The sequence below is a fragment of the Enterobacter cloacae complex sp. IR5458 genome, assembly GCF_049238025.1.
GTDB classification, from domain to species: Bacteria; Pseudomonadota; Gammaproteobacteria; order Enterobacterales; family Enterobacteriaceae; genus Enterobacter; species Enterobacter kobei.
This window is the reverse complement of record NZ_JBMKIF010000012.1, coordinates 1736-59406: the sequence shown is the minus strand read 5'-3', so window position 1 is coordinate 59406 and position 57671 is coordinate 1736. Positions and strand designations below refer to the sequence as shown.

General features: G+C 54.5%; 47 protein-coding genes and 2 pseudogenes (1 of these 49 cut by a window edge). 39 read left to right on the top strand and 10 right to left on the bottom strand.

What is annotated here, in order from left to right; all coding sequences use genetic code 11:
• A protein-coding gene (locus tag ACOTYN_RS11985) for a SpoVR family protein (protein WP_014884258.1) crosses the window boundary here: on the bottom strand, positions 1-1525 show its 5' portion. The gene continues 8 nt to the left of window position 1, outside the view; only the first 1525 of its 1533 coding nucleotides appear in the window; its start codon is at positions 1523-1525; its stop codon lies off the left edge, out of view.
• A gap of 321 nt (positions 1526-1846) precedes the next feature.
• On the opposite strand from ACOTYN_RS11985, the gene ACOTYN_RS11980 reads away from it, so the two are divergent.
• The 3 genes and pseudogenes from ACOTYN_RS11980 to ACOTYN_RS11970 form a co-directional block, all read left to right on the top strand.
• Positions 1847-3145, top strand: a complete 1299-nt coding sequence (locus tag ACOTYN_RS11980; RefSeq protein ID WP_032636225.1) for a D-amino acid dehydrogenase — start codon at positions 1847-1849, stop codon at positions 3143-3145.
• 9 nt (positions 3146-3154) lie between these two features.
• Positions 3155-4225, top strand: a complete 1071-nt coding sequence (gene dadX / locus ACOTYN_RS11975; protein ID WP_014884256.1) for a catabolic alanine racemase DadX — start codon at positions 3155-3157, stop codon at positions 4223-4225.
• A gap of 9 nt (positions 4226-4234) precedes the next feature.
• Positions 4235-4336 (top strand): annotated as a pseudogene (locus tag ACOTYN_RS11970) (hypothetical protein); the annotation flags it as partial.
• On the opposite strand, the pseudogene ACOTYN_RS11965 reads toward ACOTYN_RS11970, so the two are convergent.
• Positions 4292-6007, bottom strand: a pseudogene (locus ACOTYN_RS11965) (potassium/proton antiporter); the annotation flags it as partial. The pseudogenes ACOTYN_RS11970 and ACOTYN_RS11965 sit on opposite strands and share 45 nt — an antisense overlap.
• Positions 6008-6104: 97 nt before the next feature.
• Positions 6105-7019, bottom strand: a complete 915-nt coding sequence (ldcA, locus tag ACOTYN_RS11960; protein WP_332956949.1) for a muramoyltetrapeptide carboxypeptidase — start codon at positions 7017-7019, stop codon at positions 6105-6107.
• A 106-nt stretch (positions 7020-7125) separates the two neighbouring features.
• Here ldcA and emtA point away from each other — a divergent pair, with 106 nt between their 5' ends.
• A complete protein-coding gene (gene emtA / locus ACOTYN_RS11955) occupies positions 7126-7737 on the top strand; it encodes a membrane-bound lytic murein transglycosylase EmtA (RefSeq protein WP_014884253.1) in 612 nt (203 codons plus the stop codon).
• 37 nt (positions 7738-7774) lie between these two features.
• On the opposite strand, the gene ycgR is transcribed toward emtA, so the two are convergent.
• Positions 7775-8506 carry a flagellar brake protein YcgR gene (gene ycgR / locus ACOTYN_RS11950; protein ID WP_014884252.1) on the bottom strand — a complete coding sequence of 244 codons (732 nt, stop codon included), beginning with the start codon at positions 8504-8506 and terminating at the stop codon, positions 7775-7777.
• Between the two features lie 207 nt (positions 8507-8713).
• Between ycgR and ACOTYN_RS11945 the strand changes: the two genes are divergently transcribed.
• Together ACOTYN_RS11945 and ACOTYN_RS11940 are read left to right on the top strand one after the other, a co-directional pair.
• Complete coding sequence (locus ACOTYN_RS11945) at positions 8714-8968, top strand: GlsB/YeaQ/YmgE family stress response membrane protein (RefSeq protein WP_014884251.1); 255 nt, start codon at positions 8714-8716, stop codon at positions 8966-8968.
• A 113-nt stretch (positions 8969-9081) separates the two neighbouring features.
• Positions 9082-11184 carry a TonB-dependent siderophore receptor gene (locus ACOTYN_RS11940; RefSeq protein WP_332956951.1) on the top strand — a complete coding sequence of 701 codons (2103 nt, stop codon included), beginning with the start codon at positions 9082-9084 and terminating at the stop codon, positions 11182-11184.
• 82 nt (positions 11185-11266) lie between these two features.
• On the opposite strand, the gene ACOTYN_RS11935 is transcribed toward ACOTYN_RS11940, so the two are convergent.
• Positions 11267-12952 carry an alpha,alpha-trehalase gene (locus tag ACOTYN_RS11935; protein ID WP_179120947.1) on the bottom strand — a complete coding sequence of 562 codons (1686 nt, stop codon included), beginning with the start codon at positions 12950-12952 and terminating at the stop codon, positions 11267-11269.
• A 420-nt stretch (positions 12953-13372) separates the two neighbouring features.
• Here ACOTYN_RS11935 and ACOTYN_RS11930 point away from each other — a divergent pair, with 420 nt between their 5' ends.
• A complete protein-coding gene (locus ACOTYN_RS11930) occupies positions 13373-14713 on the top strand; it encodes a carbohydrate porin (protein WP_023330623.1) in 1341 nt (446 codons plus the stop codon).
• A 15-nt stretch (positions 14714-14728) separates the two neighbouring features.
• Here the strand turns inward: ACOTYN_RS11930 and ACOTYN_RS11925 are convergent, their stop codons facing one another.
• Positions 14729-15685, bottom strand: coding sequence for an AraC family transcriptional regulator (locus tag ACOTYN_RS11925; protein WP_332956954.1), 957 nt, complete (start codon positions 15683-15685; stop codon positions 14729-14731).
• A 115-nt stretch (positions 15686-15800) separates the two neighbouring features.
• On the opposite strand from ACOTYN_RS11925, the gene ACOTYN_RS11920 reads away from it, so the two are divergent.
• Complete coding sequence (locus ACOTYN_RS11920; protein ID WP_332956957.1) at positions 15801-16988, top strand: MFS transporter; 1188 nt, start codon at positions 15801-15803, stop codon at positions 16986-16988.
• A gap of 40 nt (positions 16989-17028) precedes the next feature.
• On the opposite strand, the gene gap is transcribed toward ACOTYN_RS11920, so the two are convergent.
• Positions 17029-18039 carry a type I glyceraldehyde-3-phosphate dehydrogenase gene (gap, locus tag ACOTYN_RS11915; RefSeq protein WP_047344664.1) on the bottom strand — a complete coding sequence of 337 codons (1011 nt, stop codon included), beginning with the start codon at positions 18037-18039 and terminating at the stop codon, positions 17029-17031.
• 78 nt (positions 18040-18117) lie between these two features.
• Complete coding sequence (locus ACOTYN_RS11910; protein WP_023330620.1) at positions 18118-19098, bottom strand: GlxA family transcriptional regulator; 981 nt, start codon at positions 19096-19098, stop codon at positions 18118-18120.
• Between the two features lie 148 nt (positions 19099-19246).
• Here ACOTYN_RS11910 and ACOTYN_RS11905 point away from each other — a divergent pair, with 148 nt between their 5' ends.
• The 5 genes from ACOTYN_RS11905 (at position 19247) to ACOTYN_RS11885 (ending at position 24662) form a co-directional block, all read left to right on the top strand.
• The gene (locus ACOTYN_RS11905) at positions 19247-20215 is read left to right on the top strand and encodes a fatty acid desaturase (RefSeq protein WP_332956961.1); all 969 of its coding nucleotides are present in this window, start codon (positions 19247-19249) and stop codon (positions 20213-20215) included.
• Positions 20208-20966 carry a phosphate/phosphite/phosphonate ABC transporter substrate-binding protein gene (locus ACOTYN_RS11900; protein ID WP_332956963.1) on the top strand — a complete coding sequence of 253 codons (759 nt, stop codon included), beginning with the start codon at positions 20208-20210 and terminating at the stop codon, positions 20964-20966. The genes ACOTYN_RS11905 and ACOTYN_RS11900 overlap by 8 nt, the downstream gene beginning before the upstream one ends.
• Before the next feature lie 386 nt (positions 20967-21352).
• On the top strand, positions 21353-22276 hold the full coding sequence (locus ACOTYN_RS11895) for a retron St85 family RNA-directed DNA polymerase (RefSeq protein ID WP_071922124.1): 924 nt from the start codon (positions 21353-21355) through the stop codon (positions 22274-22276).
• Positions 22273-23931: a retron Ec78 anti-phage system effector ATPase PtuA gene (gene ptuA, locus ACOTYN_RS11890; protein ID WP_071922125.1), complete on the top strand. Its 1659-nt coding sequence runs from the start codon at positions 22273-22275 to the stop codon at positions 23929-23931. Before ACOTYN_RS11895 ends, ptuA begins: the two co-directional genes overlap by 4 nt.
• On the top strand, positions 23928-24662 hold the full coding sequence (locus ACOTYN_RS11885) for a retron system putative HNH endonuclease (RefSeq protein ID WP_071922126.1): 735 nt from the start codon (positions 23928-23930) through the stop codon (positions 24660-24662). Before ptuA ends, ACOTYN_RS11885 begins: the two co-directional genes overlap by 4 nt.
• A gap of 475 nt (positions 24663-25137) precedes the next feature.
• On the opposite strand, the gene ACOTYN_RS11880 is transcribed toward ACOTYN_RS11885, so the two are convergent.
• A complete protein-coding gene (locus tag ACOTYN_RS11880) occupies positions 25138-26055 on the bottom strand; it encodes a LysR family transcriptional regulator (protein ID WP_332956967.1) in 918 nt (305 codons plus the stop codon).
• A 22-nt stretch (positions 26056-26077) separates the two neighbouring features.
• Positions 26078-28366, bottom strand: coding sequence for an FdhF/YdeP family oxidoreductase (locus ACOTYN_RS11875; RefSeq protein ID WP_071922128.1), 2289 nt, complete (start codon positions 28364-28366; stop codon positions 26078-26080).
• Positions 28367-29367: 1001 nt separating this feature from the next.
• Between ACOTYN_RS11875 and ACOTYN_RS11870 the strand changes: the two genes are divergently transcribed.
• From ACOTYN_RS11870 to ACOTYN_RS11745, 26 genes are all read left to right on the top strand, one after another.
• A complete protein-coding gene (locus tag ACOTYN_RS11870) occupies positions 29368-29862 on the top strand; it encodes a hypothetical protein (RefSeq protein ID WP_014884240.1) in 495 nt (164 codons plus the stop codon).
• 23 nt (positions 29863-29885) lie between these two features.
• Entirely contained in the window at positions 29886-30389 is a 504-nt protein-coding gene (gene tssJ, locus ACOTYN_RS11865) for a type VI secretion system lipoprotein TssJ (RefSeq protein WP_014884239.1), read from the top strand.
• A 28-nt stretch (positions 30390-30417) separates the two neighbouring features.
• Entirely contained in the window at positions 30418-31761 is a 1344-nt protein-coding gene (gene tssK / locus ACOTYN_RS11860; protein ID WP_014884238.1) for a type VI secretion system baseplate subunit TssK, read from the top strand.
• 17 nt (positions 31762-31778) lie between these two features.
• The gene (locus ACOTYN_RS11855) at positions 31779-33017 is read left to right on the top strand and encodes a DotU family type VI secretion system protein (RefSeq protein WP_058690962.1); all 1239 of its coding nucleotides are present in this window, start codon (positions 31779-31781) and stop codon (positions 33015-33017) included.
• Positions 33018-33019: 2 nt separating this feature from the next.
• A complete protein-coding gene (gene tssM, locus ACOTYN_RS11850; protein WP_071922129.1) occupies positions 33020-36640 on the top strand; it encodes a type VI secretion system membrane subunit TssM in 3621 nt (1206 codons plus the stop codon).
• A gap of 16 nt (positions 36641-36656) precedes the next feature.
• Positions 36657-37373 carry a type VI secretion system-associated protein TagF gene (gene tagF / locus ACOTYN_RS11845; RefSeq protein WP_014884235.1) on the top strand — a complete coding sequence of 239 codons (717 nt, stop codon included), beginning with the start codon at positions 36657-36659 and terminating at the stop codon, positions 37371-37373.
• An 11-nt stretch (positions 37374-37384) separates the two neighbouring features.
• Positions 37385-38401, top strand: a complete 1017-nt coding sequence (tssA, locus tag ACOTYN_RS11840; protein WP_023330612.1) for a type VI secretion system protein TssA — start codon at positions 37385-37387, stop codon at positions 38399-38401.
• 75 nt (positions 38402-38476) lie between these two features.
• Positions 38477-39001: a type VI secretion system contractile sheath small subunit gene (tssB, locus tag ACOTYN_RS11835; protein WP_014884233.1), complete on the top strand. Its 525-nt coding sequence runs from the start codon at positions 38477-38479 to the stop codon at positions 38999-39001.
• A 3-nt stretch (positions 39002-39004) separates the two neighbouring features.
• Positions 39005-40504 (top strand): type VI secretion system contractile sheath large subunit, encoded by a 1500-nt coding sequence (gene tssC, locus ACOTYN_RS11830; protein ID WP_014884232.1) that lies wholly within the window; start codon positions 39005-39007, stop codon positions 40502-40504.
• Between the two features lie 65 nt (positions 40505-40569).
• The gene (locus tag ACOTYN_RS11825; protein WP_014884231.1) at positions 40570-41076 is read left to right on the top strand and encodes a type VI secretion system amidase effector protein Tae4; all 507 of its coding nucleotides are present in this window, start codon (positions 40570-40572) and stop codon (positions 41074-41076) included.
• On the top strand, positions 41073-41498 hold the full coding sequence (locus tag ACOTYN_RS11820) for a T6SS amidase immunity protein Tai4 family protein (protein WP_071922130.1): 426 nt from the start codon (positions 41073-41075) through the stop codon (positions 41496-41498). The genes ACOTYN_RS11825 and ACOTYN_RS11820 overlap by 4 nt, the downstream gene beginning before the upstream one ends.
• A 179-nt stretch (positions 41499-41677) precedes the next feature.
• The gene (locus ACOTYN_RS11815) at positions 41678-42160 is read left to right on the top strand and encodes an Hcp family type VI secretion system effector (protein WP_014884229.1); all 483 of its coding nucleotides are present in this window, start codon (positions 41678-41680) and stop codon (positions 42158-42160) included.
• Positions 42111-42629 carry a hypothetical protein gene (locus ACOTYN_RS11810; protein ID WP_127348528.1) on the top strand — a complete coding sequence of 173 codons (519 nt, stop codon included), beginning with the start codon at positions 42111-42113 and terminating at the stop codon, positions 42627-42629. Before ACOTYN_RS11815 ends, ACOTYN_RS11810 begins: the two co-directional genes overlap by 50 nt.
• A 113-nt stretch (positions 42630-42742) precedes the next feature.
• The gene (locus ACOTYN_RS11805; RefSeq protein WP_071922132.1) at positions 42743-43732 is read left to right on the top strand and encodes a hypothetical protein; all 990 of its coding nucleotides are present in this window, start codon (positions 42743-42745) and stop codon (positions 43730-43732) included.
• Entirely contained in the window at positions 43726-44142 is a 417-nt protein-coding gene (locus ACOTYN_RS11800) for a hypothetical protein (RefSeq protein ID WP_032636243.1), read from the top strand. The genes ACOTYN_RS11805 and ACOTYN_RS11800 overlap by 7 nt, the downstream gene beginning before the upstream one ends.
• An 87-nt stretch (positions 44143-44229) precedes the next feature.
• Positions 44230-45984: a type VI secretion system-associated FHA domain protein TagH gene (gene tagH, locus ACOTYN_RS11795; protein ID WP_023337405.1), complete on the top strand. Its 1755-nt coding sequence runs from the start codon at positions 44230-44232 to the stop codon at positions 45982-45984.
• A complete protein-coding gene (locus ACOTYN_RS11790; RefSeq protein WP_014884226.1) occupies positions 45981-46778 on the top strand; it encodes a PP2C family protein-serine/threonine phosphatase in 798 nt (265 codons plus the stop codon). The genes tagH and ACOTYN_RS11790 overlap by 4 nt, the downstream gene beginning before the upstream one ends.
• Before the next feature lie 16 nt (positions 46779-46794).
• Positions 46795-47787: a hypothetical protein gene (locus ACOTYN_RS11785; protein WP_063861456.1), complete on the top strand. Its 993-nt coding sequence runs from the start codon at positions 46795-46797 to the stop codon at positions 47785-47787.
• A 9-nt stretch (positions 47788-47796) separates the two neighbouring features.
• A complete protein-coding gene (locus tag ACOTYN_RS11780) occupies positions 47797-48609 on the top strand; it encodes a type VI secretion system accessory protein TagJ (RefSeq protein WP_071922133.1) in 813 nt (270 codons plus the stop codon).
• Positions 48602-49165 carry a type VI secretion system baseplate subunit TssE gene (gene tssE / locus ACOTYN_RS11775; RefSeq protein ID WP_332956978.1) on the top strand — a complete coding sequence of 188 codons (564 nt, stop codon included), beginning with the start codon at positions 48602-48604 and terminating at the stop codon, positions 49163-49165. The genes ACOTYN_RS11780 and tssE overlap by 8 nt, the downstream gene beginning before the upstream one ends.
• Before the next feature lie 2 nt (positions 49166-49167).
• A complete protein-coding gene (gene tssF / locus ACOTYN_RS11770; RefSeq protein WP_332956980.1) occupies positions 49168-51039 on the top strand; it encodes a type VI secretion system baseplate subunit TssF in 1872 nt (623 codons plus the stop codon).
• On the top strand, positions 51036-52079 hold the full coding sequence (tssG, locus tag ACOTYN_RS11765) for a type VI secretion system baseplate subunit TssG (RefSeq protein WP_023330605.1): 1044 nt from the start codon (positions 51036-51038) through the stop codon (positions 52077-52079). Before tssF ends, tssG begins: the two co-directional genes overlap by 4 nt.
• Positions 52080-52117: 38 nt before the next feature.
• Positions 52118-54733 (top strand): type VI secretion system ATPase TssH, encoded by a 2616-nt coding sequence (gene tssH / locus ACOTYN_RS11760; RefSeq protein WP_048996365.1) that lies wholly within the window; start codon positions 52118-52120, stop codon positions 54731-54733.
• 24 nt (positions 54734-54757) lie between these two features.
• Complete coding sequence (locus ACOTYN_RS11755) at positions 54758-56176, top strand: serine/threonine-protein kinase (RefSeq protein WP_332956983.1); 1419 nt, start codon at positions 54758-54760, stop codon at positions 56174-56176.
• A 20-nt stretch (positions 56177-56196) separates the two neighbouring features.
• On the top strand, positions 56197-57000 hold the full coding sequence (locus ACOTYN_RS11750; RefSeq protein WP_014884218.1) for a hypothetical protein: 804 nt from the start codon (positions 56197-56199) through the stop codon (positions 56998-57000).
• Positions 56984-57436: a hypothetical protein gene (locus ACOTYN_RS11745; RefSeq protein WP_014884217.1), complete on the top strand. Its 453-nt coding sequence runs from the start codon at positions 56984-56986 to the stop codon at positions 57434-57436. The genes ACOTYN_RS11750 and ACOTYN_RS11745 overlap by 17 nt, the downstream gene beginning before the upstream one ends.
• The last annotated feature ends 235 nt before the right edge of the window (positions 57437-57671 follow it).

Below are 57671 nucleotides of genomic sequence, written 5' to 3'. Positions count from 1 at the left end.
TATTCAACCGCGCCGGGCAACGTTCCAGCAGTTCTACGCTGCCGTCCTCATTCTGCTGTTCCAGCTGCACGTCAAAGCCCCACAGGCGGTGAACATGCTTCAGCACCTCTTTACGTCCTTTATCCAGCGGCGCGCGGTTGTGCGGGATATAACGCAGCGTCAGAGAACGGTCACCGCGTAAATCGACGTTCCAGACCTGAATATTGGGCTCAAGATTGCTCAGGTTGTACTGAGAAGAGAGCCGTGAGCGGATCTCGCGATACCCCTCTTCGTTATGAATCGCAGAAATCTCCAGGTAGTTGTTACGATCATCGTCCAGCACGGTGAAGAAGCGGAAATCACGCATGATCTTCGGCGACATAAACTGGCTGATAAAGCTCTCGTCCTTAAAATCGCGCATCGCAAAATGCAGCGTTTCAAGCCAGTCTGAACCGGCGATATCCGGGAACCAGTACTTGTCTTCTTCCGTTGGCGACTGACAGATACGCTTAATATCCTGGAACATCGCAAAGCCAAGCGCATACGGGTTAATCCCGCTGTACCACGGGCTGTTATAAGGCGGCTGAAACACGACGTTGGTATGGCTGTGGAGAAACTCCATCATGAACCGCTCGGTCACTTTCCCCTCATCATACAGATGGTTGAGGATGGTGTAGTGCCAGAATGTCGCCCAGCCTTCGTTCATCACCTGCGTCTGTTTCTGCGGATAGAAATACTGGCTGACCTTGCGCACGATGCGCAGGATCTCACGCTGCCACGGCTCCAGCAGCGGGGCGTTTTTCTCCATAAAGTAGAGCAGGTTTTCCTGCGGCTCGGAGGGATAACGACGCGTCTCGGCGACGGCTTTCTCTTCCTCACGCTTCGGCAGGGTGCGCCACAGCATGTTCACCTGGCTTTGCAGATACTCTTCGCGGCTTTTCTGTCGGGCTTTCTCCTCCTGCAGGGAGATTTTCTGCGGGCGTTTGTAGCGGTCCACGCCGTAGTTCATCAGGGCGTGGCAGGAGTCGAGCAGTTTCTCCACCTCATCCACGCCATAACGCTCTTCGCAGTCGGTGATGTATTTACGCGCGAAGATCAGGTAATCAACGATGGAGCTGGCATCCGTCCAGCTGCGGAAGAGATAGTTATTTTTGAAAAACGAGTTATGGCCGTAACAGGCGTGGGCCATCACCAGCGCCTGCATGGTAATGGTGTTCTCTTCCATTAAATACGCAATACACGGATTGGAGTTAATCACAATCTCATACGCCAGCCCCTGCTGACCGTGTTTATACAGGCGCTCCGTTTCAATGAATTTTTTACCAAACGACCAGTGCGGATAGTTGATCGGCATCCCGACGCTGGAGTAAGCGTCCATCATCTGTTCAGAGGTAATCACCTCAATTTGATGGGGATAGGTATCCAGGCGATACAGTTTTGCCACCCGGTCGATTTCGGCGAGGTAGACATCCAGCAGCTCGAAGGTCCAGTCGGGTCCATCGCTCAGACGTGTGTTGTCCTTGTTCAGGGAATCAATAGTAGCCATTAGCGCGCCCTCGTTGTGGGTGCTCTCACTGTCTGGAGAGCCTCCTTTCAAGCATAGATCAACGTGTTAAAAAGCGTGCCCGACAAGAAATTTTTTCTTTGCGATTTCCCGTTTTTGATACGGCAAAAAAAGCGACTCCTTCAGCATTTTATGCTGGTTAAAAATAAAGCTCAGCATGAGATCCCAAATTAGCACCATCCCCTGATACTGGGGGATGTGTGAGGCAAGTCACCATAAAAAAGTCGTATGTTGAATAATATTTTCAACTAGGTTATCAATCTGTAATTAGAAGATTGTTCTTTTGCACATTATGGAGTGGCTATGCGTGTTGTCATACTGGGAAGTGGTGTCGTTGGCGTAACCAGCGCCTGGTATTTAAGTCAGGCAGGACATGAGGTTACCGTTATCGATCGTGAATCCGGCCCTGCGCTTGAAACCAGTGCGGCGAATGCCGGTCAAATCTCTCCGGGGTATGCGGCGCCGTGGGCAGCCCCTGGCGTACCGCTGAAGGCGATCAAATGGATGTTCCAGCGCCATGCGCCGCTGGCCATCAGCCTTGACGGCACGCCGTTCCAGCTGAAGTGGATGTGGCAGATGCTGCGCAACTGCGATACCCGCCACTACATGGAAAACAAAGGGCGCATGGTGCGCCTGGCGGAATACAGCCGTGACTGTCTTAAGACCCTGCGCGCGTCGACCGGCATTGAGTACGAAGGCCGTCAGGGCGGCACGCTGCAGCTGTTCCGCACCGCGCAACAGTATGAAAACGCCACCCGCGATATCGCCGTGCTGGAAGATGCCGGCGTACCTTACCAGCTGCTGGAGGCCAGCCAGCTGGGGCAGGTGGAGCCTGCCCTGGCGGAAGTGGCGCATAAACTGACGGGCGGCCTGCGTCTTCCTAATGACGAAACCGGCGACTGTCAGCTCTTTACCCAGCGTCTGGCGCACATGTGCGAGCAGGCGGGGGTGAATTTCCGCTTTAACACCGCTGTCGACAAGCTGCTGTCGGAAGGGGAAAAAATTTACGGCGTGAAGTGTGGCGACGAGGTGATCAAAGCGGATGCCTACGTGATGGCGTTTGGCTCGTACTCTACCGCCATGCTGAAAGGCATTCTCGATATTCCTGTTTATCCGCTGAAGGGCTACTCGCTGACCATTCCGGTGAAAGAAGAGAGCGGCGCCCCGGTATCAACCATCCTGGATGAAACCTACAAAATCGCCATTACCCGCTTCGATAACCGCATCCGCGTGGGCGGCATGGCGGAAATTGTTGGCTTCAACACCGACCTCCTGCAGCCGCGTCGTGAAACGCTGGAGATGGTGGTGGGGGACCTGTTCCCGCGCGGGGGCTTTGTTGAGCAGGCGACATTCTGGACCGGTCTGCGTCCGATGACCCCGGACGGTACGCCGATTGTTGGCCGTACGCCGTTTAAAAATTTGTGGACCAATACCGGACACGGCACGCTGGGCTGGACGATGGCCTGCGGATCCGGTCAGCTGCTGAGCGACCTGATTTCCGGGCGCACGCCAGCCATTCCATTTGACGATTTAAGTGCGGCGCGCTATCAATCAGGGTTCACGCCATCGCGTCCACAGCATCTGCACGGCGCGCATAACTAAGGAGTTGTCATGTCCCGTCCTGTTCTGGCTCAGCTGGATCTGCAGGCCCTGAAGGAAAACCTGCAAATTGTTCGCCGGGCAGCACCTGGTTCGCGCGTCTGGTCGGTAGTCAAAGCGAATGCCTACGGCCACGGTATTGACCGTATCTGGAGCGCGCTCAGCGCCACCGACGGTTTTGCGTTGCTCAATCTGGAAGAGGCTATCCTGCTGCGCGAACGCGGCTGGAAAGGGCCGATTTTGCTGCTGGAAGGGTTCTTCCACCCCGAGGATCTGCCATTGCTGGATAAGTATCGTCTGACCACCAGCGTTCACAGCAACTGGCAGATTAAAGCGATTCAGGATGCAAAACTCCACGCGCCGCTGGATATCTATCTCAAGGTAAACAGCGGCATGAACCGTCTGGGCTTTCAGCCTGAGCGGGTGCATACGGTCTGGCAACAGCTGCGCGCCCTGAAAAATGTGGGCGAAATGACGCTGATGGCGCACTTTGCCGATGCGGAAAAACCGGACGGCATTGCCGATGCCATGGTCCGCATTGAGCAGGCGGCAGAAGGGCTGGACTGTCCGCGCTCGCTGTCGAACTCTGCGGCGACGCTTTGGCATCCCGAAGCGCATTATAACTGGGTGCGTCCGGGGATCGTTCTGTATGGTGCATCCCCGTCCGGTCAATGGCAGGATATCGCCAACAGCGGCCTGAAGCCGGTGATGTCCCTGCGCAGTGAGATTATCGGCGTGCAGACGCTGAAGGCGGGCGACACGGTGGGCTATGGCAGCCGCTACCGGGCGCAGGGCGAACAGCGAATTGGTATTGTGGCAGGCGGGTATGCCGACGGCTATCCGCGCATCGCGCCAACCGGTACGCCTGTCTGGGTGGACGGCGTCCGTACGGGCACGGTGGGGACCGTGTCAATGGATATGCTCGCGGTTGACCTCACGCCGTGTCCGCAGGCGGGCATCGGTTCACCGGTTGAGCTGTGGGGCAATGAAGTCAAAATTGATGACGTGGCCGCGGCGGCGGGAACGGTGGGGTATGAATTGATGTGCGCCCTGGCGCCGAGAGTGCCAGTTGTGACGGTGTAACGTGTTCTTATGCCGGGTAAGGCGCAGCCGCCACCCGGCATAAACCCGCTACTCTGCGTCCTCTTCCATCGGCCGCAAACCGACTTTCCGCACCGCGTTATCTTCTTTTTCGGCAACGGTCCAGATCATCCCGGCAAATTCCACCTGATCGCCGACGACCGGCGCAGCGCCAAGTCGTTGCTGGATGATTTCGCCCAGCGTTTGCTGGTTATCACCGTCTTCAGCACCTTCATCCAGACCGTAAATCAGCGCCACATCCGCAAATTTGGCGCTGGCTTCCAGAATAAAATCGCCGAAGAAACGCTGGTCCAGCGCCACCGGAGGCGACTGGCTGAACAACTTGCCCAGCGCGGGCAGATCGCGCTCGCGGCCAATCACGCACAAAATATCCCCTTCGCGAAGCCGGGTGCTGCCGGTAGGGTGTTGCAGGACATTATCGCGAAACAGCGCGGCAATCCGCGTTTCGGCCGGCATGTGCAAATCGCGCAGCGATGCCCCTACGCACCACTTGTCGGCGCTCAGTTGATAGACGAACTGTTCCCACGGGTTCTCCGGATGAATATCGAGCCCCACGCGGGACACCGGCCAGCCCACAGGCGGGACCACTACTTTGGCTTTTTTCGCCGCCCATCCGAGCGACGTCCCCTGGAACAGCAGTGAAATCAGCACCACGAAGAACGCCACGTTAAAGAACAGTCTTGCGTTATCCAGCCCGGCCATCATCGGGAAGACGGCAAGGATGATCGGCACCGCGCCACGCAGGCCCACCCAGCTGATAAAGACACGCTCGCGCAGGTTGAAGCCGCGAAACGGCAGCAGACCGGCAAACACCGACAGCGGACGGGCGAAGAAGATCATCCACGCGGACAGCAGCAGCGCCGGAATGGCAATCGGCAGCAGATCCGAGGGCGTAACCAGCAGGCCCAGCACCAGGAACATGCCGATTTGTGCCAGCCAGGCAAGACCGTCGAAGTTTTGCAAAATAGCGTGACGGTTGCGGATAGGGCGGTTACCCATCAGGAATCCGCAGAGGTAGACCGCGAGAATACCGCTGCCGTCCAGAGCGGTGGTCACGGCAAAAATCAGGATCCCGCCGCTCAGCGCCAGCAGTGGGTACAGCCCCGAGGGGAGCGAGATGCGGTTAATCATCTGCTGTAACAGGTATCCCCCCGCCAGACCTATCAGTATCCCCAGGCCGAACTGCTGCAGGATATGCCACGCAAACATCCAGCTCAGCCCGGTCTCGTGCTGCTGAATCATCTCGATCAGCGTGATGGTCAGGAACACCGCCATCGGGTCGTTACTGCCGGATTCAATCTCAAGCGTTGAGCCGACACGTTCGTTAAGCCCTTTTCCACCGAGCAGGGAAAACACGGCTGCCGCGTCGGTTGAGCCGACAATCGCGCCAATCAGCAAACCTTCCATGATATTCAGATGGAAAAGCCACGCAGCCATCATCCCGGTGAGGCCAGAGGTAATTAACACGCCGACCGTGGCAAGTGAAAGCGCAGGCCCCAGGGCCACGCGGAAGGAGCTCGCCTGCGTACGCATGCCGCCGTCAAGCAGGATCACCGCCAGGGCGAGGTTACTCACCATGTAGGCAAAAGGGTAGTTATCGAATGGGATACCGCCGATGCCATCAATGCCAGCCAGCATGCCGATAGCAAGGAAAATAACAAGAATAGGTATGCCGAGACGCGATGAAAATGAACTTAATAAAATACTGCTGGTTACAAGGACAGAACCCAAAATGAAAAGGCTGATTATCGCTGCGGCATCCAATGTTCTCTTACTCCCACCTCAATGTTAACGCTGTTACTAAAACCCTAACATATTAACGTCGGTAACAGCGTTTTATTAAGGCGGTTTAACGGATTTTTTACCCCTTTATGACCGGATGGCCGCTGATGGCGAGCTGGCTTCCGCCATCATCATGCTTCAGCCTGGCGTGCGCCCCCAGCGCAAGAGTGACGGTTTGCTGCTCATGGCCGAAATCCAGCCCGGTGATGACGGGAATGTCCAGCCGGGAGCGGATGAAATCGACCATGGTTTCCAGCGAGTAGCCCGCGTCATAGTCATTGGGGGCAGCGCCGCTAAAGCTGCCCAGCACAATCGCGGACTGACGCGCAAGAATACCGGCATGATAAAGCTGCAATAGCATGCGCTCGACGCGGAACGGATGTTCGTTGATATCTTCCAGCACCAGAATGCCGTCTTCGATGTCCGGCATCCACGGCGTGCCGATGAGCGAGACCAGCATCGCCAGGTTTCCGCCCCAGAGCTGACCTTCACACTCCCAGTGCGGTCCGTTGCCTTGCCACTCCACGCTGTAGGCAGGATTACGCAGCGCGCGCCAGAAATGTTCCACGGTAAACGCATCCAGCTCCGGCGCGCCGAAGTTACCGGCCAGCATGGGGCCGCTAAACGTGATGATATTGTGCAGGGCCAGAAGACCTAGCTGGATGACGGTGAAATCGCTGTGGCCGCAAATCAGCAGCGGATCCTGCTGCTGACGCTGCGCCAGACCCTGCCAGTCAATGCTCTCCAGCAGCCTGCTCGCCCCGTAGCCGCCGCGCACGGCAAGGACGATGCGATCCTTACCCTTCAGACTCACCAGGCTATTGATATCATTCAGCCTCTGCGCTTCCGTTCCGGCAAAACGCTGCTGGCGGCGGGGGATAATTGTCTGATTTTCTACCTGATGGCCAGATTCCAGTAAGCGCTGAACGCCCCGCTGTGCCGCGTCCTGGTTAATGCAGTAGCCCGACGGCGCGATGAGATGAAACTGAGACATGGCAATTCCTTGCTGAATGAGAAACTAATTGTCTATATCATGCCGCGTATACGCTGCCTGCTTCAAGGGCGGCGCACCGCGATGACCGGCTATAAGGATAGATGACGTGAAATTGAGATGGTTTGCTTTTTTGATTGTGCTGCTGGCTGGCTGTAGTTCAAAACATGATTATCAAAACCCGCCCTGGAACCCGGAAGTGCCGGTGAAACGGGCTATGCAGTGGATGCCAATCAGTGAACAAGCCGGGAAGGCCTGGGGCGTGAGCCCGCGTCTGATCACCGCGATTATTGCGGTTGAGTCTGGCGGGAATCCTACGCTCGTCAGCAAATCCAACGCGGTGGGGCTGATGCAGCTTAAGGCTTCAACGGCGGGAAGAGAGGTCTACCGCTATATGGGCTGGAGCGGACAGCCGTCGACCAGCGAGCTGAAGAACCCGGAACGCAACATTTCCATGGGTACCGCGTATCTGAGCATTCTGGAACATGGCGTGCTGAAGGGCATCGAGGATCCGGAAGTGATGCAATACGCGCTGGTGGTCTCATACGTGAACGGTGCGGGGGCGCTGCTCAGAACTTTCTCCTCTGACCGCAAAGAGGCGATAGACGAGATCAACGGCATGGACAAAGATGAGTTCGTCGAGCATGTCGCGAAGAATCATCCGGCACCACAGGCGCCTCGTTATATCTGGAAAGTACAGAAAGCGATGGATGCCATGTAATGCCGCAAACGGGCGGCGGTTGCGCTGCCCGATTTTTTCACAGGACTTTATTTGCACGTTCCCGTGCTTCACGCTCCAGCGAGTAGATAATACGCTGCAGCTCGCGTTCAGCGCCTGGCCCGACGTTCAGGAAACGGAAGCTCAGACGCGGCGTGGTAATCGTTTCGTTTTTGCTGTCCACCACCGTGCGCTCGCTGATGGCAATCAGCTGTGCATCGAAATAAAAGCGACCCCAGCCGCCCATATCGAGCTCAATTTGGGTAAAACGCATGCCTTCTACCAGTCCGTCCGGTTTCGCTGAATCCAGCAACGCACCCATTCCGCCCAGCGACAGGTCAAAGAGACGGAAACGAAGCTCTTTTTTGTCCGGCATTTTGGCCTTACAAAAATAGGCAGGGTGAAGCGGGGCGCTGATGCGGAAGTATTCACGACGCTGGACAAACCAGAGGTTGCCCGGAAGAGGGGTCACAAAAGCGGGAAGTCCCTGATATTCGCTCAGTTCCAGTCGCGGCAGGACAAACTCCACTTTGGCTCCATGGGTTTCGGCCATCACCGCAATATGTTCCGCTCTGAGCGCAGCGCGGTTTTCATACTCCTGGCTGCCCAGGTCTACAATCAGTCGCTCCTGCGAAACGTCAAGGATCTTGCTGATAAACTGATTATTTGACCAGCTGATGCGCAACGGCACTTCGCCTTTTTGCAGGTCGCGTAATACCCCTAATACAGCCAGCGGATTTTGCTTGAGGAACTGCTCACTGTAATGACTCACGCCGGATGGCTCCTTGATTAATGACAGACTGTCTGAGCGTTATCGGCAATCCACACTCAAACTTAATACAAACCGGTGAGTTTTTTTTATTGCTGCACGCAAGATAAGTCGGTGAGAGGAAAATGATTTTATGCTGATGACCTATACTTACCTTAGCTGCGCAGAAGGTTTTCTGCACATGCGTTAAACCTGAAAGAGGGCATCGCTATGGGTATCATCGCCTGGATTATCTTTGGTCTTATCGCTGGCGCTATCGCTAAACTCATCATGCCGGGAAACGATGGCGGCGGCTTCATTTTGACCTGTGTTCTCGGGGTTGTTGGTGCGGTTGTGGGCGGCTGGCTGGCGACGATGTTTGGCTTTGGAGGCAACATCAGTGGTTTTGACATGCACAGTTTCCTCGTTGCTGTCGTCGGCGCCATTGTTGTGCTGGGCATATTCAGGTTACTGCGACGAGCCTAAAATGACATAGCGGCTCTCTGCGGAGGGCCGTTTTTTTTTGCCTGAATCTTGATTTGTTAATCGAAATGATAATAATTGTCGTTCCGTATTGCATCTAACAACAAGACGACATTATGAACTCCTCACGTTTTACGTTATGCGCTCTGGCCGGTGCCGTCACGCTGGCATTGCAGGTCCAGGCTTTCGCCGAAGAATCTACCATCGTCGTCACGGGCTCAGAGCAGGGCAGCGCGCTGCCGGCCTGGACGAACAGCGCTACGAAATCGGCCGTTGCCGAAAGTAAAACGCCCCAGGTCATCAATACGCTTTCTGCCCAGGAAATTGAAAAGCGTCATGCGAACTCCGTGAATGAAATCCTGCGCTATGCCCCGGGCGTCTCAACCGAAGTGCGCGGTAATACCTCCTACATGAGCGAATACAAAATTCGTGGCTTTACCGTCGATCAGGAGTTCTATAACGGATTGCAGTTGCCCTATAACGTCACCGGCAATACCAAGGCTCGTATCGATCCGCTGTTGATTGACAGCGTCGATATCCTGAAAGGGCCTTCATCGGTGCTTTACGGCGGTGGTTCGCCGGGCGGGCTGGTGAATATTCAAAGTAAAAAACCGCAGCGGGAAGCGCGCACGGAGGTCGGTTTTAATACCGGTAACCGCAACCTGAAAGAGGGCTATCTCGACTCAACCGGGCAGATAGCCGACAGCGACTGGAATTACCGTCTGCTGAGCAAGGCGACGGAGAATGACGATCAGCCGCACACCACCCGGTATGAAAATTACCTGGTCGCCCCGTCCGTCACCTGGCAGCCCGACAGCAAAACCCGTCTCACGCTGGATGCGCTGGCGCAAAACTCCCCGAGCCTGACGCCGTCAAATCCGCTCCCGCTGTCTTATCTGCGCTCGAAATATGCCGATCGCCGTGATTACGCCGGAGATGAATGGAGTGGGTTTAAGCAGCGCCAGTGGATGCTGGGCTATAGCTTTGAACACGAGTTTGACAGCGGCTGGGGCTTTAACCAGAAAGCGCGCTATTTTGACGTCGATACCCACCAGCGCAGCGTCTATGCGACAGGCACGGGGAGTGAGGTTTATCAGCTCAACCGCTTTGCTTACACCACCGATGAAGATCTTAAGAGCTTCAACATCGACAACCAGGTGACGAAAACCGTTGCGCTGGGTGAATGGCAGCACCATCTGCTGGCCGGGTTTGACTATCAGAAGATGAACTCGCATTTCCACTACCGTTACGCGTCGGCCACGCCAGGCATGGACATGCGCGATCCTGACTATAAGCAAATCAGCGAAGGCGCACTGGGGCTCTACACCGCCCAGAAGAATCGCCTCAGCTATCAGCAGAACGGTTACTACCTGCAGGATCAGGTGGAATTCGGTGGCTTAAATCTGTTGGGTAGCCTGCGCTACGACGATTACCGCTCCGTCACCACCGATTACCTGAAAAACGGGGATAAAGCCTGGGTATCGCAGGACCGCGTCACCAAACGTCTGGGCGCGCTTTACGCCTTCGATAACGGTATTTCACCGTTTATCAGTTATTCCGAAGGTTTTGCGCCGGTGTCACCGCAGGGAACGCTCACGGCAAAAGACGTCAAACCGACCACCAGCAAGCAGGTGGAAGGCGGGGTAAAATATCTGCTGGCTGAATACGCCACCACCTTTACCGCCTCGGTGTTTAACATCCGGCAGAAAAACGTTGTCACCTCCGATCCGGGCTTCCTGAATTATCGTCAGACCGGGGAAGTGGAATCCAAAGGGGCAGAGCTCTCCGCCATTAGCCGTCCGACGGACAACCTGACGCTGATTGCCAACTATGCCTACACCCATGCGATCAATACCGAAGATGATAAATACCAGGGTAAACGTCCAACTCAGGTGCCGGAGAACGCTTTCAATCTGTGGGGGGACTACACTTTCGAGAGTACGCCGCTGAAAGGGCTGATGCTGGGGGCTGGGGCACGCTACACCGGTCCGATGGAAATTTCACCGGCTAACGATGCGGGTAAACTGGGCGGCACCACGCAGTACGATCTGGCGGCCTCGTACCGGATGGGCGAAATCATGCCTTCGCTGGCGGGACTGACGCTTAAGGCGAGTATGCAGAACATCACCAATAAAGAGACGCTGACCTGCTACGACGCAACCAACTGCTGGATTGGGCGTGACAGGACGTATCAGCTAGGGGCGAGCTACAGCTTCTGACTGCCCGGTGGCGCTGCGCTTACCGGGCCTGCAAACCCAACGCAGGCCCGGTAAGACGTAGCCGCCACCCGGCAATACCCACTTACTGCGCCGTCGCTTTCACCGGCGCCGCCTCGTCATTCGCCGCAGGCTGATTTTCCGGTACGCTGTCACACGGTTTCTCTTTCGGACAGACCAGATCCAGCATTTTCAGCGTCACGCCATTACTCCAGCCGAACCCATCCTGCAGCGGGTACTCGCCACCGCCGCCGCCCGTACCGGTTGTTGATACGTCATATTTCTCCACCAGTTTCTTCTCGCGGTCGTAAGTGTGCTGCACGTTCTTCAGGAAGCGCCAGGTGACATCCATCGCCACCTTATTCTGCCCGTAATTCTGCAACCCTTCCGTCGCCACCCACTGCAGCGGAGCCCAGCCGTTTGGCGCATCCCACTGCTGTCCGCTGTTGATCGTGGTGGTGGTTATGCCGCCCGGTTTCAACAGACGCGCGGAGGTCGCCGCGGCAACTTTATCGGCACGCTCCTGCGACGCCGCCTTCACGTAGAGCGGAAAGAGAGCGGCCGCGGTAAGCTGATTACGCACCTTCTTACTCTTGAGGTCGTAATCGGCATACCAGCCCTCTTTATCATTCCACAGGTGGTTCTCAATGGCTTTCTGACGCGCGGTCGCCAGCGCCTCGTATTTACTCGCCGCGGCGCTGTCGCCTGCCTCCTGGCTTGCCCGCGCGAGCAGTTTTTCCATTTTAAACATCAGCGCGTTCAGATCGACGGGCACGATGCTGGTGGTGCGGATCGTGCCGAGTTTTTGCGGATCGTCCATCCAGCGGGAGCTAAAGTCCCAGCCCGAAGCCGCTGCGGAGCGCAAATCACGGTAGATCTCAGTCGCGGGTCGGTTAGGATTGTTTTTGGCGGTATTGACGTCGTCAAGCCAGGACTCGGGGCGCGGAGTATCGCGGTCATCCCAGTAGCGGTTGAGCACCGAACCGTCATCCAGCTTCACCACGCGCTGGTTAGCTTGCCCTGGCTGAAGAGAATCGACGCCCTCCATCCAGTAGGCGTACTCTTTTTCCATTTGCGGGCGATATTTCTTTAGCGCATCGCTGTCGTGCGTCGCCAGCAGTTCCACCATCATGGAGAAGAACGGCGGCTGGGAGCGGCTCAGGTAGTAGCTGCGGTTGCCGTTGGGGATATGTCCAAAGGTATCAATCTCCCAGGCGAAGTTATCCACCATATCGCTGATTTTGTCCCAGTGGCCGCTTTCCGCGAGACCCAGCATGGTGAAATAGCTGTCCCAGTAGTAGACCTCGCGGAAGCGTCCGCCGGGCACAACGTAAGGCTTTGGTAACGGCAGCAGGGAATCCCATTTATTACTGGCTTTATCGGTGGTACGCGTCAGTACGGGCCAGAGGTCGTCAATATGCTCGCGTAAACTTTGTCCTGCGGGTGGAACATACTTTTCGCCTTCCGCAGGCAGCGTGAAGTTCATCTCTACAAAGTGGCGCAGATCAAAGCTGGACTGGGTGTGCTGCATCCGGTAATCCGCCAGGATCATCAGCGGATCGCTTTTGGGGACGGCATCAGCGAAGGTTTTCTGATCGGGAAACAGTTTGGCACTTTGCACATCATTAAAGAGAGGGCCAAGTAAAATATCGGGGGAATTTTTCTGAAACGCAGGCTGTTCATCAGCATAACTCAATGTCGTCGCACCGAGCAGCGCGCCTCCCAGCGCGAGGTGCAAAAGAGCAGGGCGTAAAGTGCGAGGTCTTATCATCTGTTCGTCTCCTGTATTCGCTCAGCAGCGTGACCGCTGTTATCAATCACCTGAAAACCTTAGACGAATATCGACCGCTTCGCGTGTTCAATATCCCATTTTGCGCAGAACCAGACAATTTACCGCTTCGCCCGTCCGGTCCGGCCGGGAGGAATTAGTTGTGCAAATGAAATTAAAAGAATTATGTCTTTAAATAATCATATATATTGCACGTTAAAATATACATAAACCTAATGAAATAAGAATGTGAAGCGGGTGGTCTTTCTTCTCTTCATTACCGCAAGTTTTCTCTGTGCCGATCACACAAGTTAAAAATCATAATTACGTTGTGAAAAAACATAATAGCACCGTTGAGGGTATTTGGTGGAAATGGCTGTGCTCGATATTTGGGTATTCACTTTTATAATCAGGATGGATTCTATGCAATTAAAGAAAACGGTAATTCTGATAAGCGCATTCTATTCCGGCGCACTTTTGGCGGCACAACCCTCAATGAACGTGGAAGAAAAGCTGGCGCAACTGGAAGCGCAAATTCAGGAGCTTAAACAGCAGCAGGCCGCCGCGACGCAGGCTGCGCCAGCCGTTGTGGTGCAGTCGGAAGAGCCGGTGAGCAAAACCGCTCCGCCAAAACTGACGCTCTCAGGGTTTGGTGATATTAAATTTTACGGTGATGTGGAATTTAATATGGATGCCGCCAGTAAAACGGGTAGCCTCACGTCTGTTAAGCAAAGTGCTAATAGTGACTGGGCGCCGGGCGATAAAGAACGCTGGGATATTAACGGACGTATTTTATTAGGCTTTGATGGTTATCGTAAAATGGATAACGGCAATTTTGCCGGGTTCTCCGTCCAGCCGCTCGGCGACCTCGCCGGGCAAATGTACCTGGATGATGCGGTATTCTTCTTTGGCACTGAGAATGACTGGGAAATAAAAGTCGGACGCTTTGAGGCCTATGACATGTTCCCGCTCAACCAGGATACGTTTGTGGAATACTCCGGGAATACCGCAGACGATCTCTACAGCGACGGCTACGGCTATATCTATATGCTGAAGGAGGGGCGTGGGCGAACCGACAGCGGGGGCAACTTCCTGATGAACAAGACGCTGGATAACTGGTATTTTGAGCTGAATACCCTGTTTAAAGACGGCAGCGATTTGTATGTCGACCAGCGTTATCACGGTGCAGAACTTGAGAACGACAAAAATGTGGCCTACGTGCGCCCGGTCATCTCGTGGCAGAATGGGCCGTTTTCCAGCGCGGTTGCCATGGAGACCAACCTGGTCAACAACGCTTATGGCTATCGCGACGATGCCGGGCGCTGGGTAGACCAGTCAGAGAGAACGGGCTACGGGTTCACGATGACCTGGGACGGGCTCAAAACCGATCCGGAAAACGGAGTGGTCATGAATCTCAACACGGCTTATCTGGACGCGACGGGCGAAACCGACTTTACCTCAGCTATTAATGCCCTCTGGCGAAATTTTGAGTTGGGTTACATCTATGCCCATAACGAAATCGACGAGTTTAATACCTCAACGTTTGACGCAGAGTGTGAAAACGACTGCTGGATAACCGACCCGGGCGAGTATGACATCCATACTATTCATACCTCGTACCTGATCCCGAACGTCATGAAGATGAAAAACTTCAACATCTATCTGGGCGCGTATGCGTCATGGGTCAATGCCTCCCCGAAAGAGGGTGACAATAAAAATGACGATCGCTACGGTGGTCGCGTGCGCTTTAAATACTATTTCTGATGTCCTGTCAGTCGGTCAGACCTCTTCCGGGGTCTGGCTGACTTCCCGAAGCGTGCCCGGCGCATGGCCGATGATGCGCTTAAATGCCCGGCTAAACGCCGCCAGAGACCCGTAACCGAGCCGCAGCGCGACGGTTTCAATCGGTTGATTTTCATGGCGAATATACTGAATAGCCAGTCGCATTCTGAGCTCGCTGAGATATTTTGCCGGCGTCGTCCCCGTCGCCGCCAGAAACCGTTCAGCGAACACGGAGCGGGAGGTGCCCGCTTCTTTCGCCAGATCCGCCACGCTCAAGTTCAGGCCCGGCTGCTGGTGCATGGCGTAGATGGCCCGGCTCAGACGCGGATCGCGTAAGACCTGCACCCAGCCCGTCGCTTTACCACAGCCTGCTTCAACCCAGCCCCGAACAATCAATGCCGCCACCACGTCAGCCAGACGGGCGAGGATCCCGGCAAACCCGACCTGACGCGTCATTGACTCGCGCTCCATCGCGGCCAGTAGCGGATGAATTTCCGGCCAGGTGGACATCAACCGGCTGACCATCATCACTTCCGGCATCGCTTTGATCAGCGGCTGCATGCCGCCCAGCTCAAAATCCATACACCCGCTAAAGATGATGGTGTTTTCGCTCTCCGGGCAGGGCTCACAGGTAATGGCACAGACCGAACTACAGATGGGCTCGCTGGGGAAAGCGTTGACTGGAGTGATGGTTGCCTTGTCGTCAGAGAGCAGGGCATGGGCATTACCGCCAGGAATAAACAGCGCATCGCCGCTGCTCAGTTCGAAGGTTGCACCGCTGTCCATTCGCAGCAGGGCGTTGCCGTGGCTCACAAAATGGAACTGCGCCTTGCCCGGTGCCTGATGGAACGCGACGCCAAACGGTGCACTGGCTTCAATCCGGCGGTATTTCACCCCCGACAGACGCATGCCGCGTAAAAGTTCGCTGATCAAATCGGGTGACTGTGCGGTCATGGCGTAACTCCGGACGAATAATCAATAAGTGGAGATTATATGTCATAGATCGTCCAGGGTGAACCCTCTATGCTTTTGCGACAGTTGTCACACTTTTATAACGGGAGATCAACAGATGAATGCATGTGTCGAGGCGAGAGAGGCCGTCGCGCCTGCCAAACCCGCCTGGCGAGCCGTCTATTCACTGGGGCTGGGGGTTTTTGGTTTGATAACGGCGGAGTTCCTGCCTGCCAGTTTGCTGACGCCGATGGCCGCGAGCCTGGGCGTCAGTGAGGGGATGGCCGGGCAGGCCGTGACCGCCACTGCGCTGGTGGCGTTAGTCACCGGACTGCTGATCACCCCGGCGACCCGGAAAATCGATCGTCGCTGGGTATTGATGTTTTTCTCCGTGCTGCAAATTATCTCCAGCCTGCTGGTAGCCTTTGCGCCCACTCTGCACGTTCTGCTGATGGGGCGTCTGCTGTTAGGGGTTGCCATCGGTGGGTTCTGGGCGATGTCGACGGCCACAACAATGCGTCTGGTTCCGGCGGACAAAGTGCCGAAAGCGCTGGCGGTGATCTTCTCCAGCGTGTCGATCGCCACCGTGGTCGCGGCCCCGCTGGGGAGCTATCTGGGAAGCCTGATCGGCTGGCGCAACGTCTTTATTCTCTGCATTCTGCCGAGCATGCTGGCGCTGCTGTGGCAGATCTGGGTGCTGCCGTCCATGAAACCAGAGAGTAGCGGTAGCCTTGGCACATTGTTCAGCGTGCTGCGCCGTCCTGGCATGATTGGCGGCATGCTGGCGACCATTCTGATCTTTAGCGGCCATTTCGCCTTCTTTACCTACCTGCGCCCGTTCCTTGAAACCGTCGGACAGGCAAATGTTGAAACCATTTCGCTGATCCTGCTGGGCTTCGGGCTTGCCAACTTTGTCGGCACCTCCATTGCCGGGCATCTGCTGGCCCGTAATCTGCGCCTGACGCTGGCCCTCGTGCCGTTCGGCATGGGCATACTTGCGCTGATGATGGTGGCGTTTGGTCATCTGGCGATGCTGGACGGATTACTGGTGGCGCTGTGGGGCTTTGCGTTCGGTCTGGTGCCGGTGGGCTGGTCAACCTGGCTTGCCACCACCGTTCCGGATGAAGCGGAAAGTGCCGGAGGGCTGCTGGTGGCGTCCATTCAGCTGGCGATTAGCGCTGGCGCGGCCGGGGGCGGGGTGGTGTTTGACCTCAACGGGGCCAGCGGCGTGTTTGCCGGAAGTGGTTTCCTGCTGGTGACGGCGATGGTCATTGTATTTATGGGCGTGAAGGTCAAAGCGGCGTGATATTATGCCGGGTGGGTGCTTATCCCACCCGGCTTGAGGCTTACAGCCCTTTTTTATCCATCAGCACCGCCAGGTCCACCAGGCGGTTGGAGAATCCCCACTCGTTGTCATACCACGCCAGGATCTTCACCATGTTCCCGCCAATCACCAGCGTGGAAAGCCCGTCGATAATGGAGGAGCGCGGATCGCCCTGATAATCGCTGGAAACCAGCGGTTCATCGCTATACCCCAGAATGCCTTTCAGTGGCCCACTGGCTGCCGCACTGCGGAATGCGTCATTCACCTCTTCGGCAGTCACGTTACGGCTCAGGGTGACCGTCAAATCGACGATCGATACCACCGGAACCGGCACGCGCAGGGAATACCCGGTCAGCTTACCGTCCAGAGAGGGGATGACTTTGCCGAGCGCTTTTGCCGCGCCGCTGGAGTAGGGCACAATCGACAGCGCAGCCGCGCGTGCACCGCGCAGATCTTTTTCCGGCTGATCGTGCAGCGCCTGGCTGTTGGTATAGGCATGCGTGGTATTCATCAGGCCATGCTCAATCCCGAACTGCTGATGCAGTACCTGCGCGGCCGGAGCCAGACCGTTCGTGGTACAACTCCCGTTACTCACGACAACGTGCTGAGCCGGGTCATAGCGATCGTGGTTCACGCCCATGACGACGGTCAGATCGTCGTTCTTGCCGGGCGCGGAGATGATGACGCGCTTTGCACCACCGTGCGTGACGTGCACCGCCGCTTTTTCCCGCTCGGTAAAGAAGCCGGTGGCTTCAATTACCACATCCACGCCAGCTTCACGCCACGGAATATTTGCCGGATCGCGTTCGCTAAACACCACGATCCGCTGGCCATCAACCTGCAATGCGCCGTCAGCCGCTTCAACCGGTGCGGGCAATTTACCCAGAAGGGAATCATGTTTCAGCAGGTGGGCGAGGGTTTTGCTGTCCGTCAGATCGTTAATGGCCACAATCTGAAGATCCGGGTTACCCAGCGCTGCGCGCAGGAAATTACGTCCGATACGGCCGAAACCGTTAATACCGACCTTAACCATGGTGCACTCCTTATCTCTGTTGTCTGGAGTCACTGTAGGCGTCAGGCCGATTGGCGTAAACGACAAAAAAGGATCAGATTACGCCATCCTGCGACAGTGGAAGCGCTGGCGGTACTCGCCCGGGGTAAGGTGGAGCTGTTTCTCAAACACGCGGCGCAGGTTAATGCTGGTGCCAAACCCGCTTTGCTCAGCAATGCGCTCAAGGGAATCACGGGTTTGCTCAAGCAGCTGTCTGGCGGCGGCCAGGCGCGCTTCGGTTACGTAGCGGGCAGGTGGAACGCCTGCGTCCCGGGTAAAGACCCGGGTGAAATTGCGCGGGCTCATCGCCGCTTTCTCGGCCAGATTTTCTACGCACAGGTCGGCAGTGAGGTTCTGTAGTATCCAGGCCTGCAGGTCGCTTATTGGCCCGGACGCGCCGGACGGCTGAAGGCTATAGCGGCTAAACTGCAGCTGACCGCCGGGCCGGCGCAGGTACATCACCATATCCTGCGCCACGTCGCGGGCGAGGGTGAAACCATAGTCATCCTCCACCAGCGCAAGAGTGAGATCAAACCCCGAGCTCACGCCGCCGGAGGTCCAGACGGGACCATCCTGAATATACAGTGGACCGCCTTCGACGCGGATAGCCGGATACTGGGTTTGCATGGTCTCCAGCAACCGCCAGTGGGTGGTTGCGCGACGACCATCCAGCAGGCCGCTCTGGGCCAGCAGCATCGCGCCGCCGCAAATGGAGGCTATCCGCCGGGCATGCGGCGCAGCAAGGTGCAGCCAGTCCACCACCGCCGTGCTCTCCTGCTCGTTCATCCCGCGTCCGGTGATGATAATGGTGTCCAGCGGTTCACGCGGATCCAGTTCAGGCAGACGATAATCCGCCAGCAGATTCAGGCCGGACTGACCGTGGATCACCTGGTGCGGCTGCGTGGTGGCGATAATAATGCGGTAGCGGGGGTGCGCAAGCCCTTCCGGGTGCAGCCGGTTAGCCTGCATCAGAATGTCGGCGATACCGGCGGCTTCAAACAGCATGCCGCCGTCAGGGACGATAATTAAGATCTTCTTCATGTCCTGAAAAGTACCTTTATCACAGAATAAGTCAAGCCGAGCGTGGGCCTCTGTTTCTGGCAAAGCAAAGCGATTTAAGTTCTTTGTCATTTCAGACGTTATCCCCGATCGTCAGGGTAGTGTCTCTGGCGAAACGGCGTCTGAAGGAATGGGTAAACGAAGATCTCTCTATTTGCATCCGCAACAGCGCGATCGCATCCACCATCTTGCATCAGGATTTCTGTGGCGAAGCGAATTGCCCACATGGCTGCTGATCCTGACGATTTACGCTGGCTGGTTTACCACGCTGACGTTCTGGCAAACGCTCGGCCTGCTGCCCGCCACGCTGCTGCTTATCTGGTTTACCGCCTGGTACATGTCCCTGCAGCATGAGTTGATCCACGGGCATCCCACGCGTTTTGCCTGGCTTAACCAGCTGTTTGGCACGCTCCCGCTGGCGGTCTGGTATCCCTATGGCCTGTACCGGGATTCCCATCTGGCGCATCATCGTCACGACAGTCTGACCATCCCGGTGGATGACCCGGAGTCGTACTATTTTACAGAGGCGAGCTGGGCGCGCTTTTCCCCCTGGCAGAAGCGCATGATCCAGGCCCGCAATACCTTCTGCGGGCGGATAGTGCTGGCACCGCTGCTGGATATTTTGCAGACGCTGGGGATCGCCGTGGCGGCCTTTCGTCAGCGTCAACGGCGGGCGATGGCGATGTGGCTGGTTCACATTGTGCTTCTGGCGGCGCTTTTCACCTGGATGACGCATACCGGCTTTTCACCCGTCTGGTTTGTGCTGGCGGTAAGCTATCCGGCGCTGGCGCTGACCAAGGTCCGTTCCTTTTACGAACATCGCGCGGCGGACGATCCGCTGGCGCGTTCCGTCATTAACGAGGCTGGGCTATTCTGGCGGGTACTGTTTTTAAATCTCAACTACCATTCCATTCACCACGATTTACCGGGCGTTCCCTGGTATGGGTTACAGACGATCTACCACCAAAACCGCGAGGCGTACCGGCAGCGTAACCACGGTTTTGTAGTCAGGGGCTATGGCGAATGGCTACGCCAGTTCTCGACCCGGCCAGTGGCGGTCACCGTTCACCCCGGAAAACAAGAGGAAAGATATGAGTAACCTGCTGGCGTTTCCCATGTATGCCGTGGATCGCGCCGACACTCGCGCGCTCTGGCTGGCGGTACAACAACGTCTGGCCGACCGGGGCGTGTACGTTGAGCGTGTCCCCCGCTGGCCCGAATCGGACCTGCTGAACCACTGGCAGCAGCCGGCGCTGATTCTCAGCCAGACCTGCGGCTACCCGCTGGTCACGCAGCTCCCGGAGGTGCAGGTGGTGGGCTGTTTTCATTACACGGCAGCGGGATGCGAAGGGAGCCACTACCGCAGCTTTCTGGTGACGCGCTCGGAGGATCGGCCTCTTACGCTGGCGGATTTTCGCGGACGCCGGGCGGTCTGTAATTCTCCTGACTCGCAGTCCGGCTATCACGCGCTGCGAAAAAAAGTGGCACCGTGGGTGACCCGCGCCCCTTTCTTTTCGCAAACGTCATTCAGCGGCAGCCACCGTCAGTCGCTGATTGACGTCAAACGTGGGAAGGGTGATATCGCCGCTATCGACTGTGTCACCTGGGCACTCCTGCAGCGTCATGAGCCGGAAGCGTTGGCGGGTCTGACGGTGATTGACCAAACTCCGCTAACGCCGGGCCTGCCCTTAATCACGTCGCCTCATACACCTCCTGACACGCTTAACGCCATCCGCGATGCGCTTCACGCGCTGGTAACCGTCCCGGAGCACCAGGCGGTCTGTGATGCAGTGTTGATAAACAATTTCAGCGAAGCGGAAAGGAAAGTATATATGAAAGCATTCAGTTAACTAATGGGAATGCACTTTAAATTGCTATGAATCAATGAGTTAGAAGGTTTTGGGGGCCAAAGTAAAAACACTAAAAAAAGAGGCAATATTTGATTTCATTTTTCAATGATTGGTAAAATATTTTGTTACAAATATCAAAGTTATATTGTTTTGGCCAAGATGATGGCATACAATAATCTAGTCTTTAGCGTAAACGAGTTACAATGTCGGGTGTTTAGCCAGACTCTAATTTATTGAACGAGTTACACGTGCGATGTGTTCGCATCCCAAACTCGTTGCCTCGTTTGGGATGCGAACACATCGCAAACCTTAGTAAAGATTCTTAGTGCCCTAGTGAGGTCGAACTCTTACAGGCTCGGCCTCACTAGAGACTTTGAGGATAATTAATGGAATTGGTAGCACGATTAGCACATTTATTGAGCATTTCGGAGCAGGATACACTCCGTTTGATTCTCAATGCTCCATATAAATATCGAGTCTATACGATACCTAAACGTACGCATGGTCGCAGAGTGATTGCCCAGCCTACCAAGGTTGTTAAAAAGCTACAGAAAAATTTTTTAACTCTGTATAATTTTCCGGTTCATTCAAGATGCATGGCTTATCGTAATGGTATAAGTATTAAAGATAATGCTGAGAAACATTTAGATAACCCATATCTCCTTAAAATGGATCTTTCAGATTTTTTTAATTCACTGACACCAAAAATTTTTTGGAATACCTGGCGTGAATTCCAGCAGCTTCCGCTTCCTGATGCTTTAGAACAACGCTTGATAGAAAATATTATTTTTTGGAACAATAATTCCAAGTTAACTCTAAGTGTCGGTGCCCCAAGTTCTCCAGTAATTTCTAATTTTTGTTTGTATTTTTTTGATGAGAAAATAGAAAACTATTGTCTTAAAGAAAATATCGTATTCACACGCTATGCTGATGACTTAACATTCTCTACAAAAAAGAATGATATTTTGTTTATTTTGCCAAACATTGTCTCAAAGTATCTTAATGAGTTTTTTGAAGGTGCTCTCACTTTAAATAATAATAAAACTGTATTTTCATCTAAAGCACACAATAGACATGTTACTGGTATTACTATTACTAACGAAGGAAATGCTTCTATTGGAAGAGAACGCAAACGATATATAAAACATTTGCTTCATAAATATAAGTTAAATAGTTTAAATTATAATGATATTAATCATTTACGAGGCTTGCTGGCTTTTGCATTTTACATCGAACCGAACTTTGCTACCGCGCTAAGCAAAAAGTACACTCAAGATTTATTAGAGAAATTAAAAGAGGAGAAGGGATGAACGACGCGAACCTCAAAAAAAATCAAGAAAATAAGATAAGGGCACTAAAACGCAATGCTCTTAAGGGAAATATTTCTTCATTGTTTGAATTAATGGGGGGGTATGAAGCTGGCACTGATATTCCTATAGATTTGAAGCTATCAGATGAATATTTTAAAAAGTGTGTGGATGCTTTAGGTTTCGATTTAAATTCTGAAATTGAAGTTCCAAGGAATAAAATTAAACTTGATTCTCTTCTATTGGTTAATTTCAGAAAGTTCAGCAAAGTTGATATTAATTTCGATAACAAAGTCACTGTTTTTATTGGAGATAATGGGGCCGGTAAAACAACATTGTTGGATGCCATTGGTCGTACCTTCTCATATATTAACGCCAGGATAATTTCGAAAAACCGTAACGGAAGAGCTTTAGATGACTTTGATGTTAAAGTTGGGTGTAACGATAATGCAGAGGCAATAACTTCCATATCTCTTGGCCGGCATACAAAATATTCAGGTTCATTAGCTAGGGCTGCCAAAGGGATAGAAAATTCGAAAGTAAGTGATTTAGAAAGCTATACTCAATTATCAGCTTTATTTAGGGTAATTAATTTTAGGCTTTTGCAAGCAGTTAACTCCCCTATTAATATACCTTTATTTGCATACTATCCTGTTGAAAGGTCATTTATAAAATCAAACCAAACTTTTGATGTTGAAAGGTTTGATGCTGTAAGTATAGAGTCTCGTTTTGATTCGTTAGATAAATCGGCGATTGATGGATCATCAAATATTGAAGACTCGCTTAAATGGTTTATTTATAACGATAATCTAATCAACAATAATCATTTGTTGAACGAAAAGCGTATCATTGAGACGGAAATAAAGGCTTTAAGTTCAATTACTAATTTACCTACTGCCCTTTCAGAAGAGTTAACAAAAAGAATTGCAAGGTTGAAATATCTTGATGAGAATATTTCAGGTTCTACACATAGTTACTCAAAAAAAGTTATAAGATTTTTTAAAGATGCAATTATTAAATCTGTTCCAAGTGTGTCGGATATTTTTATTGATAGATCGTCGGGGCGCCTTGAAGTTAAAATTATTAATGACAACGAAACAATAAATATATTTCAAGCCTCCAAAGGGCAGCTTGTTTATCTTGCGTTGATAGCTGATCTTGCTAGACGGCTCATATCACTCAATCCAACGTTAAACAACCCTTTGAATGGTCAAGGTATTGTATTAATTGATGAGATTGAATTACATCTTCATCCTGAATGGCAACAAAATATAATTCGTAATCTTACGTCTACTTTTCCAAATGTACAATTTGTAGTTACAACGCATAGCCCACAAGTACTTTCAACTGTATCTAAGAAAAATATAAGAAAATTAAGCGAAAATATTCACGGTGAAGAAATTATAGCAATTCCTATGGCTGAAAGTTATGCTCGTTCTTCATCTGAAGTTTTAAGCACTGTCATGCATGTTGAGCCTATACCGAATTTTCCAGAAAGAAAGAAGCTTGAAAGATATCGAAAGATTGTTGAACAAGGTGACTTTAGATCTGAGGAAGCAACAAATCTTCTTCATGATCTGACATTAGCATTAGGTAGTGACCATGAGGAGTTAATTAGCCTTTCTATCGTTAGAAGAAGAAGAGAGAAACTCGAATGAGGCATATAACAAAAACTAATGGAGATTATTATCTTTCACAGAGAAATAAAAATAAACCTAAAACTTGCATTGAAGCTAGAAGTGCATGGAGTCGCTTTGGTCATAAGAATGCAACAGCTAAAATATGCTTAAAAGAACAATATGGTTTGTGTTGTTATAGTGAGATATGTTTGCAAGATCAATTTGATATTATTGATTCTGATGGCTTAGGCATTAATATTGATTATGGTTATCATATTGAACATATAGAACCGAAATCTAAAGTTCCGCTCAAGACTTTCGAGCATACAAATCTTGCTTTATCAGCAATAAATAGTGGTTATCTACGTGCCTTAGATAAGAAAGATGTTTTTGGTGGTCACTTCAAGATTAATCGTTATAGTGTTCAGGCTTTTATATCACCGTTGTTTGTAAATGCTCAAGATTATTTTCATTATGAAGCATCGGGCCGTATTGTACCTAAAGATAGCTTACCTAGTCGCCGAGAAAAAGCAAAGGCTCGATTTACAATATATCTTTTAAACCTTAATGCCCCTGTGCTTGTTAATTGGCGTAAAGTATGGCTCGGTATTTTAACAAAATTAATCGAAGAGAATGATTATGATGTTTTGAGAGAAATTGCTGATCTTGAATTGTCTCCTGTAAATGGTTCGCTTAGACCTTTTCATTCAGCGCAAAAACAATTCTTTGGAAAGCTTGGAGAAGATGTATGTAAAAAAAATAATCTTTGAAAAATTCCCGTCAACTTTTAAATGGAGAGGGTTAAAAGAGGCTGTCTTATTTATTGGTAACCATTGTGCTAGCTTATTAAATTAATGTGAATGCTAGTTTAAATGAATAAGCTGCTTAATTTTTATAGGCGAGGGGTTTAATTCAAAGGCATAGAGTGTGATCTTGGGTGAACAATTTCATCATTAACAATTCAGTATGGTAAAATTGATATTTTAAATTATTTTTTACGTATATTATAAGTGGGAAAGATTTGTTGGTTATTATAGCTCATATATAATTAATAATCTCAAGTATGCCTCTAAAATGGAATGGAAATAGCTACCGCACTAATTTTCTGATCGGCATTGGAAAGCGCTTTATTAGCTTTATTGAGAAGAGTTTCTCTATATGGTCAGTATTAGTTGAGATTATGTATAATGTAATTTAAGTAACTCTACCTCGAGTTGGGGGGCATTTATAATATTGTTGTAGAAATTAAATGTATTCGGAATTTTTATCATCATTATTTTCCGAATGAATTATCTCCTGCGCGTCGGTAAAACAGCGCAGCGCCAGGGAGGAGAGGGGTTTTTGCCTGCGCATTATCAGGCCGATGGGCGCCTCAATGTTCGCGTCGGCGATGGGGACAATCCTGAAATGGTTGTTTAGCGCCTCAAGCCCGTTGTTCAGCGGCATCACGGCGCAGCAAACGCCGCTCTGAACCGCCTGAATAATCTGGAACGTAGAGTCGCTCTCGAAAACGGATCTGGGTTCGATTCCGGCGGCGGCAAAGCTGGCCTCCATATGCGCCCGGTAATGCATCCCTTTTGTCAGGAACCCCAGCGGAAAATCCGTCAGGTCCTGCCAGGTCAGCGGCGTAGGGTCCAGCTGGAAATGACGAATATCATGCAGCAGGCCCATCTTCGTCTCAGGCAACTGAATAATGTCAAACAGACTGGTATCGATGCTGTTGAGATACCAAATACCCAGCTCCAGCTGGTTACGGCTGACGCCATCGGCAATGTGTGCAGAGGACATGGAATAGAGGCTGTAGGTCAGCTCCGGGTATTTTTGCGTCAACTGGCGGATAAAGATCATCGGATCGACGCTCGCCAGCGGAACCATCCCCAGGCGTAATTCACCCACCACCTGGCCTTTGCACAGCGCGGCTTCCGCCTGTAGTCCGTCGTGAGCGGCAAGCAGAGCACGCGCCCACGCCAGGATCCGTTCGCCCTCTGGCGTAAAACCCTCAAAGCGCTGCCCGCGCGCAATCAGCACCAGACCGAGCTCCTCTTCCAGGTTGCGGATGCGCATGGAGAGGGTCGGCTGGGTGATGTTGCACTGCGAGGCCGCTTTACCAAAATGGCGGGTCTCGTCGAGCGCAATTAAGTATTTTAACTGTTTAATATCCATGGATGACTCTTCGCGAACAGCCTTACAGCATGCGGATCTCTTTCGAGCGCAGGATGATGCGAACCGGAACGGATTTGTAAGACGGTGTACCGCTGTCCTTATCCAGATAATCGAGCGGCACCAGCACGTTGGCCTCCGGGTAATAAGCCCCGACTGAACCCCGCGCGATGTTGTATGCCACTACGGTAATGTCTTCCAGGCGCTGAACGCTGCCGGGCAGGGCGGTTTCGATATCCACGCGGTCGCCGTGTTCCAGCCCTGACAGGGCCATATCCTCTTCGTTCATAAACAGCACGTCGCGGCGGCCAAACACGCCACGATAGCGGTCGTCCAGAGCATAAATGGTGGTGTTGTACTGATCGTGGCTGCGCAGCGTAATCAGACGCAGAACATGCTCGCCTTCGCCGCTGGCGTTCTCGTGTACGCCGTCGAATACGGAGAACATCGCTTTTCCCGTCGCCGTTGGCCAGACGCGTTTCGTTGGGGGAAGCGGCATACGGAAGCCGCCCGGAATACGGATCCGCGCATTGTAGTCCTCAAAGCCCGGGATGGTCTGCTCGATCAGATCGCGGATACGGTCGTAATCTTCAACCAGCGTCATCCAGTCCACGCGAGTCTCCTGCAGGGTGGCTTTCGCCATGCCGGCGACGATGGCGGGTTCTGAACGGAGTAACGGTGAGGCGGGTTTCAGCTTGCCGGAGGAGGCGTGCACCATCGACATGGAGTCTTCGACGGTGATGGACTGACGACCGGTGGCCTGAACATCCAGCTCGGTACGGCCAAGGCACGGGAAAATAAACGTCTCTTTACCCACCAGAAGATGGGTACGGTTTAGCTTAGTGCCAACGTGAACACTCAAATCAAGGTTACCCATTGCCGGGAAGCCGTTCTCGTGATCGGGCATCGCGACGGCAAAGTTACCGCCGAGGCAGATAAGCGCTTTCGCCCGACCGTCGATCATGGCCTGGGTCGCCTGCACCGCATCATGCCCATGGTGAGAAGGCGGCTCAAAGCCAAACACCTCTTTCAGACGGTTCAGGAAGGCCGGGGTGGGCTTCTCGCTAATCCCGACGGTACGGTTCCCCTGAACGTTAGAGTGGCCGCGAAGAGGGCATATTCCCGCACCGGGCTTGCCGATATTTCCGCGCAGAAGCAGCACATCAGCGATCAGCCGGACATTTGCCGTGCCTTTATTGTGCTGGGTAATCCCCATCCCGTAGGTAATGATGGTGGCGTTGGATTTCGCATAGGCCTCGGCCACCTTTTTGAGCGCAGCCTGGCTGAGCCCGGACTCGCGCTCAATGTCATCCCAGCGCGTCTGCGCGATGTCGGCGGCAAAGTCATCAAAGCCCTGGGTGTGTTCTGCGATAAACGTGTGGTCGAGCACGTTACCGCGTTCGGCCTCCATTTCCAGCAGGTGTTTGGCCATACCTTTCAGCGCGGCGGCATCGCCTCCGGCCTTCACCTGGAAGTAGGTCGAGGCGATGTCCGTTGAGCTATAGGTTGCCATTTCAATGATGCTTTGCGGGTCAGCAAAACGTTCCAGGGCGCGCTCGCGTAACGGGTTAAAGACGATAATCGGCACGTTGCGTCGCGCCAGCTCATGAAGCGTACCCATCATCCGCGGATGGTTCGTGCCGGGGTTATGGCCGATGGAGATCACCAGCTCGGTGTTATCGAAGTCGTCCAGTGAGACGGTGCCTTTCCCGATCCCGATGGAGCGGGGTAGACCGACGCTGGTGGCCTCGTGACACATATTCGAGCAGTCGGGGAAGTTATTGGTGCCGTATTCGCGTGCAAACAGCTGGAAAAGATACGCCGCTTCATTAGAGGCTCGCCCGGAGGTATAGAACTCGACCTGGTCCGGTTCAAGCTCGCGCAACACCTCGCCGATACGTTGAAACGCCTCGTCCCACTCAACCGGCTTGAACGTGTCGCTTGCCCGGTCATAGCGCAGAGGATGCGTCAGACGACCATACCCTTCCAGCTCAAAGTCAGATTTAGCCAGCAGAGAAGAGACGGTGTTTTCCGCCAGGAACGCGGGGGTAACGCGTTTGCTGGTGGCTTCCCAGGTTACCGCTTTGGCGCCGTTCTCACAAAACTGGAAGGTCGATTTGTGTTCTTTATCGGGCCACGCGCAGCCCGGGCAGTCAAAACCATCAGGCTGGTTGGTGCGCAGCAGCGTGGCGGGGGCATCAAAGGTATCCATCTGGGTTCGTACCGCAATGGCTGTCGCTTTTAGCGCACCCCAGCCGCCGGCAGGGCCATCATAGTGTCTGATACCGGGAACTGAGCGTCTTTTCTTGTTCATACCTACTCCTGACTTGTTCGGTCATACCGCGCCTGCGCCCGTCAATCCACTGCAAAGGGCAATAAGTTCAAGCAATGAGGGTTGGGTGGGGAAGTGCACGCGACGCAACATAATTGCTTATCTTAAATGCTATTTATTACAGCGGCTTACTTGACAGGCGGCTTAAATATTTAATGAAATTATAACGTTTTTTTATCATTTTAATAATAAATTATATCTATCATCCAGTAGGTGGGGTAGATAGCGGTGGGCGAGGAAGGATGTAGCACCGATAAAATTTCGAATGAAGGCTCAGGTCGATCAGAAACAGAAATGCCACGGCTGGCAGGGGGTATAGCACCTTCAGGATTAAAATAGGGACCTGAAAGTTTATTCTGGCTTAATGATTGATGGATGGGTTTTATGTCTTATGCGGTAATTATTACAGCGTGAAATATAAAGTTATTTTGAGCCGTAAAATTAACGCCCGCGTCATAAGTGAAATAGGCGTCCTGCGAGTGGGCAGTACGGGTTATATTAAAGATACCCTGTTAGTGCAACAAATAATTCATCGTCGACATATTCTTCTGACATCACCAATTCGAGAGTTCTACTAATTATGGTAGTGGCGATAATAGCCTTATTGCGTTAATGAAAGTTGTTCTCTTTTGTGTTTTTTGTTTTTTATAACAACGATTTACATCTGTGTGCGGAGTGAAAATAAGTGAAGTTAGGCCATGTCGGGTTTTTTTATCAGATAAATCCTATAATGTTTCGACTGCTTCATTAACCGCCACTTACGTAGCGGTAAATATTGAATTGATGCGAAGCTCATGTAAACTTGTTTACCGTTTGTCAAAATATGTCAGGAAGACGCTGGGCCTTATTCTGAAAGGTTCGTGCGGTAGCTATGCCCTCAAAATAGTAACACCCCGAAATTATCCTGACTATTTTAACAATAGCACCTAAGTCAAATTTCATCCCCTTATCTCCATTATCGAAATATCGCTACGGAAAAGCATATGAAAATGCGCGTACTGTTTTCACTTCTGTTTGTCATGGCGGTGGCGGGCTGTAAAGCGCCACAGAAACCTGCAATCAACGACGACACGATCGTGACCAGTCAGGTCAACGGTGTCACCTTAACGCACCGTCACGCCGTGTTGCCGCCGACGGAATTCACTCCGCTCAACGAGCCTTATCGTGCCATGTATCCGGCTTCCCTGATGAGCCGTCCTGACTTTGGCGGAAAGGTTATCCGTACGCTGGAAACCGGAAAAACCTACGTGGTGCTGGGTCAGGTTGAACACTACTGGATGGCGCTTGCCGATGAGGGTAATGACCAGCTGATTGGTTACGTCCCGATGCGTGCAGTTATCAAAGCCGACCAGTATGAAGCGACCGTCCGTAAACAGGCCATTCGTCCTAAGGCGCGTAAAAAAGCGACCTGCGTTGATGTCGATGGCAACAGCAAAGCCTGCAAAGACAGCGCTAACGGTACCTGGATACTGAACTAAACGGCTTTCGTGGGCGTATTTTTATGAATAATAAAAATTTTCATAAGCTGTGGTTGGTCTTTTACGCGGCGGTTTTCGCCCTTGTGAGTGGTTGTACGTCGTCTTCACACAGCGACCCCTCCCGCTACAATCTGCAGTTTCAGGCTCATCCACAAATCAATGATTCTGCGCCGCTTAAAGTCCGTGTGCTGTTGTTGAAATCCGATGCGGATTTCATGTCCAGCGACTTCTATTCCCTGCAGAACAACGCGTCAGCAACCCTTGGCGCGAATCTGCTGAACAGCGATGTGTTCTTCCTGATGCCGGGACAGCTGTCGAAAACCCTCAGCGGTCAGAGCGATCCCGAGGCTCGCTACATCGGCGTGATGGCGGAATATCAGAAGCTGGATGGTAAAAAATGGCGCGTGTCTCTCCCTCTGCCTGTGCCAGGCGAAAATCATATCTACCAGTTCTGGAAATGGTCCGCGGATGAACTCCAGGCCAACGTTTTTCTCGACGTAAATGGCATTCGGGTCATCAGCCAGTAACGCGCTTCACAACAGGAAACACATCATCATGACGAAAGCAGAAAAGGTCGTCTGGACCGAAGGCATGTTCCTGCGTCCACACCATTTTCAGCGGACTGAAAGTTATCTGCTCAACCACGTTCGTGAATGGGGTGCGTTGCAGCGTTCCTATCTTTGGGGCTTTCTTGATGTTGAACTCGACGAAGCGATGCTTCGTCAGGGATGCATTGCCCTGAGCTACTGCAGTGGGCTTCTGCCAGACGGGACCTTCTTCCAGGTGCGCAACGGACGCAATGGTCCTGTGCCGCTTAAAATCCCTGACAATCTCACCAACGAAAAGGTGGTGCTCGCGCTGCCGGTACGTCGTGGCGAGCGGGAAGAGGTGATCTTCAGCGAAGAGCCGGCCTCGCTGGCGCGCTTCATCGCGTTCGAGCAAGAGGTCGAAGACGACAACGCCATGTCGGTGGGGGATGCCACCGTACAGTTTGGCCGCCTGCGCCTGACGCTGATGCTGGAAAAGGATCTCACGGCAGAATGGACCGCCATCGGCGTGGCGTTTGTCACTGAAAAACGCCACGACAACCACGTCCGGCTCGATAACAGCTACATCCCGCCGATGCTGAACGCCAATAACAGTCCGCAGATCTACAGCATGATTAACGATCTGCACGGCTTACTGGTGCAGCGCAGCCAGCAGATCGGCGGCCGTCTGCGCCAGCCTGGCCGTTTTAACACCTCGGAACTGATTGAATTTACGTTACTGTCGCTGGTGAACCGTCATCTTGGCGAGGTTTCGCATTTAAAAACGCTGCCGCTGCTGCACCCGGAAACCCTCTGGCGCAGCTGGCTGCCGTTTGCGTCCGAGCTTGCCACCTGGACCCCACAACGGACCACGGAGAGCGTGCTGCCGGTCTACGATCACGACGATCTGGCGAACTGCTTCAGTAAGCTGATGCTGATGCTGCGTCAGGGGCTGTCGCTGGTGATGGAAGACCACGCTATTCAGCTGCCGCTTAACGAGCGCTCGCATGGTCTTAACATTGCCACCGTTCCTGAAACCAGCATGGTACGCGAGTTTGGCTTCGTGCTGGCCGTCAAAGCGAATGTGCCCGGCGAACACCTGCAAACCCATTTCCCTGCGCAGATGAAAATCGCGCCGGTGTCGAAAATCCGCGATCTGGTCCAGCTTCAACTGCCGGGCATTATGCTGCGCGCCATGCCGGTCGCGCCGCCGCAGATCCCGTGGCATGCAGGCTACAGCTATTTCGAGCTGGAGAAGGGCAGCGAGCTGTGGCACGAGATGGATAAGTCCGGCGCCTTCGCCCTGCACCTGGCAGGGGAGTTCCCGGGGCTGGATATGGAGTTTTGGGCCATCCGTAGCCCGACAGAATAATAAAGCGAGCGCTTAATATGCAGGAACGACAGGATACCGGCAGTGATGCCGCGTTTAACGGAGCCAGTAGCAACAATCAGCTGGTGGCGGCCGCTAATCCGCTGCTCAATGCGATTCCGCAGATCCGTCATTCGGTTTCACATGACGATCAGGTGGCGTTACGCCAGCGCCTGATCGATGAGATTCGCCGTTTTGAAGTCCGCTGTCAGCAGGCGGGGCTACCCTACGAAGTGATCGTCGGGGCGCGTTACTGCCTTTGCACGGCGCTGGATGAGGCCGCTGCGCTTACCCCCTGGGGCAGCAGCGGCGTCTGGTCAAGCAATGGCCTGCTGGTGACGTTTCATAACGAAACCTGGGGCGGCGAGAAGTTTTTCCAGCTGCTGGCGCGTCTGTCGCAGAACCCGCGCGAACATATCCTGCTGCTGGAGATGATCAACTACTGCCTGCTGCTCGGTTTCGAAGGGCGTTACCGTGTGCTGGACAATGGTCGCACCCAGCTTGAGACCATCAAGCAGCGGCTGTGGCAGATGATCCGCGGCGTGCGGGGCAGCTATCCGCCACCGCTCTCTCCCCACCCGGAAGATCGCCCGGTGCTGCGTAAGCTGTGGCGGCCGATGGTTCCCCTGTGGGCCTGCGTGGCGCTGGCCGGGTTTATCGCCTGCCTGTTTTATATCGTCCTTAACTGGCGTCTTGGCGATAACACCAGTCCGGTCCTGGCGAAGATTTATCAATCCCAACTGCCGGAAACCACCATCCAGCAACCGGCCCGTCAGTTGCCCGCAGTGCTAAACCTGCGCGGCTTCCTGAAGCCTGAAATCGAGGCAGGTCTGGTCGCGGTAAAAGATGAAGCGGATCGCAGCGTCGTTATCCTGAAAGGAGACGGGCTGTTTGCCTCCGCCTCGACGGTGGTGCGTGACCGTTATGAACCGGTTATTAACCGCATAGCGCAGGCGATGAACAACGTCAGCGGCAAAATTCTGGTGGTGGGATACAGCGACAACGTTCCAATCCGCAGCGCGCGCTTCGCTTCCAACTATGAGCTTTCTCTGGAACGCGCCCGCTCGGTACAGAAAATGCTGCAAGGAAGCCTCTCTCAGCCAGACCGCGTGAAAGCGGAAGGGCGGGGTGAGATTAACCCGGTAGCACCGAACACGACGCCGGAAAACCGCGCCCGTAACCGCCGTGTGGAAATTACTCTGCTGGTGTCGCCTGAAAATACTCAGGCTGAGCTGAACGGATTGCCGCAAGGAAACTAAGGATGCTGACTACACTTCTTTCCATTCTGACCAACCGCATTCTGTGGAGCTTCCTGGGCGTAACCGCGCTTGCGGCGGTGATCTGGATGATTGGTCCGCTGTTGTCCATTGTGGATACCCGACCCCTGGAATCTGAACAGAACCGCATTATCAGTATTGCTGTGGTCTATCTGCTCTGGGCGCAGGGACACATTCTGCCGCGTCTCTATAACGCCTGGCTGAACCGCAAGCTGATGGATAAGCTCAACGAGAACACCACCAGCCCGGAAGCGGCGGATCCGCAGAAACGCCTGAACAGCGAGGAGCAAATCCTTGCCAGCCGTTTCGATGAAGCCGCGCAGATGCTCAAAAAAGCGCACTTCAGCAAAGCAGGACAGGGCGCCCAGTGGACGCAACGCTTCAGCACGCAATACCTGTATCAACTGCCGTGGTACGTCATTATTGGCGCACCGGGCTCCGGTAAAACCACGGCGCTGGTTAACTCCGGACTGCAATTCCCGCTGGCTGACCGTTTCGGTAAGACCGCGCTGCGCGGTATCGGCGGTACGCGCAACTGCGACTGGTGGTTCACCAACGAGGCTGTGCTGCTCGACACGGCGGGCCGATATACCACGCAAGAAAGCGAGCAGGTGCAGGACGCCGGTGAATGGCTGCAGTTCATGGGGTTACTGCGTAAGTACCGTCGTCGTCAGCCGATCAACGGCGTCATTGTCACCATCAGCATCTCTGATCTGCTCACCCAGTCTGCGGAGGCGTCACGCCAGCAGGCGGTGAATCTGCGCCAGCGTCTTTCTGAGCTGCACGAGCAGCTGGGTATCCGCTTCCCGGTTTACGTGATGGTCACCAAAGCTGACCTGCTCAAAGGCTTCCGTGCGTGGTTTGCCGACTACGACAAAGCGCAGCGGGACCAGATTTGGGGCTTTACGCTGCCGTGGGAGCAGACTAAACACGCCGATTACGACCTGATGGGCAACTTCCAGCAAGAGTTCTCGCTCTTGCAGCAGCGCCTCGATGCCGGGCTGCCGGAAACCATGCTGAAAGAGCATGACGCGAAAACCCGTGCCGAAGCGTATCTCTTCCCGCAGGAGTTCGCCGCATTGCGTCCCCTGCTGGCGGATTACCTGAGCACGGTCTTCGCCCGCTCCAATTTTGAAACCGAGTTCTCTCCGCGTGGGATCTACTTTGCCAGCGGCACCCAGGAAGGGATGCCGTTTGACCGCGTAATGGGCGAATTGAACCGTGCGCTCTCTCTGCCGGAAGGGGGAGAAAGTGATAACTGGGATTCGGTAAGTAAAGACGCGCCGATCCCTGGGGCGAAAGGCCAAAGCTTCTTCATCAAGAACCTGCTGCAAAACGTCATTTTCCAGGAAGCCGGCATTGCCGGAGAAAACCGCTGGTGGGAACTGCGTAACCGGGCGGTGATATGGTCCGGCTATGCGGCGCTGCTGGCCCTGCTGGTGATACTCGGCGGACTGTGGCTGACCAGCTATGCCAAAAATAAGGCCTATCTGGAAGAGGTGGATGCGAAGGTGCCGCTGCTGGATCAGCAGAGCAAAGCCTTACAGAACCAGCCGCAGCGCGATCTGTTCGATCTGCTGCCGCTGATGAATGGTCTGGTTGATCTGCCAAAAAGCGATGCGTTTGATGTAAACGATCCGCCGGTTTCCCGTCGCATGGGGCTCTACCGCGGAGATGACGTCAGCGATGCCTCTCAGTCTCTGTACCAGAAAGCGCTGGATCAGCTGCTGTTGCCAGCGGTCGCCATGCACATCACCACCTGGCTTCGCAACGATAATGGCAGCGACGTGGAGTACAGCTATGAAGCGCTGAAAGCCTATCAGATGCTTTACCAGCCGAAGCACTACGACGGCAAATTCCTGCATTCATGGGTGATGCTCAATCTGCAGCGTAACCTGCCGCAGAACGTGACGAAAGCGCAGCTGCAACAGCTTGAATGGCACCTGACGCAGCTGCTGGAGCCGAAAATTCAGGCTTCGCCGTACGCGCAGGACGCGTCCCTGGTGGCGCGTGAACGCGCGCTGATCAATCAGCAGCCGTTATCCACTCGCGTGTATGGTCGTCTTAAGCGTCTGCTGGAGCATGATGAAAACCTTAAGCCGGTCTCCCTTTCCGACCTGGGCGGACCGCAGAGCGAGCTGGTGTTTTCACGCAAAAGCGGCAAGTCGGTAAGCGACGGCGTGCCGGGTCTTTATACGCCAGACGGTTACTGGAAAAGCTTTAACAGCCAGATCGACAGCGTGACCACCGCACTGCATGAAGACGACGCCTGGGTGTTGGGCGCCGCGACGGCGCAGGAGGATAAACAGCAGATCGACAACGCCGTGCGTCAACTCTACATGCGCGACTTTATCGCTACCTGGGATCGCTTTCTCGCCGACATTCAGCTTAACAACAGCGCCGATCTTTCCCAGCGCATCAACACAGCGCGTTTGCTCTCAGGCGCAAACTCACCCCTGCGCCGTCTGGTGCAGAACCTGAGCCAGGTGCTGACGCTGTCGCGCGATACGCCAGCCCCGGAAGACGCCGGTAAAGCGCAGGCGCAGAGCAACCGTGCCACCCGCACGCTGGAAGCGCTGTTCAGCAATAATGAGACTGCCCCGACGCAGGCCGCTGCCGTTACCCAGGCCCCGGAACAGCTGGTGACGGACCACTACGCCCCGATGATTGAGCTGGCTCAGCCGCTGGAGAAGGGGGGCAAGACCATCGTCTTTGATGATTTTCTTAAGCAGGTGGATGAGCTTTATCGTTACCTGACCGCCGTACAGGATGCCGCCAACAGCGGCATGCCAGCGCCGGGCGGCGAGGCGATCAGCCGTCTGCAGGCCAGCGCCGGTCGTCTGCCGGGGGGGCTGCAGACCATGTTCAGCAATATGGCGGTGGGTGCCAGCAGCGATACCCAGCGCCGCGATCTGGAGAACGTGCGTAAGCGGATTAACGTCGAAGTGGGCGGGTTCTGCCGCCAGGCCATTGCCGGGCGTTATCCGCTGGTGCGTAGCGCCAGCACGGAAGTCACCCCAGACGACCTCGCCCGCATGTTTGCGCCTGGTACCGGGCTAATGGACACCTTCTTTCGCGACAACCTGACCAATAAAGTCGATACCACCCAGGCAAACTGGCGCTTTATGCCGGGCATCGACGGTAAAACGCTGCCGGGAAGTGAAGGGCTGCTGAGACCGTTCCAGCAGGCCCAGTCGATTCGCGACGCTTTCTTTGCGAATGGTGCCACCACGCCGTCTTTCAAGGTCACGGTACGCACCGTGCGAATGGATAACACCATCCTGAACCTGACGCTGGACGTTGACGGCCAGCTGCTGCGCTACAGCCACGGTCCGCAAGCCGTTCAAATCATGAACTGGCCGGGGCCGGGCGGCACCAACCAGGTCCGCATGCAGCTGGGGCTGGCTAACGGCAGCACGGCGACGCTGGTGACCAACGGCGCCTGGGCACTCAACCGCTTTTTCGACAAAGCGAGCACCAGCCCGGGCGCCGGTAGCCTGAGCCGTCAGGCCACCTTCAACGTCGACGGACATCAGGTCACGCTGGAGTTTGCGCCAAACAGCATTCGCAATCCGTTCCAGCTACCCCGTTTCTCATGCCCATAACCGCAAGGACAGCCGTATGACGAATACCCCTGCGATGAACCGTTACAGCTGGTATGGCAAATTACCCAGCGCCGGAGATTTCCTGCAGCGCCGCTTTCCTGACACCTTACAGCGCCAGTGGTCGCACTGGTTCCAGGTTGGCCTGCTTGCCTGGCAGCAGGAAGAGCAGCGTAGCGGAGAACGCCCGTTCACCAAAGCGCCGGTGTGGAATTTTGTTGTCCCCCCAATGCTGGGCAGCCAGATGATCCAGATGGGCTGCCTGCTGCCCGGTCGGGACAGCGTTGGCCGACAATACCCGGTGTGCATCCAGCTGAGCTTCGCCCCGTCAGAGTGGTCGACCAGCCTGCTCAGCCAGGCGGAAAGCTGGTATCAGCAGATAGGTCGTCTGGGACTGCACGCGGTGCGCAACAGTTTTTCCGCCTCGCAGCTGGATGAGATGCTGATGTCCATTCCGGCTCCGCAGCCCGTCGAGCCGCAAAAGCGTTCCGACATCCTTGACGTGATTGGCTATGACGAGGACGGTCAGAGCACGCTGGGCTGGCCGCAGGCGGCAGAGTGTTTTGACCCGCTGCGTCAGACCAGCTACTGGTGGACCAACCGCTGCGACGGTTACCCGCTGTACACCCATGTCCACAGCGGCAACTTTACCGGGCAGCTTTTCACCCTGCTGTTCGACCCGGCAGGGGGCGCCCGCCCGGGACGTCACGGTCTTTATCCGCCCATGTTTGAATAAGCAGGGATCTCATGAATATCGAAGAATTTCTCGCGCCCATAAGCCCGGATAAACCCTGTGGCGACAATCTGGAATACGACGCTGACTTCCAGGTGATGAACCAGGCAAGCCAGGGGAAAGCGGAACAGCAGTTTGGCGACACCATTATCCCGGCAGAGCCTGCTGACTGGAACACGGTAGAAAAATATGCCACCAGCCTGCTGGCGCGCACGAAAGATTTGCGCGTGATGCTGGCGCTAACCCATGCGTGGACACGCCGCCGCGGGCTGGCAGGCTACGCAGACGGGCTGCTGCTGGTGCAGGAGGCGCTCGCGCGCTACTGGGAGCCGCTCTATCCGCTTCTGGAGGAGTATGGCGAAACCGACCCGTTCTATCGGATTAATGCCCTGGCGGGGCTGAGCGATAAATCTGAACTCACCATTGCGGTACGCAACGCCTCGCTGCTGCGTTCAAACGGCGATGAAATTTCGCTGCGGGACGCCCAGGCACTGCTGGACGGCAGTAAAACTGAATGCCCGGACTATCCGGGGGGCCGTCCAAGATTGATTGACGAACTGGCCCGCGGCGACCAGCCAGGGACTGCCGCGGTAATCGTGATTAACGAGCGGTTGCTGGCCATCCGCGCGCTGCTTACCGGGTATCTCGGTGAAAGCGGTGTACCCGAGATGGAACAACTGCTGAAGACCACAGGACTGGTCGCCAGTGCCTGTCAGGTGACCGACATCAGCAAGCTGTTGCCGGGCCGCGAGGCGCAGGCTGAACCGCAAGCCGATCATCAACCTGCGGCAACGCAACCCGTTCAGCCGGTTACCGACTGGCGCAGCGTGCAGGTCACCAGCCGTGCCGATGCGCAGCTGATGCTGGAAAAAGCAAAACAGTATTTTGCGCAGTACGAACCGAGCCACCCCGCACCGCTAATGATTGAACGGGTGCAGCGGCTGTCAGAACTTAACTTTATGGACATTATTCGCGACCTGGCGCCAGACGGCGTTAACCAACTGGAAAATATCTTTGGACGCCGCGAATAACGCGTCCAGGCATTATGACGACAGGCATGGAGCCTGCCGTTTCACCTTCACCGCGCATCTTTGATGGAGAACATCATGGCAATGAGTAACAGTGGGCAGAAATTCATCGCACGTAACCGTGCCCCCCGCGTGCAGATCGAGTACGACGTAGAGATCTACGGTGCAGAACGTAAGATTCAGCTGCCGTTTGTGATGGGCGTCATGGCCGATCTGGTCGGTAAACCGGTGGAAAACCTGCCGGCGGTCGACGATCGCAAATTCCTTGAAATCGACATCGACAACTTTGACGAACGCATGAAGGCGCTGAAGCCGCGCGTGGCGTTTCAGGTGGATAATACCCTGACCGGCGAAGGTAAGCTCAACGTCGATCTGACCTTCGACAGCATGGATGACTTCCTGCCGGACGCGGTGGCCCGCAAGGTGGAGCCGCTGAACAAGCTGCTGGAAGCTCGTACTCAGCTCTCCAACCTGCTGACCTACATGGACGGCAAAAACGGCGCGGAAGAGCTGATCGCAAAAATTCTGCAGGATCCGACGCTGCTCAAATCTCTGAGCCAGTTGCCGAAAAATGACGACAGTGCGAAAGGTAGCGAGGAATAATCAATGAGCAACCAGACTCAACAACACGAGCAGCAGGCGGGTCAGGCCTTCAGCCAGGATGAATTCAGCGCGCTGCTGAACAAAGAGTTCCGCCCGAAAACCGATCAGGCGCGTTCTGCCGTGGAAAGCGCGGTCAAGACCCTGGCACAGCAGGCGCTGGAGAATACCGTTACCTTCTCTAACGATACCTATCGCACCATCCAGAACCTGATTGCCGGTATCGACGAACAGCTCTCTCAGCAGGTGAACCAGATCATTCACCACGAAGAGTTTCAGAAGCTGGAGAGCGCCTGGCGCGGTCTGAGCTACCTGGTGAACAACACCGAAACTGACGAGATGCTGAAGATCCGCTTTATGAGCATCTCCAAGCAGGAGCTGGGCCGTACCCTGAAGCGCTTCAAGGGCGTGGGCTGGGACCAGAGCCCGATCTTCAAGAAAATCTACGAGCAGGAGTACGGTCAGTTTGGCGGCGAGCCGTTTGGCTGCATCGTGGGCGACTACTACTTCGACCACAGCCCGCAGGACGTTGAGCTGCTGGGCGAAATGGCGCGCATCGGCTCTGCGGCACACTGTCCGTTCATCACCGGTACCGCACCGGGCGTGATGCAGATGGAGTCCTGGCAGGAGCTGGCTAACCCGCGCGACCTGACCAAAATCTTCCAGAATACCGAATACGCGGCCTGGCGTTCACTGCGTGAATCTGAAGATGCCCGCTACCTGGGGCTGGTGATGCCGCGCTTCCTGTCGCGCCTGCCGTATGGCATCCGCACTAACCCGGTCGACAGCTTTGATTTTGAAGAGCAGACCGACGGCGCAAACCACAACAGCTATTCGTGGGCGAACGCCGCCTATGCGATGGCGGCCAACATCAACCGCTCCTTCAAAGAGTACGGCTGGTGCACCTCGATTCGCGGCGTGGAGTCCGGTGGGGCAGTCGAAAACCTGCCGTGCCACACTTTCCCAAGCGATGACGGCGGCGTGGACATGAAATGCCCGACCGAGATCGCCATCAGCGACCGCCGCGAAGCCGAGCTGGCGAAAAACGGCTTCATGCCGCTGGTTCACCGGAAAAACTCCGACTTTGCTGCCTTCATTGGCGCGCAATCTCTGCAAAAACCGGCCGAGTACCACGATCCGGATGCCACCGCGAATGCGCGTCTGGCCTCTCGTCTGCCGTACCTGTTCGCCTGCTGCCGCTTTGCCCACTATCTGAAGTGCATCGTGCGCGACAAAATCGGCTCCTTCCGCGAGCGCGAAGAGATGGAACGCTGGCTGAACGACTGGGTAATGAACTACGTGGACGGTGACCCGGCGAACTCCTCTCAGGAAACCAAGTCCCGTAAACCGCTGGCGGCTGCGGAAGTGCAGGTGCAGGAGATTGAAGACAACCCGGGTTACTACGCCGCGAAGTTCTTCCTGCGTCCACACTACCAGCTGGAAGGCCTGACCGTTTCCCTGCGTCTGGTTTCTAAACTGCCGTCGCTGAAGACGAAAGACGCGTGATGATGATTGCCGCCGGGAGGCCATGCCCGGCGTTTGCTTTATAGCATGGAAATTTGAGAGGAAATATGACCGCGAGACCTTCGTTTGTTGCTGCCTGGGCGGCGGCAACACGTATTTACGATGCAAATGATTCTATCGGCAAAGTTAAGCAAGTTATCGGCGGCAAGGTTAAGCACAACTTCGAAATACCGCAAGATCAGGGCGGGTGGTCAAATAGTTGTGCCGTACGCATGAGTTATGTTCTTAACTATACCGGACATCCCGTTCCGCGTATTGCAAATCTCACGGTATCCGGTGCTGATAATAAATGGTACTTCTACCGCGTAAAGGATGTCATTGCCTGGTTGACGCGTCAGTGGGGAAAACCTGACATGGTCGTGAGTTATCCTTCCTTACCCGTTCAGCAATTAGCCAACAAAAAGGGCGTAATTCTGTTTGAGGTACAGGGCTGGAGTGACGCCGCAGGTCATGCCACATTCTGGAATGGTTTAACCTGTTCAGATCACTGTTATTTCAATGCACCGGAGACGAATTACACGACGACCAAAGCCAATTTTTGGGAGTTGCCATGAAAAAAATAATTGCCAGTCTACTGTTGCTCACCAGTTCCGCCTCTGTTTATGCAACTGACGATCCGGTGTTCTTTGTCAAAAAAATGCCTTATAAGCAAGTTATTAAAGACGTTGTTTTTTCTCGCTGCCTGGCACAAGTTTCAGATGATAAAAGCCAGTTTTCTCTGGATGCTGCCCGAAGCAGTAATGCATTACTGGAATGGGTACCTTTCGATATTGAAAATGGCAATGACAAAATTAATGCCCTTATTAATAAATATAAAGGCGCAACTAATGCCTTTCATTCTGAGATAAAACCCGATGTCAAAGGCGTAACGTTAAACTGTCTACGTCTTTATCATAGCGACGAACTTAATAAACTTGCACCTCAATTAATTATCGGCAATCCTGACCGCACCTGGCTTCAGGATAACCCGCAGTAGTAAAGACTTCACATTCTTTCCATTTATTCAGGGGGAATGTAAGACTGTCAAATGACACGGGTCATTTGATATGAGGCAGAGGTAAAATATGGACGGTTTTATTCAGCCCCATGCTTTCCTGTTTGCCATATAAGTGCTTTTTCGAAAGCAATATTGTTCATCCACGAAGAGTAGATATTATGGCTATTGATATGTTTCTGAAGGTCGAGGGTGTTACGGGCGAATCTAAAGATTCTAACCACACCGGCTGGACTGATATTACCTCCTTCTCCTGGGGCGCTTCCCAGCCGGGTAATATGAGCGTTGGCGGTGGCGGCGGTGCCGGTAAAGTAAACTTTAACGATCTGCACGTTAACGCTCTGATCGACAAATCCACCACTGCAATCCTGAAACACTGCGCCAGCGGTAAACACCTGACCAAAGTTGAACTGTCCGTCTGTAAAGCCGGTGGTCAGCAGGTGGAATATACCCGCATCACGCTGGAAGATGTGCTGGTGACTTCTGTTCAGTACACCGGTGCAGACAACGGCGATACCGTTGGTGTGACCTACGCGTTCCAGGCTGCGAAAGTGAAACAGCAGTACTGGGAGCAGACCACTGCCGGTGGTAAAGGTGCTGAAAGCAGCGCTGGCTGGAACATCAAAGAAAACAAAGAAGCGTAATTGCGCATGTGGCCGGGGAGTTTTCCCCGGCCATTATGATTGGTTCACTATTCGGCGTGTTTTTGCGATGGAAAGAGCGTTAACGGTTATACCCATTGTATTATCATGTAGCGCCTGCATATCCCACCCTGCTCAGTTTCAAAGTTTAACTGTTAAGGTGGAAAAAAATGTACCCTGTTTTGGGATTTCGAATGACATGAGGCTAAGTGAGCCTGTGTTAGTTTACGAACCTTCTATATCTCGACGTGTAGGTAACAAATGGGAAATTGCTTTCTCTCCAGGAACATTTCCTTCCACCCACATTTTAAACTCTGAAGAGTGTCTTCGCTGGGATAAAGTGGACTGGCAGTCAGGGGAATATGATGTGGTATTGAAGGCGAGAACTCATAATACGGAACTTCGCTATGCGGCTCGCTTTATTCTCAGTGTAAATGCCAAAGGTGAGTTATCGCTAGCCAAAACAGAGTAGTAGAGTTTTTAAACGTTGCCGTTTTTTAAGAAAACATCAACGTTTGGATGCTGGTTCAACTCCATTTTTATTTGAATGCGAGTGTTTATTTGTGAAAATCAATGGGAATGAATATGGCTAGTCAATCATCAGTTAATCCGGGGTATTGTATTGTTCAGCAACCCGGAACCCTGGATTTTCAGGCAAGGCTTTTATTCAACAATCCAAATAGTGATGCTGCACGTTATTTTATGCAGGTTAATAGTGATGCGCAGTGGTCAAAGCCTGGGCAGATGTTGATTCTTGATGTGCCGGGAAGTAATAATTCTTTGCAACTTAAGCAATTACAGCTTGCTAAAAAGAAAGTCAATGGTGCTCTGGCCGATCTTAACTCTGGAGAAGCGAATTTCTTTAATCAACATTTTAGTACTATAGCTGCAGTCACTAATTTTATGGATAAGTCCCTTGGTGTCGTTGCTGATGCAGGCGAAAAATATTTTAGTGAAATAGAAAAAAAACTTAAATCCATTGAGTTGGCTTACCAGAATCAGTACAGAGCACAAGGGACATTGATAAGCCAACAGTTTTTTGTTGAGCGTCAGCGCCTCTTTTCTGAGTTGGATGGTTTATTAAACAAATTGTCTCGACTGACTTTAAAGATGAAACCCTATAACGAATTGAAGCATGCATTAGGCTTGTCAAGCAGATCCATTGTACATGAATGGAGTACAGCCGGAGTCGCTTCTATTCGTGGTTATTCAACATATATCGATAATGCCTCTAAGGCCGCTCGTTTTCTTAAAGCGGGAGGGTGGCTTGCAATAGGTTTTGCAGGTGCAAATACCACTAATGAAGTTTACAATGCCTGCACCGCGGGACGAGAGCAGAGTTGCACTAAAGTTGCTGTGAAAAAATACAGCAGCTTTGGTGCAAGCCTGGCAGGGGGTATTTACGGTGGTAAATACGGAGCCATGGCAGGTGCTGGTGTATGCGTTGCGCTTGGTGTTGCGACGGGGGGCGTAGGACTGCTCGCCTGCTCCATTGTCGGGGCAGCTGCAGGTGGATACGTTGGTGGTGAGATAGCGGGCGGAGCGACTGAGTATATGATGGATAAAATATGGTGAATATAGAGAATTTACTATTATTTCTTATCGTGGTTTTATTGTTGATTGTTATAATTATGGATCTGCTCAGTTCTCGTTATTTCAAAAAACACGAGGCTGATTATAATCAGTTACTTTCAGACTATCGGCGCAAAGGATATGATCTGGATCTTGTAACCGACTATGCTTCTTTTTTTGGTTCGCTGGCTAATTATCAAAAAATAATCTGGTTCGTTCGCCTTTATAAAGGCATTAAAATGAAATTTACGCGTGAAAGGCTTGTTCAGGAAGAAGCTTATAAATATGTGCAGTCGTTGCCTGAAGAAAGAATTGGCTGGATACTAAAGTTACATCGTCGTTATAAGTTACAGGCATTAATATTCACTCTATGGCTCATTGTTGGATTATATTTTATCACCTTCATTAAATAGTTTTGATATTCAATTTCTCAAACGCCGCCGTTCTCACCCCCGAGAGCGGCAGCGTTTGAGCGCTAATCATACCAGCAGGAATACGCCATGCGATTCACGATTATTTCTACGAAACCCGGTCATCAGCCGCCGCAGAGCAGCTGTGATTTTTATGCCCCGGGCGGCACCATTGGGCGCGGTACGGATAACAATCTGGTGTTGCCGGACAATGACCGCACCATCTCGCGCCTGCAGGCCATTGTTCACGTTGACGCCAATGGTGAATGTCGCGTCACTAACCGTGGCAGCGTCACCCGCGTGGTATTAAATGATATTCCGCTGGAGCGGGGGCGTCAGGTTGAACTGCAGGATGGCGACATTCTCGGTATTGATGACTACCGTATCGAAGTGGCCGAACTTATCCACGACACGCAGCCGGTGAGCCGCATGGCCGCCAGCATGCAGCAGCAGGCGCATCCGACAGCCGCGCCAGCGCCAGCATCGCAACCGAAGCCTGCTAACCCTGCGCCACGCGGTAAAGCGGAACCAACTGCCGTGCCGTCGGAAATCTGGGATAGCCTGATGCAGGAGTTTTCCATCTCCGACAGCATCTCCAGCAACCGTGCAAAACCGCAGTCAGCGGCTTCGCAGGATCCGTTCTCTCAGCCTGCGGCGCCGGAGCGTAATGCTGAAGATCCGCTGGCGATGTTCAACGACAGCGATCCCACGCTTGAGCGTAAGAATGTCGACCCGGACACGCTATTCGGCGAAGAAACGCTGTTCAAAAAAGAGAGCATTTTCGACGACGTGACGCCTTCCACGCTGGTGCCACCTGTTGAGACTCAACCCGCCCCTAAAGAAGAGGCGGTAGATGAACTCGATCCGCTGGCGCTATTTGGTGGCAAGGCCAGCGCGCCGGCTGCACGCAATGATGACCCGCTCGGGCTGATGGGCGGGGCGCCGTTAACCCATCCGGATGACATCACTGACGAAAAGCCAGCGCCTGAGCCTGAGCAGGAGGAAGACGTCCTTGCCGGTTCCCCGCTTTTTGCCCCTGAGCCGCAGGAAACGCCGCGTGCAGAAGAGGAGCCGGTGAGACCAGATTATGCAGGTTTCACGATGCCTACGCCGCAGGCCGTTGCGCGCAGCAGCGCTCAGACCCCTAAGGGCCGACTGCGTATCGATCCGGTTAATAACGCTGCCTCCCCATCTGCTACCGCGAACACTGGAGAGAAGGGCGATGTGTTGCAGGGGGAACTGCTGCAGGCACTGCTGGAAGGGATGGGGCTGAGCGAAATGCAGCCTGTCCCGCAGTTTGACCGGGAAAATATGCGTCAGCTGGGGCAGATCCTCGGCATGTTCTCTCAGGGCACCGTGGCGCTGCTCTCCTCACGCTCTATTCTTAAACGCGGCGTAAAAGCCGATATGACCATGGTGCTGGACGATGCCAACAACCCGTTCAAGCTGTTGCCGACCGGGAAAACGGTTCTGATCCAGATGTTTGGCACCCCGATGCCGGGCTTTATGCCGCCAACGAAATCCGTGCGCGATGCGTTGATCGATCTGCAGGCGCACCAGTTGGGCATGATCTCCGGCATCCGCGCCATTATTGCCGCGATGCTGCAATCCTTTAATCCGGAACAACTGGAAGAGCAGGCGAAGCAAAACGGCATGACCTCGCGTCTGGCGCTGCCGGGCAGCCGTAAAGCCGCCCTGTGGGACTATTTTGTTCGCAGCTATGGCGAGACGGCGGGCGAGATTGAGGATGACTTCCACACCCTGTTCGGCGAAGCCTTCCTTCATGCGTATGACATGGAGGTGAATCAGTACAAAGACTCACAGAGCGGATCGGAAGACAAATGAATATCGCAACGGCTTCTCTCTCCCGCCAGGGGACGCGCGCCAGTAACCAGGATCAGACGGGAGAAACCATAGGGGAACGTTCAGCCTGCTTTGTCGTCTGTGACGGCATCGCTGGCCTGCCGGGCGGTGAGGTGGCCGCTGAACTGGCCCGCAACAGTATTATTTCCCGCTTCGATGGCGACAAACACCTTAACGCGCAGCATATCCGTGATTATGTGCAGACCGCGAATCGCACCATTCTCAGCGAACAGCAGGCCGTTCAGGATTATCGCCGGATGGGCACGACGCTGGTCAGCCTGTTTATTGACCGTGATTATGGCCTGGCCTACTGGGCGCATGCCGGAGACAGCCGTCTTTATCTGTTTCGCCGGGGATGGCTGTGGCATGTCACCACCGACCACAGCCTGGTGCAGCAGATGAAAGATGCCGGGCACCAGACCGACAACCTGAACAGTAATCTGCTCTATCTGGCGCTGGGGATTGAAAACGGTGGGCCGGAAGCGAGCTACAGCGATGTCGTGCAGGTCGAAGACGGCGATGCATTCCTGCTCTGCACCGACGGGTTCTGGCACGGCGTCAGCGAAGAGCAAATGAAGCAATCGCTGCATATGGTCAATACGCCCCAGGAATGGCTGACCTTAATGAACCAAATCATTCAAAAGAATGGCGAGCAGGAGGGGAATGCGCAGGATAACTACACCGCCCTGGCGGTATGGATGGGCAACCCTCAGGACACCACTTTGCTGCATACCCTCTCTGATGCAGCACAATTTCTTCCCTGCGGAACTGATTAGACACACAAGGAACGATATGAAACTTTGGCTATCGGGTTTGGCACTTCTGGCGGTGACCTCCACCGCGCAGGCTGAGAATTTCCGCATCGTGCAGTCTCCTGCGCAGAAGCTGGATATCTGGATCGACAACATCAAAGACAACACCCCGCAAAGCTGGTGTAAGCCGGAGGTGGCACTGCGCATCGTGGCGAACGGCAAGAAGGATGTCTCTGTGCTGGAAAACTTCGTGCCACGCCTTGGCTCACTGCTGGAACACCAGTGCAGCAAAGTGAACACGCTCAGCTGGACGCTCAACGATCCGGCGGGAACGACGCTGGCGCAAGGAACCGCCGCCAAAGCGCAGGAGTGGGCGCTGGTGGTGAAACAGCAGCAGGCGACGCCAGCCGTGACGACGACCACTGCCAGCGGCGCGTTAATGCCGCCGGATCAAAACGTTGCAACCCTTACGGTTGCCGCTGACCGGACGCCGTGGCAGGAGTTTACCCTCCAGGACGGCTGTCACCTGCGCACCTTCTGGGAAGGCGGCGCATCCGCACCTGCGCTCTTTATCCCGAATTCTGATACCACCCGCTGCGGCAATGGCAGCTGGCTCAGCGGTCACACCGTGATCTCCCAGTCCCGCAACGGCGGGCAAAAAGAGATGGCTGTGACGTACATTCATGGCTTCCCGGTCATGGGGCTGAATCAAAACGCTGACCCGGAAAACGCGCTGATCACCTCCGTCAACAAAGAGCGCATGGTGTTCAGCACCCCAAACAGCGACCAGAGCTGGATGATCCTGCCTTACGATAACGCGCTCAACGGCTGGAAAAGTAACGGCACGGTGGCAGTAGAGATTTCCCGTGAAACCGCCAGCGATGATGCAAAGCTGCAGGCGCGTATTGCGGCGGTGAAAAAAACCTGGAGCGCCTGGGTCGCACCCGGCACCTCACTGAATATCGTTCTGATTGATACCCTGCGCCCTCAGCTGCGCGATCCGGCCGTGGGCGCATGGCGCGCGGCGAATTAAGGAATGGTTATGAATACGCTCTATCAACAGCTGGCGGGTGAAACGCTCAATGACGCGCTGGCGCGTCTGGAAGCCGGGATCAAAGCCCGTCCGGCAGATGCCGACCTTCGCGCAGCGTTCGTGCAGTTTTTAACCCTCAGCGGCAACTGGACCCGGGCGCTGACCCAGCTGAAAAGCTGGCTGGCGCTGAAGCCTCAGGCGAAGCCGACCGTCACACTGCTGGAGCAGGCCATTCAGGGTGAGCTGCAGCGTGCGCAGGTGATGGCGGGCCAGGCCCGTCCGGCCATGCCTGAATCTCAGTGGCCGTGGCTGACCACGCTTGCCGCCGCGCTTAACGAAGAGAGCGAGCGCGCCCAGGCGTTGCGCCTGGAAGCCCTTGAACAGGCGCAGGCAACGGCGGGACACATCATCCTTGAAAACGAGGAGACGCAGGCGTTTGACTGGCTGATGGACGGTGATGCCCGTCTTGGTCCGGTGTGCGAAACCCTTGTTAACGGACGCTATTTCTGGCTGCCGTTTAACGCTATTGCGGAGATCCGTTTCCAGGCGCCCGCCAGCGTGACCGATCTGGTCTGGCGTCATGCGCTGGTCCGTCTTACCGACGGTACCGAGCAGGTGTGCCAGATCCCGGCGCGCTATCCTTTTGCGGCTGATGCCTCGGATGCGGTCAAACTGGGGCGCACTACCGAGTGGCATCCGCTTGATGAGAGCGGCACGCTGTATGAAGGGCTGGGTCAAAAAGCCTGGCTGAGCGAGCAAAGCGAAAGCCCGCTGCTGTCGTTAAGCCTCGTGACGTTTGCGACGGACGGAGCCGATGAGTAATCCCGCTGGCGAAGGCGATCTGCTGCGCAGCGGCTGGCAGGCCCGCAGCAAGCAGGATAAGGTGGGGGCGCGCGACAAAATGCAGCCCTCGCTGCTGGATCGCCTTACGGATAACGGCCCGGAAAAAAAGCGTGAGCCAGCCAACAGTAATCTGATCACCCACGCTGCGCTGCGTCGCAATGTCCTGCGGGATCTGCAGTGGCTGTTTAATACCATCAACCATGATGCCTCCGGCGATCTGAGCGCCTTGCCGCAGGTGAGCCGCTCGGTGATCAACTTCGGCGTCGCGCCGCTCGCAGGTAAGCGAATGTCAGATATCGAATGGCACGATATTCAGCGCAAGCTCACCGAGGCCATCATCAATTTTGAACCGCGCATTTTGCCGCAGGGATTGCAGGTGCGCTGCGTGTCGGATACCTCCTCGCTGGATCTGCACAACGTGCTCTCCATTGAGATAAAAGGGCGTTTATGGTGTGTGCCGTACCCGCTGGAGTTTCTGTTTCGCACCGATGTCGATCTGGAAAACGGCCATTTTGAACTGAAAGATGCGGGGTAATCATGGAAAGTAAACTGCTCGAATACTACAACCGTGAGCTGGCCTACCTGCGTGAAATGGGGGCCGAGTTTGCCGAGCGCTACCCAAAAGTCGCCGGACGACTGGGCATGCGCGGCATTGAAGTGGCGGACCCGTACACGGAACGCCTGATGGAAGGTTTCGCTTTTCTGACCTCCCGCGTGCAGATGAAAATGGATGCCGAGTTTCCGCGTTTCTCCCAGCGTCTGCTGGAGATGATCGCCCCGAATTACCTCGCGCCAACCCCATCAATGGCGATTGCGCAAATCGAGCCCGACAGCAGCCGGGGCGACCTGAGCAATGGCTTTATTGTGCCGCGCGGCACCATGATGGACAGCCTGGCGCTGAAAAAGACCGGCGTAACCTGCAGCTATACTACGGCGCACGAGGTTAATCTGCTGCCGCTGAAAATTGACAACGTGGAGCTGGGCGGCGTGCCTGCTGACCTGCCGCTGGCACAGCTGGGGTTAAGCCAGCGGGGAATCAACAGCGCGTTGCGGATCCGCATTGCCTGCGACGGCCCGCAAAACCTCGGCCATCTGAATTTCGACCAGCTGACGTTTTTCCTCAGCGGCCCGGACATTGAAGCGCTGAAGCTGCTGGAGCTGGTGATGGAACATCACGCCGGGATCGTCTGCCAGACGGTCAGCCCGCAACCTCAGCGACAGCTGCTGGCGTCGGATGCCTTGTGTCAGGAGGGCTTTGCCGCGGATCAGGCACTGCTCCCGGACGATCTGCGCAACTTTGACGGTTATCGTCTGCTGCAGGAGTATTTCGCGTTCCCAGCCCGTTTCCGCTTTATCAGCCTGAGCGGCCTGAGCACGCTGCTCCAGCGCTGTGAAGGCGAAAAAGCCTTCGATATCTTCATCCTGCTGGATAAATCAGATGAACAGCTGGAGCGCGTGGTGGATGCCAGCCATCTGGCGCTGCACTGCACGCCAGTCATCAACCTGTTCCCGAAGGTGGCGGCGCGTCAAAAGCTGAATGAAGGCCAGCACGAATACCATCTGGTGGTCGATAACATCCGCCCGCTGGATTATGAAATTTACGCGGTGAATAAAATCTTCGGCAGCGCGGACGGTCAGCGTGACGACCAGACGTTTCGTCCTTTCTGGAGCACCTGGAGCGGGGACGCGGGCAACTACGGGGCCTATTTTTCCCTGCGCCGGGAACAGCGCGTGCTCTCAGAGCATGCCCAGCGCTACGGCACCCGTACCGGCTATATCGGTTCAGAGGTGTTTGTTTCGCTGGTAGATGAACAGCACGCCCCGTGGCAGGAAAACCTGCGCTACATCTCTGCCGAGGTGCTCTGCACCAGCCGCGACCTGCCGCTGATGCTACAGCAGGAGCTTGGGCAGTTCATCATGGCCGACTCCATGCCGGTGAAATCGTTGACCCTGCGTAAAGGCCCGACGCCACCGCGTCCGGCGCTGGCAGAAGGGTTCAGCACCTGGCGGCTTATCAGCCAGCTGCAGATGAACTACCTCAGCCTGATGGACAGCGAGAATGAAGAGGGGGCTGCCGCGCTTCGCCAGCTGTTAGGGATGTATGCCAACCTGGCCGAAACGGCCGTGGCGCGTCAGGTGGAGGGGGTTCGCCACTGCGTGCTGGAGCCGGTTCACCGCCGCGTGCCTGAACCCGGTCCGGTCGTTTTCGCCCGCGGAATCGGCATTACCCTGACCGTAGACGAGCGGGCGTTTTCCGGTGCCAGCCCGTGGCTTTTCGGCAGCGTGCTGGAACGCCTGTTTGCCCGGCTGGTATCCATCAACAGCTTTACTGAGTTCACCCTGAAGAGTCAGCAGCGCGGTGAGATCGGCTACTGGGCACCGAGAATGGGTAAAAGGGCGCTGGTATGAGTGACGCTGCCACTGCACCGCTGCGCGTGCATCGCCTGACGAAGCTGCCGGAGACGTTCTGGCACGGGGTCCGTCAAACGCCCTGGCGCTACGATCTGTTTCAGCTGTTAAGGCGTATTGATGCCCAGGGCGGCGAGCGCTACCCGCTGGGACGCGCGCCGCTGCCGAAATTTGAACCGCTGCGCATCGGCCAGCAGCCGTCGATGAGCTTTGCGCCGTCGACGCTGGCCGAGGTTAGCCTGCGGGAAGAGAGCGGGCTGCATGAGGTGTCTATCCTCAGCTTCGGGCTGTTTGGTCCGAACGGCCCGCTGCCGGTTCACATGACCGAATATGCCCGCGAGCGTATTCATCACCATCAGGACACCAGCCTGAGCGCGTTTGTCGATCTGTTTCATCATCGTCTGACGCTGCTGTTTTACCGCGCCTGGGCGGATGCGCAGCCTGCCGTCTCCCTTGATCGCGCTGACAACAAACGCTTTGAGGGCTACCTGGCCTCGCTGATTGGCATGGGACAGCCGGGCCAGATGAATAAAGGCAGCCTGAGCGCCCATGCCCGCTTTACCCACGCCGGGCATCTGACCCGCCACAGTCGGGATCCGGAGGGGCTGGAGAAGATCCTGCGCAACTATTTTAACGCCCCGGTCAGGCTGGTAAGCAACGTGCCGCAGTGGATGCCGCTCTCCACGCGTGAGCAGGCACAGCTGGGGGAAGGTCGCCGTATGCCGCGCATGGGGGAATCCGCCTTTCTTGGCGTCGCCGTCCGCGACGTACAGCATAAGTTTCGTATTGAAATCGGCCCGCTGAGCGCTGAAGAGTACAACCGGTTTTTACCTGGCGAAGCGTGGGTCACCGAACTGCGCGACTGGGTGCGCCAGTACATTGGGGTGGAGTTTGAATGGGAAACGCGGGTGATCCTGCATGAAGACGCGGTGCAGGGTACTTCGCTCGGCAGCAATGGGCAATTAGGCTACAACACCTGGCTGGGCCTTCAGCCGCAGCCTGTCCCGCGTGGCGATCTGGTCTATCGCGCAGAGCGGTAATCCTTCCGTATACCGAATCATTGTTAATGGAAACTAACATGTCAGAAATTAGCCGTGCCGTGCTCTTCGGCAAACTGGATACGCTGTTATTTACCTCGCTGGAAAGCGCGACTGCCTTCTGCAAGCTGCGCGGTAACCCCTATGTTGAGCTGGTGCACTGGCTGCATCAACTGATGCAACAGCAGGATGGCGATTTGCAGCAGGTCATCCGCCACTTTGCCCTCGACGAACAGCAACTGACGCGCGATATCGTGGCCGCGCTGGATGCGCTGCCGCGCGGCGCGAGTTCCGTTTCCGATCTCTCCGAACATATCGACAGCGCCGTAGAGCGCGCCTGGGTCTATGGCTCGCTGAAGTTTGGCGTCAGCCGCATACGTGGCGGCCATTTGCTGATCGGCCTGCTCAAAACCTGGAACCTGGCAAACGTGCTGAAAAGCATTTCGGCGCAGTTCACCCGTCTTAACGTCGAGGTGCTGATCGAGCAGTTCGATACGGTTTGCGCCAACAGCAAAGAGACGCAGCAGGCCGCGGCCACCGTCGAGGCGCCAGCGGGTGCGGTACCGGCAGCGCAGGGTACGCTGGCTCAGTACGGCCAGGATCTCACCGCCCGCGCCCGCGAAGGGAAGATTGACCCGGTAGTCGGGCGTGATGAAGAGATCCGCCAGATGGTCGATATCCTGATGCGTCGCCGCCAGAACAACCCGCTGCTGACCGGTGAGGCCGGGGTCGGGAAAACGGCGGTGGTGGAAGGGCTGGCGCTGCGTATCGCCGATGGCGACGTGCCGGAGCCGCTGCAAAATATTCAGCTGTGGCTGCTCGATATCGGCATGCTGCAGGCTGGCGCAGGCATGAAGGGCGAGTTTGAAGCCCGTCTGCAGGCGTTGATCAACGAGGTTCAGTCCAGCGCCACGCCGATTATTCTGTTTATCGATGAGATCCACACCCTGATTGGCGCAGGCGGCCAGCAGGGGACCGGCGATGCGGCGAACCTGCTAAAGCCCGCTCTGGCGCGCGGACAGCTGCGTACCATCGGCGCCACCACCTGGGCGGAATACAAAAAGTACATCGAGAAAGATCCGGCGCTGACCCGTCGTTTCCAGACGGTGCAGGTTCACGAGCCGGACGAAACGAAAGCCATTCTGATGCTGCGCAGTACCGTATCGCCGCTGGAGACCCACCACCAGGTGCTGTTGCTCGACGAAGCGGTCAGCGCGGCGGTGAAGCTGTCGCATCGCTATATCCCGGCGCGTCAGCTGCCGGATAAAGCCGTTGCGCTGCTCGACACCGCCTGTGCCCGCGTGGCGGTCAGCCAGAGCGCGCCACCGGCGCAACTGGAAGATTGCCTGCGCCATCTTGCCGCGCTGGACGTGGAGATTGAGATAGCCGAACGCGAAGCGCGCGTTGGTGCTGGCCTTTATGAGCGCGTAACGGCGTTAATCACAGAACGTGATGCGTACGAAACCAAACGTGAAGCCCTGACCCAGCGCTGGGAAGAGGAGCGCAGTCTGGTGCAGGAGATTATCCGCCTGCGCGCCGCGCTGTTTGCCGCGGGCGAGGAGGAGTCCGCCGGGCTGCACAGCCAGCTGGCGGAACAGCAGCTGGCGCTGAAAACGTTGCAGGGCGATGAGCCGCTGCTGTTTGCGGCGGTAGATGAAAACGTGGTTGCCGCAGTGGTTTCCGACTGGACCGGGATCCCGCTGGGGCGGATGGTGAAAAACGAGATCGACGCGGTGCTGAATCTCGCCGACACGCTTAACCAGCGTGTTATCGGCCAGCGTCACGGTCTGGATCTCATTGCCCGTCGCGTGAAAACCTCGCGGGCAAAACTCGACGATCCCAACAAACCGGTGGGCGTCTTTATGCTTTGCGGCCCGTCCGGCGTCGGTAAAACGGAAACCGCGCTGGCGCTGGCGGAATCGCTGTACGGCGGCGAGCAGAACGTTATCACCATCAACATGAGTGAGTTCCAGGAAGCGCACACCGTTTCCACCTTAAAAGGTGCGCCGCCGGGCTACGTCGGGTATGGTGAAGGCGGTGTCTTAACCGAGGCCGTGCGCCGCCGTCCGTATAGCGTAGTGCTGCTGGATGAAATTGAAAAAGCGCACCCGGACGTCCACGAAATCTTCTTCCAGGTCTTTGACAAAGGCTGGATGGAGGACGGTGAGGGACGCCACATCGATTTCCGCAACACCATTATTATTCTGACGTCCAACGTTGGCACTGACCTGATCAGCGCTATGTGTGCCGATCCAGAACTCATGCCGGAACCGGACGCCTTAAGCGGCGCGCTGCGCCAGCCGCTGCTGGAGGTGTTTCCGCCTGCGCTGCTGGGCCGCCTGCTGGTGGTGCCGTATTACCCGCTCAGCGACGCGATGCTGGGGCAGATTGTTCGCCTGCAGCTCAAGCGCATTCAGCGTCGTCTGGAAGAGAATCACAATATCATTTCTGAGTTTGACGACAGCGTGGTGGAACAGATTGTTCAGCGCTGTACCGAGGTGGAGTCTGGTGGCCGCATGGTAGATGCTATTTTGACCAACACCCTGCTGCCTCAGATGAGCCAGATCTTACTTACCGCCAGCCGCAGCGACGAGCAGTACCGACGTCTGCATGTCACCTGCGAGCAGGGCGAGTTTCACTGTCAGTTTGCCGCGTAATAATCATCAAGAGAACTGTAAAAGATGACGGATAATGATAACAATCGGACTGTCCCAAACGCGCTCCCGGTCGGGTACCGCTTCAACGAGTTTGAAATCAAAGAGGTGATCGGCGGCGGCGGTTTTGGCATCGTTTATCGCGCGTGGGACCACCAGCTCGAACGCACTATCGCTATCAAAGAATTTATGCCTTCCTCGCTCGCCGTGCGCGGCGACGACATGACCCTGGTGCTGCGCAGCGAGCGCTTTGGCAAAGCGTTTTCCGCAGGCCTGAACAGCTTCATTCAGGAAGCCCGTCTGCTGGCGCGCTTTAACCACCCGAACCTGCTGCATGTCCTGCGTTTCTGGGTGCAAAACGACACGGCCTACATGGGAACGCTGTTTTACAGCGGCACCACGCTTTCGCGCCTGCGCGAAGAAAAACCGGAGCTGATCAACGAGGCCTGGATCCGCCGCACGCTGCCGATGCTGTTTGGCGCCATCAAGACCATCCACGACGAAGGCTATCTGCACCGTGATATCTCGCTGGATAACATCCAGATCAAGGATAACGGCCTGCCGGTACTGCTTGATTTCGGCTCCGCGCGCCGCACCATCGGTAACCTTTCTGACGAAACGGAAACCATGCTGCGACCGGGTTTTGCACCGATCGAGCAGTACACCGACGACAACGAAAGCGAGCAGGGACCGTGGACGGATATTTACGCCCTCGGCGCCGTGCTGCGTACCCTGATCGTGGGTTCTCCGCCGCCGGTGAGCGTGGTGCGTTCTATTCAGGATACCTGCAAGCCGCTGGTGGAAATTATGCCGCAGGGCTATTCCATCCCGCTGCTGCAGGCCATCGACCGCGCGCTGGCGCTGCACATGGAAGACCGTCCGCAGTCTATCGACGAATTCGCCGCGCTGATCGAGATGCCGGTTGCGGGCATAAACGATGTGCTGACGGCGAAAAAACCGGGCACCATGCTGGTACCGGTGGAAGAGGAAAAGCCGGCTTCAGCACTCGACTGGCGTCGTTACAAAATCCCGGGCATGGTTGCCGCAGGCGTGCTGGTGGGTGTGGTCGCCGGAGCGATGCTGTTCAGCGGTGGCAAGGATGCGCCAGAGCAGGCTGCGCAGGCACCCGCAGAGACGCGTCCGACGGAAACCGCCGCGAACGCGCCAGACGTGAAGCCAGAAACGGCGAAGGTGAGCGAGCAGGCGACGGCGCAACAAACGCCACCGCCTGTCGAGAGCCCGGTAGCACTGGTCTATATCCGCATTCTAGACGGCGAAACGCTGAAAGTGAACGGCGAGCCAAAAGCGCTGCGTCCGGCGACCAACGGCTATGCATCGCTCAAGCTGCCCGCCGGTGAGGTGAAGATTGAACTGCAGGGTAACGGGAAAACGCGCAGCCAGACGCTGGATATTGCCAAGCCGGGCACCTGGCTGGTGAATCCGTAGGAATTTAAACAGGAGATACTATGGAAGTGTACGATCTTCGAAGCCAAAGGCTTCGTCCAAAGGAATTCGAAAAGATTGTCTCTCCTGTCTATGCACGGAGCGACGTAGGGCGTGAGTTTGTTGTGGTGCGAGGCGTTTCAAATCCATTTCACAGCATTGATGGTTTAACGTTACGACATCGCTTCGAATTTAATCCTAATGCCGTTTTTGATCCCCTCTATGCGCAAAATCTTAATAAAATACAGCGGTTAATTGATTCAGGGGAGGTGGTCTTAATAGATCACCGTCAACGGACAAAAGCCCTATATCCCTTTTTCATCTCTGAGTCAGGGGAGTTGTTTTGTGTTGATGAGACGATCTACAACTCAGCTTTTGTGAATTACGTCCTCGAACGTTACCGAAATAATGTCGCTCTATTTGGAAAACCAGCCCCAACGCGTGATTCATTCGTTCCCTCTACCAATAATTACGGGCCGGGTTACTGGAAAACTGTTGAAGATGATTATCATGGCACAAAAAATGTTGTGATTATGGCGATTAATCGACTGACGAGCATGGGGGATGAGGGACGAGTATTTGGATCGGACGGTAAAGATTACATGAATACGTCGCGCGATAAAATTCAGCGCTGGACAGCGCTACCCGGAGATCTGGATGGAGAATCGCGCGTGTTTATATCTAAGAAATCGGTCATCAGACGATACGGAGAACAACGATCCATTTATCAGAAATACCTTGAGAGTGATGATGCCTGGGCAGTAAGTGGTAAATCATGGCAATGGATACCTGGAGTCAGAGAAGAGGATTATGAATTTAAAAAGTAAATTATGGTATTTCTGGGGAAGCATGGATGTACTGGCTCTTTTGCTTTATTCTGTAAACTCACTTCGTCAGGACAGGATCCCCTTGATTTCAGATTTAATCGCGTTCACAGGAACCTCAGATGTAGTTTCAGGAGGCGGTTACAACTTTATCGTAACACTCTTTTTTATATTTGATTTGCTCTTGTTACTTTCACTTTTTATTTCGGCCTGGTTGTTTTTTAAGAGAAAAGACGTTGCGATTAAATTTGCCCTTGCTCAGGAAGTTTTCCGTCTAATTTCGTTCAGATGTTCGGTTTCTTTTTTCCCACTTTTGGTAAGTGTGTTTGGTATTACAAGTGTCTGGGTAAATTTAGGATTGTTCGTTATCTCGGAACTGCTAAAAATATATTCTCTTGTTTACTTAATGGGCAAAAGAAAAAGAAATCATTCACTTTGATATATAAATGACGCTGATGCGTAGATGCGAACCTCTTTTCTAAATCGCATAAGCTAGATGGAATAAAAATTATGCTCAACCGAATTACCGTTCAGCTCCCGGTGGAGGGGCTTCTGTTCTGGAAACTGACGGGCCGCGAGGCGATGTCCGAGTCGTTCGCGCTGACGCTGACCGTGCTCGGCACGGACGCGCGCATTGACCGCAGCAAACTGCTGGGCCAGCCGGTCACGGTGAC

What these genes read in the sequence shown, in the direction of transcription:
- ACOTYN_RS11825 (WP_014884231.1), top strand. Translation starts at nt 40,570, where the DNA reads ATGACCGCGAGACCTTCGTTTGTTGCTGCCTGGGCGGCGGCAACACGT.
- tssF (WP_332956980.1), top strand. Translation starts at nt 49,168, where the DNA reads ATGGAAAGTAAACTGCTCGAATACTACAACCGTGAGCTGGCCTACCTG.
- ACOTYN_RS11750 (WP_014884218.1), top strand. Translation starts at nt 56,197, where the DNA reads ATGGAAGTGTACGATCTTCGAAGCCAAAGGCTTCGTCCAAAGGAATTC.
- ACOTYN_RS11930 (WP_023330623.1), top strand. Translation starts at nt 13,373, where the DNA reads ATGCAATTAAAGAAAACGGTAATTCTGATAAGCGCATTCTATTCCGGC.
- ACOTYN_RS11980 (WP_032636225.1), top strand. Translation starts at nt 1,847, where the DNA reads ATGCGTGTTGTCATACTGGGAAGTGGTGTCGTTGGCGTAACCAGCGCC.
- ACOTYN_RS11940 (WP_332956951.1), top strand. Translation starts at nt 9,082, where the DNA reads ATGAACTCCTCACGTTTTACGTTATGCGCTCTGGCCGGTGCCGTCACG.
- ACOTYN_RS11870 (WP_014884240.1), top strand. Translation starts at nt 29,368, where the DNA reads ATGAAAATGCGCGTACTGTTTTCACTTCTGTTTGTCATGGCGGTGGCG.
- ldcA (WP_332956949.1), bottom strand. Translation starts at nt 7,019, where the DNA reads ATGTCTCAGTTTCATCTCATCGCGCCGTCGGGCTACTGCATTAACCAG.
- ACOTYN_RS11790 (WP_014884226.1), top strand. Translation starts at nt 45,981, where the DNA reads ATGAATATCGCAACGGCTTCTCTCTCCCGCCAGGGGACGCGCGCCAGT.
- tssB (WP_014884233.1), top strand. Translation starts at nt 38,477, where the DNA reads ATGGCAATGAGTAACAGTGGGCAGAAATTCATCGCACGTAACCGTGCC.
- tssC (WP_014884232.1), top strand. Translation starts at nt 39,005, where the DNA reads ATGAGCAACCAGACTCAACAACACGAGCAGCAGGCGGGTCAGGCCTTC.
- gap (WP_047344664.1), bottom strand. Translation starts at nt 18,039, where the DNA reads ATGGTTAAGGTCGGTATTAACGGTTTCGGCCGTATCGGACGTAATTTC.
- ACOTYN_RS11900 (WP_332956963.1), top strand. Translation starts at nt 20,208, where the DNA reads ATGAGTAACCTGCTGGCGTTTCCCATGTATGCCGTGGATCGCGCCGAC.
- ACOTYN_RS11935 (WP_179120947.1), bottom strand. Translation starts at nt 12,952, where the DNA reads ATGATAAGACCTCGCACTTTACGCCCTGCTCTTTTGCACCTCGCGCTG.
- ACOTYN_RS11945 (WP_014884251.1), top strand. Translation starts at nt 8,714, where the DNA reads ATGGGTATCATCGCCTGGATTATCTTTGGTCTTATCGCTGGCGCTATC.
- ptuA (WP_071922125.1), top strand. Translation starts at nt 22,273, where the DNA reads ATGAACGACGCGAACCTCAAAAAAAATCAAGAAAATAAGATAAGGGCA.
- tssM (WP_071922129.1), top strand. Translation starts at nt 33,020, where the DNA reads ATGCTGACTACACTTCTTTCCATTCTGACCAACCGCATTCTGTGGAGC.
- ACOTYN_RS11920 (WP_332956957.1), top strand. Translation starts at nt 15,801, where the DNA reads ATGAATGCATGTGTCGAGGCGAGAGAGGCCGTCGCGCCTGCCAAACCC.
- ACOTYN_RS11925 (WP_332956954.1), bottom strand. Translation starts at nt 15,685, where the DNA reads ATGACCGCACAGTCACCCGATTTGATCAGCGAACTTTTACGCGGCATG.
- tssH (WP_048996365.1), top strand. Translation starts at nt 52,118, where the DNA reads ATGTCAGAAATTAGCCGTGCCGTGCTCTTCGGCAAACTGGATACGCTG.
- tssA (WP_023330612.1), top strand. Translation starts at nt 37,385, where the DNA reads ATGAATATCGAAGAATTTCTCGCGCCCATAAGCCCGGATAAACCCTGT.
- ACOTYN_RS11785 (WP_063861456.1), top strand. Translation starts at nt 46,795, where the DNA reads ATGAAACTTTGGCTATCGGGTTTGGCACTTCTGGCGGTGACCTCCACC.
- ACOTYN_RS11745 (WP_014884217.1), top strand. Translation starts at nt 56,984, where the DNA reads ATGAATTTAAAAAGTAAATTATGGTATTTCTGGGGAAGCATGGATGTA.
- ACOTYN_RS11780 (WP_071922133.1), top strand. Translation starts at nt 47,797, where the DNA reads ATGAATACGCTCTATCAACAGCTGGCGGGTGAAACGCTCAATGACGCG.
- ACOTYN_RS11895 (WP_071922124.1), top strand. Translation starts at nt 21,353, where the DNA reads ATGGAATTGGTAGCACGATTAGCACATTTATTGAGCATTTCGGAGCAG.
- ACOTYN_RS11805 (WP_071922132.1), top strand. Translation starts at nt 42,743, where the DNA reads ATGGCTAGTCAATCATCAGTTAATCCGGGGTATTGTATTGTTCAGCAA.
- ACOTYN_RS11910 (WP_023330620.1), bottom strand. Translation starts at nt 19,098, where the DNA reads ATGAAGAAGATCTTAATTATCGTCCCTGACGGCGGCATGCTGTTTGAA.
- ACOTYN_RS11885 (WP_071922126.1), top strand. Translation starts at nt 23,928, where the DNA reads ATGAGGCATATAACAAAAACTAATGGAGATTATTATCTTTCACAGAGA.
- ACOTYN_RS11755 (WP_332956983.1), top strand. Translation starts at nt 54,758, where the DNA reads ATGACGGATAATGATAACAATCGGACTGTCCCAAACGCGCTCCCGGTC.
- dadX (WP_014884256.1), top strand. Translation starts at nt 3,155, where the DNA reads ATGTCCCGTCCTGTTCTGGCTCAGCTGGATCTGCAGGCCCTGAAGGAA.
- ACOTYN_RS11880 (WP_332956967.1), bottom strand. Translation starts at nt 26,055, where the DNA reads ATGGATATTAAACAGTTAAAATACTTAATTGCGCTCGACGAGACCCGC.
- tssJ (WP_014884239.1), top strand. Translation starts at nt 29,886, where the DNA reads ATGAATAATAAAAATTTTCATAAGCTGTGGTTGGTCTTTTACGCGGCG.
- ACOTYN_RS11820 (WP_071922130.1), top strand. Translation starts at nt 41,073, where the DNA reads ATGAAAAAAATAATTGCCAGTCTACTGTTGCTCACCAGTTCCGCCTCT.
- tssK (WP_014884238.1), top strand. Translation starts at nt 30,418, where the DNA reads ATGACGAAAGCAGAAAAGGTCGTCTGGACCGAAGGCATGTTCCTGCGT.
- tssG (WP_023330605.1), top strand. Translation starts at nt 51,036, where the DNA reads ATGAGTGACGCTGCCACTGCACCGCTGCGCGTGCATCGCCTGACGAAG.
- ACOTYN_RS11800 (WP_032636243.1), top strand. Translation starts at nt 43,726, where the DNA reads ATGGTGAATATAGAGAATTTACTATTATTTCTTATCGTGGTTTTATTG.
- tagF (WP_014884235.1), top strand. Translation starts at nt 36,657, where the DNA reads ATGACGAATACCCCTGCGATGAACCGTTACAGCTGGTATGGCAAATTA.
- tagH (WP_023337405.1), top strand. Translation starts at nt 44,230, where the DNA reads ATGCGATTCACGATTATTTCTACGAAACCCGGTCATCAGCCGCCGCAG.
- ACOTYN_RS11815 (WP_014884229.1), top strand. Translation starts at nt 41,678, where the DNA reads ATGGCTATTGATATGTTTCTGAAGGTCGAGGGTGTTACGGGCGAATCT.
- ACOTYN_RS11855 (WP_058690962.1), top strand. Translation starts at nt 31,779, where the DNA reads ATGCAGGAACGACAGGATACCGGCAGTGATGCCGCGTTTAACGGAGCC.
- tssE (WP_332956978.1), top strand. Translation starts at nt 48,602, where the DNA reads ATGAGTAATCCCGCTGGCGAAGGCGATCTGCTGCGCAGCGGCTGGCAG.
- ACOTYN_RS11905 (WP_332956961.1), top strand. Translation starts at nt 19,247, where the DNA reads ATGGGTAAACGAAGATCTCTCTATTTGCATCCGCAACAGCGCGATCGC.
- ACOTYN_RS11875 (WP_071922128.1), bottom strand. Translation starts at nt 28,366, where the DNA reads ATGAACAAGAAAAGACGCTCAGTTCCCGGTATCAGACACTATGATGGC.